We start from the raw sequence: 48,470 nt of genomic DNA, 5'->3' as shown, positions 1-48,470 counted from the left end.
GAAAGCGCAGTGTCAATAACTGTTTGTCTGGAGTGACGCATTCGCGAGCAGGCTCGCTCCCACATCGGGACAGGGGTGTTATCGAGTTTTTAGGTCTGGCCCGGGGTTTTCTGATTTGCCGATGCGCGCATCGCGACGCCTAATCATCAGCCCCTGCATTCGAAGGCCCGCTGATGAATCACACCCGCCCCGCCGCTTGGCTGATGCTCGCGATCATCCTTGTCGCACTTAATCTGCGCCCCTCAATGGCAGCCATCGGGCCGCTGCTGTCGGCGATCCGTGGCGATATACCGTTGAGCTTCACGCTTGCCTCTCTGCTGACGATGCTGCCGGTGATGGCCATGGGACTGGCGATGTTCTTCGGCCTGAGCATCAGCCAGCGCCTGGGCGACCGACGCACGGTGCTGCTGTCGCTGTTGATCATCGGGCTGGCGAGCCTGTCACGGCTGTTTATCGATTCGGCGGCCGAGCTGATCGTCAGCGCGATGCTGGCCGGCATTGGCATAGCCCTGATTCAGGCATTGATGCCGGCGCTGATCAAATCGCGCTTTGCTGACAACGTGGCGTTGTGCATGGGCGTCTACGTGACTTCGATCATGGGCGGCGCCGCGATTGCCGCATCGTTCGCGCCACTGGTGATGGTGCAGGCCGGCAACTGGCGCGTGGGGCTCGCTGTTTGGGCAGGGCTGGCGTTGCTCGCCTTATTGGTCTGGTGTTTACAGCCCGCGCCAGCCATATCGAGAACGACCAAACAAGAGTCTTTCATCACCCGCCCTCGCGCCTGGTTGCTGGCGATTTTCTTTGGCCTCGGTACGGCGTCCTACACCTGTGTCCTCGCCTGGCTCGCCCCGTACTACATGGAAAAGGGCTGGAGTGAACAAAACGCCGGGCTGCTGTTGGGTTTTCTTACAGCGATGGAGGTCATTTCGGGGCTGGTAGTGCCGGCGATCGCCAATCGCAGCCGTGATCGACGTGGGATATTGGCGGTTCTGCTGTTGCTGATCATCGGCGGTTTCTGCGGGCTGAATCTCGCCCCGCTAACTCTGGCCCTGTTATGGCCCTGTCTGTTGGGGCTGGGGATTGGCGGTCTGTTTCCGATGAGCCTGATCGTCGCTCTGGATCACTGCGACGAGCCGCAGCGCGCCGGTGGCCTGACCGCGTTTGTACAGGGGATCGGTTATCTGATCGCAGGACTGTCGCCACTGTTGGCAGGGATGATTCGCGATCGGCTGGGCAGTTTCGAAGGCGCGTGGTGGGCGTTGACGGCGGTGATGGTGATCATGCTGCTGATGGTGATGCGCTTCGACCCTCGCCATTACGCACGCCACTTCCAGAGTGCAATCTAGAGGCCTCTGGCCATCTTTCCCGCACGAAATCAGCAACGTCGTGTTGCTAAAAGTTTCTGTCCCACATGTGTCCGTGAAATGTCCTACAAGGGTTTCTCCTGGCACCATCGTTCCGTTAGGATCGTACGCACACGTTTGCGCGAATTCTGCGCAAGGGGGCACAGCGAGACGGAACTCATGCTGAACAGTAATTTGCTTCGCAAGCTCGATATGCAGGACTTGATGGTATTCGTCGCCGTGTACGAGCAGAGCAGTGTCACCGATGTCTCGGAAACCCTGTTCGTCAGCCAGTCCACCGTCAGTTATTGCCTGAAGAAACTGCGCACCAGTTTCGAAGACGAACTGTTCATCAACACCCGCACCGGCATGCGCCCGACCTACAAGGCTTGCAGCATGTACGGCCACGTGCAGAAGATCATCGAAAGCATCAACCTCTGCCACGCCGGTGCCCCGGCCTTCGACCCGAGTCGGCAGGCGGTGACTTTCAACATCTGCGCACCGGAATACTTCGAGCAATTGATTCTGCCGCGCCTGTTGAAGCGCTTCGACTTCGATGACTTGCCGGTGATGGTCAACATGCACAAGTTTGAAACCGACGTTCCGGCCGAAGAGTTGCGCGACGGCAGCCTCGATCTGGTGATCAGTTTCGGCCCGCACTTTCACCGCCAGCATGCGGATCTGAAATCACGGATGCTGCTTGAAGATGACCTGGTCTGCGTCTTCGACAAACGCGCCACGCCACTCGAACCGCGGTTGAGCCTGCAAGCATTCACCGAACGTCGGCATGTGTTCCCGACGCCGTGGACTTCAAGCACCAACATGGTCGACGGCTGGCTGGCGCGGCAGGCGCAGAAACGCCAGATCGTCGCGCGCTCGAACAGCTACAGCGCCGCGTTGAAGATGATCACCGGCACCGATTTCATCCTCACCCTGCCCCGGCGTATCCAGCGTTTGTTGACCAACGACGCGGTGTTCAACCACTGCGAGGCGCCCAATGGCTTGCCGGGTTTCACTCTCGACATGCAGTGGAGCCAGAACGCCGATCAGGACAGCGCCAACGTCTGGCTGCGCGAGCAGGTGATTCAAGTGTGCAGCGAGCTGGAAAACGCCTGAGCGTCAGACGCCGATCGCGGCTTTGCTGTAGGACTCGCGATCGATGTCGAGCAGTTCGACACACAGTTGCACTTCGAGCCCGGCCGGCCATTCGCAGAGTTCCTGCAACACCGCCAGCAGGCTTTGCGAGAGCTGCTTCTTGATCTCCGCCGAGCGCCCGCTGAGCAAGGCCAGTTTCACATGGACGAAGGCGCGCTCGCCCTGCGCCGTGCCGACCTTGAAGTTGTCGATCTTGATCGCGCGGCTCTTGATATCGAACTCTGCGCCGAACTGACCGGAACCGACCAGCGTGTTGTTGAGCCGGATCAGGGCGATGTCAGCGTTCAACTGCGTCAGGTTGGCGGTGTATTCCATGTGCAGGTGTGGCATTGCGGATCTCCAGTCGGCGGATGCGGGGGCGTACATATACCACAATCACACAGCGTCATTTGTGGGAGCGAGCCTGCTCGCGAAAGCGTCCTTTCAGTTTGCACATCCGCGCCTGCCGAACGGCTTCGCGAGCAGGCTCGCTCCCACAGGGTTGTGTGGTGCTTGTCAGGACGGAATCAGCGGCCGTTCACTCATGAACGCTTCGAGCCGCGAGCGCAGCCAGCGTTCGGCCGGGTCGCTGTCGACGTGGCTGAGCCAGACCATCGACAGGTCCAGCGTCGGCGTCTTGAACGGAAACGGTTCCTGGAACAGCGCCCCCGACGCCGCCATCGCCGCTGCGGTGTAATCCGGCAGGCTGGCGATCAGGTCGGTGCCGGCCAGCAACGCCGGCAATGCGCTGTATTGCGGTACCGACAACACCACCTGCCGCGTGCGGCCCAGTTCCGCCAGCCACTCATCGGCGTAGCCACTGACATTGGCCGTGTGCGACACCAGCACATGCGGGCGAGCGCAATATTCGTCGAGGGTCAGCGGCGTATCAGAGGCATCGGCGCGCAGGATGCTCGGCTGGATGTGCCGCAGCAGTTTGCGTTTGGCGTTGGCCGGCAGGCCACGGGTCTGGCTGATGCCGACGGTGATATCGCCCGCGGCCAACAGGTCGGGAATGCGCCAGTAATCGACATGCTGCACCACGAACACCACGCTCGGTGCTTCCTGGCGCAGCGCGCGCAACAGCGGCGGCAGCAGGCCGAATTCGACGTCGTCGGACAGGCCGATGCGAAAGGTCATGGTGCTGGTGGCGGGATCGAAATCGCGGGTCAGGCTCAGCGCCGCCGACAGTGAATCCAGTGCCGGTTTGAGATGGCGGTAAATGTCTTCGGCGCGGGCCGTCGGCTCCATGCGATGGCCCACGCGGATGAACAGCGGATCATTGAGCATCGTGCGCAAACGGTTGAGTGCCGAACTGATGGTCGGCTGGCCGAGGAACAGCTTCTCCGCCGCGCGGGTCACGTTGCGTTCGAGCATCAGGGTCTCGAACACCACCATCAGGTTGATGTCGGCCTTGCGTAGTTCATTGCGGTTCATCCATTGCCCCTGCTCCCGGAATAGCGGCAGTGTAGAAAAGCCCGGGACCCGGCGTCCATCAACGTTTGCGCGGTTTACTGCACACTCACGGATTTCACGCCCAGGCCCATGATGCGTGCGTCATCGCTCATTCCGAGACTGCGCGGGCTGACGGCGTCGGGCAAATGCAGTTCAAGTCTCAGCGCGCCATCCTCCGGCAGGGTTTGCCTGACCTGTTCATTCAACGGAATTTCCAGAGAATTGCCCTGAAAGGCTGTCAGCCGAGTCGAAAGAACTTCAACGCCGTTGAGCCTGACGATGACTCGCTGAGCAAGAGTTGGCGGCATGACGAACGCCAGCGCCTGGATCGAAATCGATTTAGCTCGCGCTGGCACGCGCAGCGCCATTTCCGCGTCATGGCCCTCACTCCAGGTGCCCCACGCTTCCGGCGCCCCCCAGCCTTTGATCAGTTGTCGACTCTTGCGATCGAATGTGTAGACAACGCCCGGACGGCTCAGCGCGATGGATGCCAGCGCCCGCCCCTCATCGATCATCGGCAGACATTGCTGACAACGCTTCCAGCCTGGTGCAAGCACAACGAAGTCATCGACCCGGGTCAGCAGATCGCTATCGCTGTGAACGCTTTTGGCCGCCAGAGCCTGCGCTTCATCGTCCAGGATATATAGAGAATCGGCCTCGTACTCTCCGGTTTGCAGCCGATGCCGAGCCACGCGCTGCGCCTTGTCGAGCGCCGAAATGCTCATGCGCCCCATGTACACCGCGTCGGTTTTCAGACCATGTGCTCCAGCGAAATCAGCGATCGCTTGCCAGCGTTCGGGCTGGTTTTGCGGCAGCAACCCGCGAACATTCCCGTAGTGGCCGGCCGCGCTGTTCCAGAAGGGGTCGCGCATCGGACTGACCCAGTCCGATGCGGGGGCTACCATCCTTGATGCGCGCAGCCCCGCCCAGCCGTTGTGCGTATCTGCCACCTGCACCACCAGCGCCAAGGCGAGTAACCCTATGGCAACTGGCGCGCGAAAGCCCCGCACAAGCAGGTACACGAGGAACAGTTCGATTGCATAAAAGACCGGCCAGAACATGCGCCCTGAAGCGCGAAAAATACTGGCCAGCCGCTGGATGAATGTCGGCAACGGATAGTTGAAAGTCTGCGTCCCGACACCGATGTGATGGGACAACGCGAACAGGGTCAGGCCGATCATTGCGAACAACAGCCACCACCGATCGCCCAGCGCAGCCCTCGGCGAAATCCCGCCGCGCAACCCTGCCACCGCCGCCAGCGGTAACAGCATCAGCACACCGAGGCCGAAATAATTGAAGCCTTCATAATCGCCGCCGCCGGTGCGGATGTCCGGCAATACCTGCGACCAGCCATCCGAATCGAATGGCGCCAGCAGATTCATCCGGTAAAAACCGAACCCCCCACTGCCGGCGCCGTCGGCAATGCTGAAGTATCCGGCCTGCCAGCAACACACGCTGACCAGTGCGAACAGACCGCCGAACTCGATCAGCCCCTGACGGCGAGTCAATCGGTCAAAAATGACTTTGCCGAGCAGATCGGCAAACCAGATCAACGCCACCATGACCAACAGATACGCATGCACCAGAGCTGTCGCCGCCAGCAGACAGCCCCAGGCCAGCCGCCGCCGTTGCAACGCGGGATGCAGCGCCAGGTAAAGTGCCGCCAGTAGCAGAAAGTGCCCGGCCAGAGACAGATGTCCTCCGGCACGAACAAACATCGGCGGGGAAAACAGCAACAGTCCCGTGGCCAGAAGCCGGATTACGACGTTATCCGTGATCAAGCCGAGCAGTTTCCAGCCGAACCACGCTTGCAGTACGAAACAGATGAGCAACCACAAGCCAAAATACTGGAACGTCTCTGGCAGCCAGGCGTTGAACGGTTTGAACAGCAGTGCCAGCAGCGGATTGGAGTCAGAAAAGATGATCGCACTGCCCAACTCCATGCCGTACGACGGGTTGAGCCCGAGGGGAAAAGTCCACGGCGACTGGCGGAAAAAAACCCAGCCCAGATAATGCGTAGCCGGATCGCCCTCGCTGAGCCAGGCAATGTTCTGCGGATCGAGTGCACGCGGACCGATCACCATGAAAAAAGCAAGCACGCCCAACAGCAACGGCAGAATCGTCAACGCTGAAGATCTGTTCCAGGGCTTCATCGATACGTCCAGAAATTATGCAAAACGAAAGTAAATGCCGGCACCGTCAGGGCCACGGCGCCGATCCCGAGCAGATAGTGCAACCCAGCCATTTGCGCCGCCCAGGCAACCAGCATCGCCAATAGAAAACCGCCCGCCGAGACCGACACAAAGCGCAGTAACGTGCGCCCGTGCAGGCGAGCTGAAAAGCTCCAGGTGGTGTTGATCACATAAGACACAATGGTCGCCACGGCAAAGGCGAAACCATTGGCCAGCGGCGGTTCGGGCGCGATGAAGCGGATGAACAGCACAGCCACCAGCGCATGCAGCGCAGTGACGAACAGCCCGGTCAGGGCAAAGCGCAGACCACGGCGGACCAACGCTGAACGCTCACTGCCGATCACGGTTTCTGCGCCAGCACGAAGACGCTCAAACCGGCCAGCCGGTTTCTGCCCATCAACGGCAACTCCAGTCGGCACAGGGTCTTGAGCACGCTGTTGACCCACGGGTGATGGCGCTTGAGTTGCGACTGTGGCTGTGCGGTCGGCGAACCTTGAGGCATCAGGCGCAACGCAGCGGCGATAGGAAACACCGCACCGAAATAGTAGGCGCCGCGCTGCACGGTCAAACCGGCATCGCCCGCCAGGGTTTCGAATTGCGCGAGGGTGTAGCGGCGCTTGTGCTCGAGAAAATCATCATGACCGTTCCAGAGAAACTGGAACGCTGGCACCGTCATCAGAAAACGACTGCCCGAAGGCACTTTATCGACGTAGCTTTTGAGCAGGCCGAGGTCGTCGTCGACATGCTCGAGCACGTCCATCAGCAACACCAGATCGGCATCGATGCTGTCGATGCTGCGTCGGTAATGCACCGGTTTGCCCGCGCTGGTGGCGCTTGAATCGGCCGGGTAACTGATGTCGACGCACCACGCCTCATGCGCGTCGGTGTGGGTCAGCAGATGATGCGAGAAAAACCCCGAGCCGGCACCGACATCGAGTATTCGTCGGATCGGCATGTTACCCAGCAATCGCCGGGTCGCCGCCGCTTTGCAGCAGTAATACCAATGCTCATCGATACTGTCGCCGAGGATGTCGGTTTCCTTGAGATCCATCTGTCAGTCCTTGGGGTCGTAGACGCGACGCACCAGAAAAACCGGTCGGCGTTTGGATTCGATATAGGTGCGGCCGAGGTATTCGCCGAGTACGCCAATGCCGATCAATTGCAAACCGCCAAGGAACGTGACTGCGACCATCAGCGACGCATAACCGGGCAAGTCGACGCCGTGGATCAGTGTGCGCAGGACAATGAACATGGCGAACGCAAACGACACCAGCGAAACCGTCGCCCCCAGGTAGGTCCAGACCCGCAGCGGCTCGGTGCTGAAACTGGTGATGCCTTCGAGGGCGAAATTCCACAGCCGCCAGCCATTGAACTTGCTTTGCCCGGCCACGCGCTCGGGGCGCTCGTAGTCGACGTGGGTGGTGCGAAAACCGACCCAGGCGAACAGACCTTTCATGAAGCGCCGCGACTCAGGCAGGGTCAGCAACGCATCGACCACGCAGCGGTCCATCAGGCGGAAGTCGCCAACGTTCTCCGGCAACGGCTGTTCGGCGATGCGGTTGTGCAGGCGATAGAACCAGTGGGCCGAGGTCGACTTGGCCCACGTGTCGCTGCGGCGGCTGACGCGATGCCCCAGCACCACTTCGTAACCTTCACGCCAGCGCTCGATCATTTGCAAGATGACTTCCGGCGGGTCCTGCAGATCGGCGTCGATCGGTACCACGATCTGCCCGCCGGCCATTTGCAGACCGGCCGACAACGCCGCTTCCTTACCAAAGTTTCGACTCAGGTCGACGATGCGCAGACGCGAGTCTTGCCGCTGCCGTTCAAGCAAGCGCTCAAGGGTCGTGTCGGTGCTGCCATCGTTGATGAAGACCAGTTCAAGATCGATCAGCGCCTGCGTCTGAAAGACCTCGTCGATGCGCGAAAGAAAGCTGTCGAGGCTGTCGGCCTCGTTGAAAACGGGGATCACCAGCGACAACGTCACCTGCCCGGCCTGTTGCGTTCCGTGCTCAGTCAAAGGAGTGCTCTTTTTATAGTTTGTCGGTCATCGAAAGTTTTTCGAGGCCATGAGCCGTCCCGTATTAAGCAGTAGCAGGCACGCACGTGCAAGCATGACACGGCGTCATATCGGCCAATTCGCCGGGCAGTCGCGGCGCTCTGGGCAGGGTCTTTCAGAAACATTCGCGAACGATTGGAAACAAATCCCCGATAGCCAAAAAAACCCGCTGCGCTAGGCTTGCGTCGATGCGCCACACCGGTTGGCGCGCACATCCATCGCAGGGAGCGAACCCCATGTATTTCGAAATCTACCGACAAACCCGAGGCACCCCGAGCACTGGCAAAGGCCAATGGCGCTGGCGTCTGCGCGCGCGCAACCATGAGACCGTGGCCAGTGGCGAATCGTATGTGAACAAGGCTGATTGCCTGCACGTGATCAATCTGATCAAAGCCGTACAGGGCGAGACGCCGATCAAGGAAATTTGAGCGATGTCCTGTTCATCTGCAAAGCGGCACCGTCTGTCGCCCTTCAAAGGGTTTATTTGAATGCTTGTCAGCGGTGTTCATCAAAGGTGCATGTACTGCAATTTTTGCTGCCATGCACCCAAGGATTTCAGCCATGTCCCATGAGCACCGCTACCTCGTCAGTTTCATCGTCGACAACCAGCCGCAAAGCCGCACGCTGATCCACGATGGCGAGACCCTTGATCCGGGTCTCGCTGAAACCCTGGTCAAGACCGCTTTCGCCGAATTGAAGACCGCTTCACTGAGCGACGTCCAGGTGCAGAAACGCACCAGGCCCGACGAAGGCGACAACGTCCCCGGCCACTATCAGCAGCCATGAGCTGATCCCGGGCCGCCACGATCCATCGATGCTGCGGAGGTTACGCGCCATGAAATCACTCGCCGCGATCTGCCTTGCGGTCTTGGCTATGAGCGTCCAGCCAGGCCATGCAGACACCATCGACGCCTTCATCGAAGAGGCGGCACAGCAAAGCCTGTTCCAGCACAACAGTTCGCGCATCGCTTTGGAAAAGGCAACCTTGCCCGAAGTCAAAACGTTCGCCAGACAAATGATCGCCGACCATGAGCGCTTCGATAAACAAATCAGGCAGCTGGGGCAAAGCCAGCAGATGGCGGTTCCCACCGAACCCTCGGTGGCATCCAAAGCCAAGCAGCTACGCCTTGAATCAAGGGATGACGCCTTCGACCGCATTTACATCGACAGCCAGGCCGAAACCCTTGAGCAAAAGCTGATGCTGTTCAAGAAAGAAGCGATGTCATCACAAAATCCGCAGCTCAAGGCTTTCGCCCAATCCGCGTTGCCGGACATCGAGAAACAGGCAAAAATTGCCCGCGACCTGCAGGAAAAACTCAAGCCCTCCGCTGGCGCACTGAAATCCGTCAACCCCTGACCAACCGGGGGAACAATCAAAGCTGTAATAGAACCACGCCCACCAGTACGGCAATCACTGCCGATACCGCCAGCACTTGCGTCGAAGTCAATGCCAGCGCCGCGTCCTTTGAGCGGCCGATAAAGCGGCCACGGGTCTGATGCCGATCCGGCTGCGCTTCGAACAGGTTGTCCGGGTGCTCGTTGTCTTCAGGCTCATTGGTCTGCTGACCGGACCATGCACTTCGCGCCATCAAACGGTCGAGCAGACCGGGCATGACCGACTGGCCGACAATCGCTTTGATCGTCGACCACCCCAGCCACAACTCTCGCGGCGGATGCTTTGCCACACTGAAAATCGCCCGTGCTGCCACGTCGGGGTCGTGAATCGGTGGCACCGGTTGTGGACGCTTGGGCAATTTGTTGCGCGCCCAGTCGAACTGCGGGGTATTGATCGCCGGCAATTGCACCATGCACACGCGAATATGGCTGCGCTCATGCAGCAACTCACAGCGCAATGAATCAGTAAAACCGCGTACAGCGAACTTCGCCCCGCAATAGGCGGCCTGCAACGGAATGGCGCGATAGGCCAGTGCCGAGCCGACCTGGATGATCAGACCCTTGTTGCGCGGACGCATCAACGACAGCGCCGCCAAGGTGCCATGAACCGTGCCGAGATAGGTCACCTGAGTGACGCGCTCGATCTCGGCGGCGGACAATTGTTCTATTGGCGAGAGCACCGTGACCATCGCTGCATTGACCCACACCGCCAGCGGCCCAAGCGTGGCTTCCAGTTGCTGGGCGGCCTCTTGCACGGCGAGCGCATCGGCGACATCGACGCTAACGGTTTCAACCTGAACGCCATACGCTTGCAGCTCCTCCTGCGTGGCGGCCAGTCCCGCCGGATCACGCGCCAACAGGCCGATGCGGTAGCCGCCAGCGGCAAACCGGTGGGCCACCGCGCGACCCACGCCAGCACTGGCGCCGCTTATCACCACCAAAGGTTGCTCCTGCATGAACCGTTCTCCCTGATGCTCAGTCGATCGGCCCGATATTGATCATCAGGTCATCGCCCAGCCCTTGCACCTTGGCCAGTACGTCCACCGGCGTCTCGCTGGAAAAATGCACCACGTAGCCCATGCCGCTGCCGTCCTCTTCGATTGCACTGACCCACGACTCCACCTCGTCAGCATCCAGCCCCAGCGCCTGACCGAACTGGCGGTTGCGGTGATCGGAATCGGTTTCGTCCATCGGATAATCACTCATAGCAAACATCTCCTCGGGGATCGTCCCCTCACTGGTTGCTCAATGTGGTCTTAAGGATGGACGCCGAACGTTCACTGACAGTTCGTTTTTCAGCCGAGCATCGAGCGCAGCTTGCGCAGCAGATCCACCGGCGCGTAGGGCTTGGCGATCAATTCGAACTCATTGTCAGCCAGCTCATTGGGCGTCGACTCGTCCGCGCAGTAGCCGGTCGTCAGCAGGATCTGCATGGCCGGATAGCGCTGGCTGATTTCCCGCGCCAGTGCCAGCCCGTTCATCTCACCGGGCATGACCAGATCGGTGAAGACCAGCTCAAAGTCGCTACTCTGCAACATCGCCACTGCCTCGCTCGCGTCTGCAGCGATGGTGGTGCGGTAACCCTGTTCGGACAGTACGAAGCGCGCCAGTTCAGCAACTTCGGCGCGATCCTCGACGATCAGGATGCGCTCCGTGCCCTTGAGGTTTTCTGCGGTTTCAGCGGAGCCAGGTGTCGATAGCTGACTGTCATCCGCCGGGAAGAACAGGCGCACCGTGGTGCCCAGCCCCGGCGTCGATTCGATTTTGACCACACCGCCGGATTGCTTGACGAAGCCATAGACCATCGATAGCCCGAGGCCAGCACCGCTACCTTCCTCTTTCGTGGTGTAGAACGGCTCCATGACCTTGTCGAGATCGTCGGCGGCAATGCCCACGCCGTTATCGGCGATCGCGATGCAGACGTAACGCCCCGCCGCCAGTCCGCCCTGATGCGGATCCGTCGCATCCGGGACAACGACGTTACGCGTCTGCACGGTGATCACCGGCTGTTGCTGCTGCCCCAACGCATCGCGTGCATTGGACAGCAAATGATTCAGCGCCATCTCGGCCTGCGCCGGGTCGAGCCGGCAGTTCCACAAGTCCTCGGCCAGTTCGAATCGCGGTTCCAGATCGGCGGATTCATGCGTCGGCAGCGTAGAGCGCTCAAGCAAGGCATTGAGATTGATCACCCGGCCTTCGAGCCGTTGTCGGCGCGAGAATGCCAGCAGATGCTGAGTCAGCAAACGTGCTTTTTCCGCCGCCGCGCGAGCGTGGCCGGCGCCGACCACGATGCGTTGCGGATCAATGCTCGGCCGCTTGGCGGTGTGCTGGATCAGCTCGATATAGCCGATCATCACTTGCAACAGATTGTTGAAATCGTGGGCGATGCCACCGGTCAACTGGCCCAGCGCTTCCATGTTCTCGCTGTAACGCAAACCATCCTCGGCGTCACGGCGGCGGCTGACGTCCATTTGCGAGGCGAAGAAATACACCAGTTGCCCGCGCTCGTTGAATAGTGGCGCGATAAACAGCTCGTTCCAGAACGATGAACCGTCCTTGCGATAGTTGAGTACCTCCACGCAGGTTTCGTGTTGATGTTTGAGCGCTTGCTTGACCTGTTGCAAGACGGAACGATCAGTCTGCTCGCCTTGCAGAAACCTGCAGTTGCGCCCGAGCACCTCTTCCAGCTCGTAGCCGCTGAGTTCAAGAAACGCATTGTTGGCAAAAATGATGGGATCGTCGGGCTGCGCTGGATCGGTGACAATCATGGCCATGCGGCTGACCTGCACCGCCGCGAAAAACACATCTTTGCGTTCTTGCGAAAGGGTCGCCGCATCGGCGCGGTCGACGATCGGCCTGGATTTTCTGGGCAAGTTGACCTCCGCTAAGTGACTCCGTTTCGCTGTGACCATCATCAGCGAGCGAAGTGCCAAGGCCGGACACCGCAACGGCGGGTGTCCGATGAATCGCCCCGGTACTTCGATGGATCCGAATCGCCTCGCTGATTGTCGAAAGCTCACCGAGAACTGCACGCAAGATCTGAAATCCGATCCGCCAGGGAGAACCACCGTGGATTTGTTGTTTCTGGGCACGTCTGCCGGCGTGCCGACCCGCCAGCGCAACGTCAGCGCAACAGCATTGATCGCCTCTGCCGGCAAGGGCTGGTACCTGATCGATTGCGGTGAAGGCACCCAGCATCAGGTGCTGCGCACGCCGCTGTCACTGAGTGAATTGCGGGCGATTTTCATCACTCATGTGCACGCCGATCACTGCCTGGGCTTGCCGGGTCTGCTGGCGAGCACCGGCATGTCCGGACGCACGCGGCCGCTGGACATTATTCTGCCGGCGGCGCTGCAGCCGTGGCTGAGAATGAGCCTTGAGGTGACGCAATCGCATCTGCCCTTCGAGATCAACCTGCACGCTGTGGAAACGCTTACCGAATGGCGCAACCTCAACGTTCAGGTGCAGACCGTCGAGCTTTCCCACCGCGTGCCGTGTCACGGTTATGTATTTACCGAGTCCGATCCGGAACCGCGTCTGGACGTGGGGCGCCTGGATGCCGAGGGCATCGAACGCGGCCCGCTCTGGGGTCAGTTGGCCCATGGTCAGGACGTGGAGGTTGACGGGCGGATGCTGCACGCTCGCGACTATCTGCTGAGCGCGCGACCTGATCGGCGCATCATCGTCTGCGGCGACAACGATCGGCCGGCGCTGCTGGCAGAAGTGGCGCAATCGGCGGATGTGCTGGTGCATGAAGCGACATTCGTGCAGGCAGCAATCGACCGCGCTCGTGCCAGTTACGGCCACAGTAGCGCCGCCGCTGTCGCCGGTTTCGCCGAATCCGCCGGGGTGCGCAATCTGGTGCTGACGCACTTCAGCGCACGCTATCAGACCAACCCGGCGCTGAGTCCGTCGATTGAGGATGTGCGCAGTGAAGCGGCGGCGCTGTATAACGGCCAACTGATTCTGGCGCGGGATCTGCAGCGCTATCACTTGGATCGGCTGGGTCATTTGCAACCAGTGGAGATCGAGCGCAAGCCGCTGCAGGTCGCACCGTAATTTGATAGCGCGTCCGCCCGTCTGGCAGGCGGACGCCGGTGGCAAGGGTTACTTCTTGGCTTCTTTGTCCGGATCCGCCGAGCGTTCGAGAAACGCGTCGGTCAGTTGCGGCAAATGCTTGAGCAGCCATTCAGCCATGGCCACTTCCTGCGGCAGAATCTGTTCGCAGGCCTTCTGCGTCTGCGTGTCCCCCGCCGCTTTCGCCGCTGCGATCAGCACGGTATAGCTGGCGACCTCCATGTTCTCGAAAACGTAGCCGGCCATGGCGCCCTTGATCACTTCATCGCTCATCAAGGAGCCGCCAACAGCCTGACCGAACGCCATCAACTTGCCGCCCAGGTCTTTCATCGTCGAGGATTCACCGCCCAGACGTTGCAGGCATTCGTCGATGAGTTTCTGCTGGCCGAGGGTTTCTTCGATGTGCTGATCGATGCGCGCCTTGAGCTGCGGGTAATGTTCCAGACGCTTGGATTGTGCCTTGAGCATTTGCTCGGCCTGTTGCTCCATGGCATGGGCATCACGCAGCCAGTCGAGCAGGTTTTCCTGTGGAGTAGCCATTGTCGAGTCCTCTTCTTGATGATTTCCCAGTGATCAACCGGGGCGCGCCGCCTGATGTCTGGCGCGCCCCACGTGCCTTACAAACCAGGCTTGGCCTGCGCGCCGGCGCCCAGATCCGCACCGGTGACCGGCTCGCTGTTGGGGTCGGACATGGTGCGCATTTTCATGTTTTCCAGCAGCGCTTCGTCGGCGCTGTCCAGTTGCACGGTGGCCAGGCCATCGCCGCCGTCGACCCCTGGCGTCGGGGTTTCGACGAACTCCCAATCGTCGCCCTGATTCCACGGGCCGCGCATGCTTTCGGTGCCTTGCGACATGTTGAAGTAGACGTTGGTGAACTCAGGCATGCCGGGCAACTTGCCTTGCGGGAAGTTTGGCTGAATCGAATGCAGGGCTTTTTCGAACGACAACTGGTGGGCGATCTCACGGGTCATCAGAAAGCCCAGAGCTTCTTTCACGCCGGGGTCATCGGTCACGTTCATCAAGCGCTCATAAACAATCTTCGCCCGTGCCTCAGCAGCAATGTTGGAACGCATGTCGGCGGTCGGCTCACCGATGGTATCGACGTACGCCGCCGTCCATGGCACACCGGCAGAGTTGGTCAGCGGCGAACCGGCACCGTAGAGCAGGCTGGTGATGTGCGAGTCATTGCCGTTGCCATTGAGCGAGCGATACAGCTCGCCCTCCTGCTCGACGCCTTCGGCCATCCGGCCTTTCGCGCCCTTGTTGAGCATGACGATGATCGAGCCAATGATTTCCAGGTGGCTGAGTTCTTCAGTTGCAATGTCCATCAGCAGGTCCTTGCGTCCCGGATCGTCCTCGGCCAGGGCTTGAGTGAAATAGCGCGAAGCCGCCGCCAGTTCACCTTGCGCGCCGCCAAACTGCTCGAGCAACAGATTGGCCAACCCCGGATTGGGCTGGGCGACACGAACGGTGTATTGAAGTCGCTTGTTATGTAGAAACATGACAAATCTCCTCAGTCGGGTAAGCGTGGCAAGTTCTGGGTAAAAGTTTGCCTACCCTTTTGTGAAGCATTGTCTTTGCGGAAATTTCAAAAAATTTGCGGCGACAGGACAAATGGTTTGAACCGCGCCAACACGCGAAACGGGGCTATACCGCTGAGGATATTCGCACTGGAATGACCGGAACTTATTGCCGGAATCGAGTCTCCAGCGCGCGATTCGATTTCCGGCGCCGCGACCACTAACGCAGCAAATGCACCACCAGCCCAACCAACGCACAGCCCAGCAACACCTGAATCACTCCGCGTTTGAAGCGAAACAGCGCAACGGCTGCCGCAATGGCGATCAATGCCGAGGGCCAATCCAGGCTGCCGCTGAAGCCTTGCGGCCAGAGCACGTGGTAGCCGAAGAAACACGCCAGATTGAGAATCACGCCGACTACCGCTGCGGTGATCGCGGTCAGTGGGGCGGTGAATTTGAGTTCGTCGTGCGTCGACTCCACCAGCGGGCCGCCGGCGAGGATGAACAGGAATGAGGGCAGAAAGGTAAACCACGTCACCAGCGCGGCGGCGACCGCTCCGGCGAGGAACACCTGATCGGCGCCGAACACCTGCGTCACATAAGCCCCGACAAAACCGACAAACGCCACCACCATGATCAGCGGCCCGGGCGTGGTTTCGCCCAGCGCCAAGCCGTCGATCATCTGGGTCGGGGTCAGCCAGCCGTAGTGACCGACCGCACCTTGATAGACATAGGGCAGCACCGCATAAGCTCCACCGAAGGTGAGCAGCGCTGCCTTGGTGAAGAACCAGCTCATCTGCGTCAGTGTGCCCTGCCAGCCGAATAGCGCGGTCAATACTCCCATCGGCAACGCCCAAAGCGCGGCGCCAATCACGGCGAGCGTGGCCAGTTTCGTCCAGCTGAAACGGGCATGGGCCGGGGTTGGCGTATCGTCGTCGATCAACGCCGCGCCGAAAGACTTCTTCGCTGCGCTATGCCCGCCGGCCCTGAATTTCTCCGGCGCCAGGCGACCGCCGAAATAGCCAATCACCGCCGCGCCCAGCACGATCAACGGGAACGGCACATTGAACGCAAAAATCGCGGTAAACGACGCCGCCGCAATCGCCCACAGCCAATTGTTCTTCAGCGCCCGCGAACCGATGCGATGCGCCGCCTGCACGACGATGGCCGTCACCGCAGGCTTGATCCCGTAAAACAGCCCCGCCACCACCGGCACTTCACCGAAGGCGATATAGAGCCACGACAGGAAAATCAGGATGAACAGCGACGGCAACACGAACAACGCCCCGGCCACAATCCCGCCCCAGCTCCGATGCATCAGCCAGCCAATGTAAGTCGCCAACTGCTGCGCCTCAGGCCCGGGCAGCAACATGCAATAGTTCAAGGCATGCAGAAAACGCCGCTCGGAAATCCAGCGCCGCCGCTCGACCAACTCCTGGTGCATGATCGAAATCTGCCCGGCCGGCCCGCCGAAACTGATAAAGCCCAGCTTCAACCAGAACCAGAACGCCTCGCGCAGACTCACGGCCTGCGGCCTAACGTCGTCATCACCCGCCAACGGCTGAACTTCACTCGTCGAGCTGTTCCTTTTATGCAGTCGGCAGGTTGTACCCGAAAAGCGCAACGAACAAAACGCCAGAAACGAAAAAGCCCCCGCAATCATCAATGATTGCGGGGGCTTCGTCTTGTTCAATAATGGCGGAGAGATAGGGATTCGAACCCTAGGTACCGGTGAAGGTACAACGGATTTCGAATCCGTCCCATTCGGCCACTCTGGCATCTCTCCAACGGCGCGCATCATAACAACACTTTCGTTGGTTGCGAACCCCCCAAACGAAATTTTTTCCGTGCTATCAGATGCTTGCGTCGATTAAAGCGGTACGCCCAGACGAGCGGCGACTTCTTCGTAGGCTTCGATGACGTCGCCGAGGCCCTGGCGGAAGCGGTCCTTGTCCATCTTCTTCTTGGTGTCCTTGTCCCACAGACGGCAGCCGTCCGGGCTGAACTCGTCGCCGAGGACGATGGAACCGTCGCTGAACACGCCGAACTCAAGCTTGAAGTCGACCAGCAGCAGGCCGGCGTCGTCGAACAGTTTGCTCAGGACTTCATTGACCTTGAGCGACAGTTCCTTCATGCGCGCCAGTTGCTCGGCGGTGCCCCAACCGAACGCTACGACGTGGGATTCGTTGATGAACGGGTCGCCCTTGGCGTCGTCCTTCAAGAACAGTTCGAAGGTGTACGGGTTGAGCTTCATGCCCTCCTCGACGCCCAGACGCTTGACCAGGCTGCCGGCGGCGTAGTTACGCACGACGCATTCCACCGGGATCATGTCGAGCTTCTTCACCAGGCATTCGTTGTCGCCCAGCAGTTTGTCGAACTGGGTCGGCACGCCGGCCGCTTCGAGTTTCTGCATGATGAAGGCGTTGAACTTGTTGTTCACCATACCTTTGCGATCAAGCTGTTCGATGCGCTTGCCGTCGAACGCCGAAGTGTCGTTGCGAAACAGCAGGATCAAGCGGTCAGCGTCGTCGGTCTTGTAAACCGATTTGGCTTTGCCGCGGTAGAGTTCTTCACGTTTTTCCATGATGGGCTCCGCTTGCTAAGTAGGTGGGCTAGGCGATGTGGCGCCAGTCGAGCCCTGAATCTTGATCGGCCAGTTGCAGCCAGTCCGGGTCGCACCCGAGGGTGTCGACAAAACATTGCCGGGCCAGCTGCGGCAGGTTGTTCTTGCTGCTCAGATGGGCCAGGACCAGGTGTTGCAAACCCTGCCAGCCCAACTCGGCCACCAGGAATGCCGCCTGATGGTTGTTCAGATGTCCGCGTTCGCCGCCCACCCGTTGCTTGAGGAAGTACGGGTAATGACCACGGGCCAGCATGTCGCGGCAATGGTTGGACTCGATCATCAATGCATCGAGGTCCCGATAGCCATCCAGCACCCGCTCGCAGAACGACCCCAGGTCGGTCAGCAGGCCGAAGCGCCGCTGTTCCTGATCGCTGAAGACGTACTGGGTCGGCTCCTGCGCGTCATGGGCCACGGCAATGACCCCGACGTTCAGTGCGCCGATCTGCAGTTGCTCGCCGCCGGCCAGAAAACCTGCCGGTTCAAGCGGTTTGCGCATCCCGCGCAACGTGCCGCGACTGAGGTAGACCGGCAGATTGTAGCGCCGAGACAGCAAACCCACGCCATGCACGTGGTCGGCATGTTCGTGGGTCACGAGTATCGCGCTCAGTTGCGCCGGGTGCACGCCCAGGCGCAACAGACGTCTTTCGGTTTCCCGCAGGGAAAAACCACAATCCACCAGCACGTACGTATCAGCACTGGCGATCAGCGTGCCGTTCCCTTGGCTACCGCTGCCGAGAACGGCAAAACGCATATCGGATCAGCCCAGGTTGTCCTGAATCACGCTCAACACTTTACGCGCGACATCGGCCGGCGCGACGGTGTTGATGTTCTTTTCGACGGTGACCTGGATGTTCTCGCCCACCTTGCTCAGGCGAACCTGATAACGCTCGGCGCGGGCTTCGACTTCTTCCTTGCTCGGCGCACTGCCGAACAGGCTGCTGAAGAAGCCAGGCTTGTCGTCTTTCTTCTCGGCTTTTTCGGCCAGGTTGATGTAGTACAGGCCCAGGCTGCGGTTGATGTCTTCAACGCGCCATTCGCCCTGTTCCAGCGCACGGCCGACGCTCGACCAGGCGCGGTCCAGATCGGTACCGACGTTCAACACCGGGTTGCCGCTGCCGTCTTCGTTCAGGCTGACACGGCTCGGCGCATCGAAATCACGCGAGGCCAGCATCGACACCGAACCGCCCTTCTCGGAGGTGCGGCTCATGCTCGCGAGCATGTCGTCGACCAGCGCAGCGTCCAGGCCAGTGTTGACCGAACGGTTGGTGAAAGCCACGTCGGCCGTGCTGCCGGCAGGACGCTCGGCGCTGACCACGTAGATCTCACTGGTGTTGCGCTGCACACCCGGCTCGATGCGCACACGCACGCGGGTTTCGCTGTCGCTGGCGATACCGGCCGCACTCAGGCGCTTGGCCATCGACGCGGACAACTCGTCGGAGTGCTGCCAGGTGGTGGTGAACTCACCGGTCTGCGGACGCTGTTCATCCAGACGGAAACCGTTGTCCTGGAAGAACTGCAGCGCCACTGGCCAGACTTCGGCCGGCGGGTGCTGAGCCACGACCCAACGCGAATCACCGCTCTTCTGCAGCGAGTAATCAGTTGCGTCGGCAACCGCCGAAAGCGGCTGAGGACGCGGCACGACGTATTCGCCCGTCGCGGTGTCATCGGCCACGTTGCGCGGGATCGGCAACAGCGGATCGAGGCGCTTGGCAGTGCTCACATCCGGTGGCAATTGCATCGGTGCAGTCTGTTGCGCTTGCAGGTAATCGCTTCCACGGTCGCGGAAATAACCTTCCGGCCCCCAGACCCATCCGCAGCCACTGGTGCTGGAGATAATCAAGGCAAGTGCGGAAAGTCCGGCCATTCGCTTCATGCGTTGTACTTCCTCAATTAAACCAGGACGTTGCACTGGCGCAGGGCCGAGCGCAGCGTTTCATGACAAGGGGTGCTCAGCCAGGTCAGTGGCAGGCGGATGCCTTCGTGCATCAGGCCCATTTCGACCAAAGCCCACTTCACCGGAATCGGGTTGGCTTCGATGAACAGGTCCTTGTGCAGCGGCATCAGTTTTTCGTTGATTGCGCGTGCGGTATCGGCGTCGCCCTTGAGCGCGGCCTCGCACAGGTCAGCCATTTCGCGCGGGGCGACGTTGGCGGTGACCGAAATGTTGCCTTTGCCGCCCAGCAGGATCAGCTCGACAGCGGTCGGATCATCGCCGGACAGCACGATGAAATCCTTGCTCACGCCATCGATGATCGCTTTGGCGCGCTTGAGGTCGCCGGTGGCTTCCTTGATGCCGATGATGTTCGGCACGGTGGACAGGCGAATCACCGTCTCGGCCTGCATGTCGCAGGAGGTGCGGCCGGGAACGTTGTAGAGAATCTGCGGAATGTCGACCGCTTCAGCGATGTGCTTGAAGTGCTGGTACAGGCCTTCCTGGGTCGGCTTGTTGTAATAAGGAACCACCAGCAGGCAGGCATCGGCGCCGGCGGCCTTGGCGTTGCGGGTCAGCTCGACGGCTTCGCGGGTCGAGTTGGCGCCGGTGCCGGCGATGACCGGAATGCGCCCGGCAACCTGTTTGACCACGGCTTTGATGACGGCGATGTGCTCTTCTACATCAAGGGTGGCCGACTCGCCGGTAGTACCGACGGCGACGATGGCATGGGTGCCGTTCTTGAGGTGGAAGTCCACGAGTTTGCTGAGGCTGTCCCAGTCAAGACGCCCTTGTGCATCCATGGGAGTGACCAGTGCCACCATACTGCCCGCAATCATGAAACCGCTCCTGCCGGAAAAAGAGAGCGGTAATGGTACTGGCGCCAAGATGCTTGCACAAGCGAAGTACTGCGCCGCCGCCATTCCCCTTGGCGCCGCTTTTCGCTACCCTTCAGACTTTGATCGGTACAGATCAGCTTGTACGCCGGGTTTCAGCCTCCCCTTTCGGCCTCCCAGGCCCCGTTCCTGCGTCGCATCGACGCGCTCCTGCACAGTGGAGCGAGCCGCGAACGCTGTACGGAGCTCTTTATACGGACAGCCAGAACAGGCACTCCCGGCCGCCAACGCCCGTCAACCTACCGACCGCTCATCGCTTTAGGAATGCTGCATGTCCACCCCCACAGTTCGCGAACAATTCCTTGTCATCAGTGCCCTCGGCGCCAACCCCATGGAGCTGACCAACGTCCTGTGCCGCGCCAGCCATGAAAACCGCTGCGCCGTCGTCACCTCTCGCCTGACCCGCCACGGCGAGTGCAGCGCCCTGGTGCTGGAAATTTCCGGCAGCTGGGACGCCCTCGCGCGCCTCGAAGGCAGCCTGCCATTGCTGGCCAAGCGTCACGCTTTCACCGTCAACGTGGTGCGCAGCGCCGCTCTGGAAAATCGTCCGCAAGCGCTGCCTTACGTGGCTTACGTCAGCTCGGCGTATCGCCCGGACATTATCAATGAGCTGTGCCAGTTCTTCATGGACCACAACGTCGAGCTGGAAAACCTCACCTGCGACACCTATCAGGCGCCACAGACCGGCGGCACCATGCTCAACGCCACGTTCACCGTGACCCTGCCGGCCAACACCCAGATCAGCTGGCTGCGCGATCAGTTCCTCGATTTCGCCGACGCGATGAATCTGGATGCCCTGATCGAGCCTTGGCGCCCACAAAACCCAATGTAAGGAAGCTTTCATGGCCGTAGTCATCGACCAACCGGTTGCGGATTTCACCGCGCCTGCGACCAGCGGGCAGACCGTCAGCCTGTCCGAACTCAAGGGCAAGCAAGTGGTGATCTACTTCTACCCGAAGGACAGCACCCCGGGCTGCACCACTCAGGGCCAGGGCTTTCGCGATCAATATGCGGCTTTCAAGGCTGCCAACACCGAAGTCTTCGGCATTTCCCGCGACAGTTTGAGGTCGCACGAAAACTTCAAAGGCAAACAGGAATTCCCCTTCGAACTGATCAGTGACAAGGACGAAGCGGTTTGCCAGTTGTTCGACGTGATCAAGCTGAAAAAGCTGTATGGCAAGGAATACCTGGGCGTTGATCGCAGCACTTTCCTGATTGATAAGGACGGTGTGCTGCGTCAGGAATGGCGTGGCGTGAAAGTGCCGGGGCATGTTGATGCCGTGCTGGCGGCGGCTGAGGCTCTGAATAAAGCCTGATGTTTTTGCTGCGTCGTCACCGACGCTATCGCTGGCAAGCCAGCTCCCACAGGGTTCAGCACATACAAAACCTGTGGGAGCTGGCTTGCCAGCGATGAGGCCAAAAGCCTCACCCCGATCTAAAGCAACGGCGCCACCACCGGCTCCTTGCGCGGCCACGCATCCAGCACAGCCTTGAACAGCGTCGCCAGCGGGATCGCAAAGAACACACCCCAGAATCCCCACAACCCGCCAAACAACAGCACCGCGCAGATGATTGCCACCGGATGCAGATTCACTGCTTCCGAAAACAGCAACGGCACCAGCACGTTGCCGTCCAGCGTCTGAATGATGCCGTAAACCGCCATCAGGTAGATGAACTGATCGCTCCAGCCCCACTGGAACAGCGCAATCAGCAGCACCGGCACGGTCACCACTACCGCACCGACATACGGCACCACCACCGACAAACCGACCAGCAAAGCCAGCAGCGCCGCGTAGTTCAGGCCCAGCGCGATGAAGGCGATGTAGGTCACGCCGCCGCAAATCACGATCTCGATGCCTTTGCCACGTATGTAATTGGCGATCTGCCGGTTCATTTCCTGGGCGACGCGGGTGATCAGCGCGCGCTCGCGAGGCAGATAGCCGCGCACCCACTCGCCGATCATCGCCCGATCCTTGAGGAAGAAGAACACCAGAATCGGTACCAACACCAGATAGATCATGATGTTCACCAGCAGTGGCAAACTCGACAACGAGAAAGTCAGTGCCCACTGACCGAACTTGCCAATCTCGCCCCGCGCCGCTTCGATCGCTTGCAGGACTTGCTCGTCAGACACCAGATGCGGATAGCGCTCGGGCAATAGAAGCAGCAGCGATTGCCACTTGGCGAGCATGCCCGGCAACTCGTTGAACAGCGTGATCAACTGATGCCACAGCAATGGCAGCACCACGACGATAAACAGCATCAGCGCGCCCATGAACAGCGCAAACACCAGCCCCACGGCCACCCCGCCGGGCACACGCAGCCGCTCGAGCGTCACCACCAGGCCCTGCATCAGATACGCCAGCACCATCCCGGCCAAAACCGGCGCAAGCATGCCGCCGAGGGTAAGCACGGCGGTGAAGGCGAGAAACAGCAGCACTGCCAGCACCACCGCTTCCTCATCGGAGAAGTAGCGCTGAATCCAGTCGCGTAACACTTTGAACATCAATAATCCCTTCGATTTTAGGCGCGGCGCTTCAGGCTTTTTTCAACCAGTAACGGTAGACGCCAGCCTCGTCTTCTTCGCGCAACAGCGCATGACCGGCGAGTTTGGCAAAGGTACGGAAATCGCGTTGCGAGCCGGCATCGGTAGCGATCACCTTGAGCACAGCGCCACTTTGCAGTTTGTTGAGTTCCATTTTTGCCTTGAGCAACGGCAACGGACAGTTCAGGCCACTGGCGTCCAGTTCCACGTCATGGGCTACAGCGTCAGTCATTGCGTCACTCCGGTTCGGGTTGTCGAGCTGCCTAGAATATCTGGTCGCAGCTTCGGTGTCCGGCTACAGTAAGGTCTTTGTCCTCCAAGGCTTTGTGCATGACTTTTCTGCGCCCTACCCTGCTGACGCTCGCTTGCCTGCTCGCCTCACCAGGCTTTGCCGACGATCTGCCGTCACTCGGCGACGCCAGCTCTGCCATTGTCTCGCCGCAACAGGAATATCAGCTCGGCCGCGCCTGGCTGGCCATGCTGCGCAGTCAGGTTTCCCAGCTCAACGATCCGCAGCTCAAGGATTACGTCGAATCCAGCGTCTACAAGCTGGTCGAGACCAGCCAGGTCTCCGACCGACGCCTGGAATTCATCCTGATCAACAGCCCACAACTCAACGCCTTCGCAGCGCCGGGCGGCGTGGTCGGGGTCAACGGCGGCCTGTTCCTCAACGCCCAGACCGAAGGTGAATACGCCTCGGTGCTCGCTCACGAACTGGCGCACTTGTCGCAACGTCACTTCGCTCGAGGCGTCGAAGCCTCACAAAGAATGCAGGTGCCGATGATGGCCGCGTTGCTGGCGGGTATCGTCATCGCGGCGGCAGGCGGCGGTGATGCTGGCATCGCCACCATCGCTGGCACCCAGGCTGCGGCGTTGCAGGAACAACGGCGCTTCTCGCGGCAGAATGAACAGGAAGCGGACCGCATCGGCATCCTCAACCTGGAAAAGGCCGGTTACGATCCGCGCTCGATGCCGACCATGTTCGAGCGCCTAATGCGCCAGTACCGCTTTGACGCCAAGCCGCCGGAATTCCTCCTGACTCACCCGGTTACCGAATCGCGTATCGCCGACACCCGCAACCGCGCCGAGCAGGCGAAACCGGGCGGCATCGAAGACAGCATGCGCTACCAGTTGATTCGCGCGCGGGTGCAGTTGATCTACGAAGAAACCCCGGGGCTGGGCGCCAAGCGTTTCCGCGCCCTGCTCGATGAGAACCCGAAAAACGATGTGGCGCGTTACGGCCTCGCCATCGCGCAGATCAAGGGCGGCCAGCTCAACGAAGCGCGAGAGAACCTCAAGCAATTGTTGGCCAAGTCGCCGAACGAGATCATCTACAACCTCGCGCAGGTCGATCTGGACATCACCAACAATCGTCTGCCTGATGCGCAGTCACGGGTCGACCGCATGCTTACGCAGTTCCCGGGTAACTACCCGCTGAATCAGGTGCGCGTCGATCTGCTGTTGAAACAGAATCGCGCCGCCGATGCCGAGAAGGCTCTCGACAGCCTGCTCAAGTCACGCCCGGATGATCCGGACGTCTGGTATCAGGTTGCTGAAACCCGCGGCTTGTCGGGCAACATCATCGGCCTGCATCAGGCGCGCGCCGAGTATTTTGCACTGGTCGGCGATTACCGCCAGGCCATCCAGCAGTTGGACTTCGCCAAGCGCAAGGCGGGCAACAACTTCCCGCTGTCCTCGCGCATCGATGCCCGCCAGCGCGAGCTGATGGAGCAGGAGCGCATGGTCAAGGACATGATGGGCTGAGTCTTTCCCGACAAAGACAAAAGCTGCAGACACAAAAAAACCGCCTCTTTCGAGGCGGTTTCTTTTTACCTGCCTGCTGGCTTATTCAGCCAGTTTGAAGGTGATGAAGCTGGCACGGCCCTGACGCAGCACGCGCATCGACACCGAACGGTTCTTCGGCAACGCCTTGGCGATGTCGGTGAACTCCTTGGCCGAGCCGATGGCTTGATTGTTCAGGTGGGTGATCACGTCACCCGGTTGCAGACCGATCAGGGCCGCAGGACCGTCCTGCACTTCCTTGATCACCACGCCACCTTTGAGGTCGTAGGTTTTCTTCTGCTCGGCGGTCAATTCACCGACCGCAACACCGAGGCGGTTGCTGCTGCTTTCAGCGCCGGATTTCGGCAGACCTGCCAGCTCCTTGTCCTCGTCCGGGATTGCGCCGACGGTCAACTCGACGTTCTTGCGCTTGCCTTCACGAATCACTTCCAGATTGGCTTTGGCGCCAGCCTTCAGCGCGCCGACCAGATGCGGCAGATCGGCGGACATGACGATCGGCTGACCGTTCATGCTCAGGATCACGTCGCCAACCTGCAGGCCGCCCTTGGCCGCAGGGCCGTCATCCTGGATCTGTGCAACGAGAGCGCCGGCCGGCTTGTCCAGACCGAATGACTCGGCCAGATCCTTGTTCACTTCCTGAATGACCACGCCCAGCCAGCCGCGGCTGACTTTGCCACCGCTTTTGAGCTGATTGGAAACGTCCATCGCCACGTCGATCGGAATGGCGAACGACACGCCCATGAAGCCACCGGAGCGGGTGTAGATCTGCGAGTTGATGCCGACCACTTCACCGTTCAGGTTGAACAGCGGGCCACCGGAGTTGCCCGGGTTGATCGGCACGTCGGTCTGAATGAACGGCACATAGTTTTCGTTTGGCAGGCTCCGACCGACGGCGCTGACGATGCCTTGGGTCACGGTGTGGTCAAAGCCGAATGGCGAACCGATCGCCACGACCCACTGGCCGGCCTTCAGGTCCTGGGATTTGCCGAGCTTGAGCACCGGCAGATCCTTGCCTTCGATTTTCAGCAACGCCACGTCAGAGCGGGGGTCGGTGCCGACCAGCTTGGCTTTCATCTCACTGCGGTCAGCCAGACGGACGAGGATTTCGTCAGCATCGGCGATCACGTGATTGTTGGTGAGGATGTAGCCATCCGGCGAAATGATGAAACCCGAGCCCAGCGATTGCGCTTCACGCTGGCGGCCATCGCCACGTGGCGAGCGCTGCTGAGGCGGCATGCCGCGCTCGAAGAATTCGCGCAGCATCGGTGGCAGGCCTTCCAGATCCGGCATCTGCTGGTTGACCCGACGGTCCGGCAGTTTCTGCGTGGTACTGATGTTCACCACCGCTGGCGACGCTTGTTCGACCAACTGGGTGAAATCAGGCAGATCGGCCGCTTGCGCAGCAGGCACCGCCTGACCGAGCAACAGCACGGTGGCGAAGATGGAAAGGTAAGACTTCAAACTTGGTATCGACATACAGCTCCCGTTACGACGAGCAGGGTTAAGCGATATGGAGCAAAGGAACACCGGAAACCACAGACCGGCATTTTTGTTCCGGGAACAACAAACAAGGCCAGAGCCGTGAGGCTCTGACCTATAAAAAATTTTCAGGGGTTTTGCAAATGAAAATGCTCAGCAAACATTTCGACGTCTCGACGACGAAGTAGAAATGACTGAAATCAGCTCACTGCTTGCTGGTCGCAGCGCCATCGTTGTTACGCATCGATAGAGCAATTCGTTCGGCGGTGCCAATCGGGATTTCGCCAACCACCGTGACCATCATTTCACCCTGCGGCGTGGTCAGGCGACGGGATACCGCGACGGTCGGGCCCAACTGGGTACGGGTATCGGTAACGGTTGCACCGTTCAACGGTTCAAGGAACACCGAGAAACGCGCCAGACCATCGTCATACATCAGACTGCTGACCTGAGTCTTGGTCTGCGCATCCTTGTGCGAACTGCTGCTGGTCAGCTCAAAGCCTGGCGGGAGCCAGTCCGAACGCCAGTTTTGCACGGTTTTCGCTGCAGAAGCCTTGTCGCTTGCAATGTTGATCGGCTTGCAATCCGGGTCCGCCAACAAGTCCTTGTCCGACGGGATTTCATCCGTATCGAGGCTTGTGAACTGGAAACGCTCGAGCAACTGCCCTTTGTCGTTCAACAGCAACGACTTGAGCGGCAGCCCGGTTTTCTTGTCCAGATGCAACTCGAAACCATAACGGTGCTGATCACGAGGCGTCAGCGACACGATCACTGCATCACGGCCGGCCACGCGCGACTTGCCAATGACGGCAAGGTCATACCAATTCTTCAGCTTTTTGGGATCCAGCGCACGGGCGGCAGCATTGGGTGAATCACCCAATCCCGCAATCAGGGTGCCGCTGACGCATTGAGTACGTCCATCAATGCGCACGACTTCCTGAGCCGAGCCGTCGAGCTGTAATAACCTCTCGCGGACCTGGCCATTCTGGACGCGATGCCAGATATTGTGCGTGGAAAAACTGCCGTTGCGCTCGTAAACGAAAGTGCCGTGGAAGCTCTGCTGCTGCTCGGCCTGGCCCAGACGGGTCAACCAGTCCTGGGCCTCGTCAGCGTGGGCTGGAACTATGAACCAGCCACTGAGCAGAAGCGAAAGTAGAGGGATGGCGCGCATGATCCTCCTTAACGGTTTTCCAGGCTTGCGGCACGTGCGTATGGCAGCGCGCTTTCAGTTCCTTTGAGTGCAGCCTGCTGAGCGTGCTGACGCAGATAGCCTGGCAGACGCTGGTCATGCCAGCCTGGCTGACCTTGCAGAACGCCGTTAGCCATAGGACCAGTCGCTTCCGAGCTTTCGCTGTAACCAGCCAGAACTGCCGGACCTTTGACCTGTGGAGTGGCCAGAGTAGGCTGGTTCGACTGCTGGGCCAGTTCAACACCGGCGATTTCGTCCTGGTTGTACAGGCGAACACCGGCCAGAACGGCCACGGTTACCGAAGCGGCAACAGCGAGGCGACCCAGGTTACGCCATGGGCTGCGGGATACTTTGGCCGGAGCCGTTTCGTCTTCCAGCGCAGCGGACACTGCCGCAGCGATATCCAGACGCGGAAGCAGCAGATCCTTGTGCATGGCTGCCCGAGCGATCTGGTAACGAGCCCAGGTCTCACGGGTATCAACATCATCCAGTGCGCTGAGCACTCGACGCAATTCCAGTTCGTCCGCTTCGTTATCCATCACTGCGGACAGCGATTCCTGCAGGGCTTCACGACTCATGGCGTTCCTCTCTTGGCTGTCGCCGCTGTCTCAGTTTTCCTGCAACAACGGTTGCAGGGCTTTGTCGATGGCCTCCCGAGCGCGGAAAATCCGGGAGCGCACGGTACCCACCGGACACTGCATGACGCTCGCAATGTCCTCGTAACTCAGACCATCGAATTCACGTAAAGTTAAAGCCGTACGCAAATCCTCTGGCAGTTGCTGGATGGTTCGATGGACAGTGCCTTCGATCTCATCCCGCAGCAATGCACGTTCCGGTGATTCGAGATCCTTGAGGCCGTGATCGCCATCATAGAACTCCGCATCCTCTGAACTTACATCGCTATCCGGCGGCCGACGGCCGCGGGAAACCAGGTAGTTCTTTGCCGTGTTAATGGCAATACGGTACAGCCACGTATAAAACGCACTGTCACCGCGGAAATTTCCAAGTGCCCGATACGCCTTGATAAAGGCTTCCTGAGCAACGTCCTGGGCTTCATGGGTGTCGTGCACAAAACGCACGATCAACCCGAGAATTTTGTGCTGATATTTCAGCACCAGCAGATCGAAAGCTCGCTTGTCGCCACGCTGAACGCGTTCGACCAGCTGCTGATCCTCTTCCTGGGTTAGCATGAACACTCCTCGATAAGCCCGGAGGAGACTTGCATTACTAAACGACCAGACTTGCAAACATAGACTCGGGCTTTTCGCAAAAGTTCTCCCCCTCCAAGCAAGTTTCCTGCGGGCTCTGATTTGGCACGCACGAAAAACGCAGCGCGGGATAAACCGGCTGCGCGAATAATCTTGTTATCGGTTTCGCCGGCAGGAATCCAAACGCAGATTCCGCACTGAAGCCGACACTGTCCCTGGTTTCTGGCACCGTCTATTGATCTTGGGCCTTTGGCAAAAGTTCCAATTATTTATAGCCGTACCCACCTGACATTGCGCAACCCTGCTCGGAAAAGACTGTTTCAGCGCCGATACAGGTGTCATTTTTCAAAACCGATGAAAAAAACTTCCGACGAAGCACAGCGCTGTTTACTGCGCGGTAGTCTCACAATGCCATCTGGGCCCGGCTATTGTGCCGCCCAACCCCTCTATATACTAGTGGGCTGTGTGGCTGTCTTGACTCGCCGATCCAGCTGTCTTGCGCCAACCCCGACCCGGGTCGCTTTGAGCGGAATCCTGAAATGAGCCAACAGTTCCAACACGATGTTCTGGTGATTGGCAGCGGTGCTGCCGGTTTGACTCTCGCTTTGACCTTGCCCGGTCATCTGCGCATTGCCGTATTGAGCAAAGGCGATCTCGCCAACGGTTCGACCTTCTGGGCCCAGGGCGGCGTCGCTGCGGTGCTCGACGATACCGACACTGTCGAATCCCATGTCGACGACACCCTAAATGCGGGCGGTGGCTTGTGCCATGAAGACGCCGTACGCTTCACCGTCGAGCACAGCCGCGAAGCCATCCAATGGCTGATCGACCAAGGCGTGCCGTTCACCCGCGACGAACAGTCCGGCACTGAAGACGGTGGTTTCGAATTTCACCTGACCCGCGAGGGTGGCCACAGCCATCGACGGATCATCCATGCTGCCGACGCCACTGGCGCTGCGATCTTCAAGACCTTGCTGGCCCAGGCCAAAGAGCGCGATAACATCGAATTGCTGGAACAGCGCGTCGCCGTCGATTTGATCACCGAACGCCGCTTGGGCATGGAAGGCGATCGTTGCCTGGGCGCTTACGTGCTGAACCGCGCCACGGGCGAAGTCGACACCTACGGCGCACGTTTCGTGATTCTGGCCTCGGGCGGCGCAGCCAAGGTCTACCTTTATACCAGCAACCCCGACGGCGCCTGCGGTGACGGCATCGCCATGGCTTGGCGTTCCGGTTGCCGGGTGGCGAACCTGGAATTCAACCAGTTCCACCCGACCTGCCTGTATCACCCGCAAGCCAAGAGTTTCCTGATTACTGAAGCGTTGCGTGGCGAGGGCGCGCATTTGAAGCTGCCCAACGGCGAGCGCTTCATGTATCGCTTCGATAAACGCGCCGAGCTGGCGCCTCGTGACATTGTCGCGCGGGCCATCGACCATGAAATGAAGCGCCTGGGTGTCGACTGCGTATATCTCGACATCAGCCACAAGCCTGAATCGTTCGTAAAAACTCACTTCCCGACTGTTTATGAACGCTGCCTGGGCTTCGGCATCGACATCACCAAACAACCGATCCCCGTGGTCCCCGCCGCGCACTATACCTGTGGCGGCGTGATGGTCGATCAGCACGGTCGCACCGACGTGCCTGGCCTCTACGCCATCGGCGAAACCAGCTTCACCGGCCTGCACGGCGCCAATCGCATGGCCAGCAACTCACTTCTGGAATGCTTCGTTTATGCCCGTTCGGCAGCAGCGGACATTCTTGCGCAACTCGATGACGTCGCGGCACCAAGTGCCCTGCCCGTCTGGGATGCCAGCCAGGTCACCGACTCGGATGAAGACGTGATCATTGCGCACAACTGGGACGAATTGCGCCGATTCATGTGGGACTACGTCGGCATCGTGCGCACCAACAAGCGCCTGCAACGAGCGCAGCACCGGGTGCGTCTGCTGCTGGATGAGATCGATGAGTTTTACAGCAACTACAAAGTCAGCCGAGACCTGATCGAGTTGCGCAACCTGGCACAGGTTGCCGAATTGATGATCAGCTCAGCCATGGAACGCAAGGAAAGTCGCGGGCTGCATTACACCCTCGACTATCCGGATATGCTGCCCGAAGCGCTCGACACTATTCTGGTGCCGCCCACCTACGCCGGCTGAACTTGAGCCGCACTCGCAGGCGTCGGTGCAGATCCGCCGCCTGCGAGTCACGTGGCACGCAGATCGACCTGACCCGCCACTCTCCGCGAAGGCGAAAGCGCAGCACCACGATCAATGGCAGCGCCAGACTGTCCGGGCGCAATTGCACTGCTTGCCAGCCATCAGCCTGATTCCACACCTGCCAGCCATCGCCATCGCGCCGCAACCCGCAAAATGCTTGCGGATGGTTCAGCAGAATCTGCCGTGGCAGCACCCAAAAACCGTGCAGCGCACAGGCGCAAGCGCCGAGCAGACTGGCCCAGAGCGGAATCGACAGCAGACACAGCGAACCCATGGCGAACGCCTGGGCCAACAGATACGCCGCCAGCAACTGCCGTGAGGCATGCCAGCGGCATTCGAACGTATTACTTGGGCTGGACACGATCCAGAATCATCCGGACCATGCGTTGCAGCTCCGGATCTTCCGACTCGCTGCGCTCCATGAACCAGCCGAACATATCCTGATCCTCACAGGTCAGCAAACGCACGTACAGATCGCGATCCACTTGATTCAACGTCGCGTAAACCTCCTGCACGAACGGCACCAGCAGCACGTCAAGCTCAAGCATGCCGCGACGGCTGTGCCAAAAGAGGCGATTCAGTTCAACTTGTTCGACCATGGAGCCCTCCTCGAATTTGCCGGGCAGTATACAGCCCCGGCGCGGGCCGCACAGTCGGCTTTGGTCGGGGCCCCCTGATCCTTTATCAACTACCCATTTCAACCCTGCCCCCTTATGATGTGCCCCAGTCTATTTACCCTGCGATGACCCATGGCCGATTCTGCTTTTTTCTGCACCCTGTCTCATGAAGGCGTACTCGCGGTTCGCGGTGCGGACGCCGGAAAATTCCTGCAAGGCCAGTTGACCTGCAATATCAATTACCTGAGCGACACCCGCGCCAGCCTCGGCGCCCGCTGCACGCAGAAAGGCCGGATGCAGTCGAGCTTCCGCATCCTGCTTGAGGGCGACGGCGTGGTGATGGCGATGGCCAGCGAGCTGCTCGAGCCGCAACTGGCCGACCTGAAAAAGTACGCAGTGTTCTCCAAATCGAAACTGACCGATGAAAGCGCCGCCTGGGTGCGCTTCGGTCTGGCACATGGCGATGCAGCCCTGACCAGCCTCGGTCTGGCACTGCCCACCGAAACCGACAGCGTTGTGCGCCATGAAGGCTTGATCGCAATTCGCGTTTCGCCCGAGCGCGCCGAACTCTGGGTGCCTGCCGCTCAGGCGCCAAACATTCATAGCCAACTGTCCGCCACGCTGGCTGAGGGCGAACTGAATCAATGGCTGCTGGGCCAGATCCGCGCCGGTATCGGCCAGGTCATGCCTTCCACTCGCGAACTGTTCATCCCGCAGATGCTCAATCTGCAGGCGGTCGGCGGGGTGAGCTTCAAGAAAGGTTGCTACACCGGCCAGGAAATCGTTGCGCGCATGCAGTACCTGGGCAAGCTCAAGCGGCGCCTGTACCGCCTGCGCCTCGACGCAGCCGAGTTGCCGGAGCCCGGCACTCAACTGTTCGCCCCCAGCCACAACAGCTCGATCGGCGAAGTGGTGCTGGCGGCCAATGCCGAGGGAAACATTGAACTCCTGGCCGTGTTGCAGGCCGAAGCTGCCGAAGCCGGTGATTTGCGTCTGGGCGCCCTCGAAGGCCCCGCGTTGCACGTGCTCGACCTGCCTTACGAACTGGATCGCGACCGCGAAATCCAGCGTTGATCGCAGCATTGTTGCAACACCCTAGAGAGTCCAAATGAGCGAACTGGCGGAAAAGGTCCAACAGGATTTGGTTGCGGCCATCGATAACGATGACCTGGTTCTGCCAACGTTGCCGGAAGTGGCCCTGCAGATTCGCAAGGCCGCCGAGGATCCGGAAATCAGCGTCAGCGATCTGAGCAAAGTCATCGGCCGCGACACCGCGCTGTCGGCGCGCCTGATCAAAGTGGTCAACAGTCCGCTGCTGCGCGCCGCGCAGGAAGTCACCGACCTGCACACCGCCATCACCCGTTTGGGCATCAACTACAGCAGCAACCTGGCGATCGGTCTGGTGATGGAGCAGATCTTCAATGCCCGCTCCGAGGTGGTCGAACAGAAGATGCGCGAAGTCTGGCGCAGCAGTCTGGAAATCGCAGGCGTCAGCTATGCGCTGTGTCGTCGCCACACCCAGCTCAAACCCGATCAGGCGGCACTCGGCGGGTTGGTGCATCAGATTGGCGTGCTGCCGATTCTGACTTACGCCGAAGACCACAATGAACTGCTCTCGGATGCGGTCAGCCTGACCCATGTGATCGAGCAGATTCACCCATTGCTCGGCGAGAAATTGCTGCGGGTGTGGGAGTTTCCCGAGCGCCTGGTGCATTTGCCGTTGCTGTATCAAGACTTCAGCCGCGACTCGACGCGCATCGATTACGTCGATGTCGTGCAGGTAGCCAATCTGTATTGCCGCAAGGACACCGACCATCCGTTTGCGCGGATTGACCCGTTTAGCGTGCCGGCGTTCAGAAAGCTCGGGATTGACCCGGAGAACAAACAGTTTTGCGCGGATCTGGAAGAATCGCGGTCGATGTTCTACTGACCTGTGGTGAGGGGATTTATCCCCGTTGGGTTGCGAAGCGACCCTGAACTCTGCGACCCGGTTTTTTCCAGACAGATTGTGATCGCTGAACCGCGACTGCTGCGCAGCCGAGCGGGGATAAATCCCCTCGCCACAAAAAACCTTGCCACAAAAGTACTACCCGGCAATAAAGCTGACCCGCACCTTCAACCCTGCCTGCTCGCCATCATGCAAGGTGATCTGCGCCAGATGCGCGCGACAGATCTCGCCGACAATCGCCAAGCCCAGACCTGAACCGGCAACCTGCTGATTGCGCCGATAAAACCGTTCGAACACTCGATCACGCTCGTGCAGCGGGATGCCCGGCCCGTCGTCCTCAACCTCAAGCACCGCCGGGGCCGTGACCCGCAGAATCACATTGCCGCCCGATGGCGTATGCGCCAGCGCGTTGTCGACCAGATTGCTCAGCAGCTCATTGAGCAGCGTCGGCTCACCGCGCAGCCACACCGGTTCATCCGCCTCCAGCGCCAACGCCACGCCGCGCTTGTGCGCCAAAGGCGCCATGGCCATGCCCAGCTCCCGCGCCAATTGGCTCAGATCGAGCAACTGCGCGCCGCCCTCGGCAATTGCCCGCGCACCGTTTTCGACCCGGGCCAGCGATAGCAGCTGATTGGCCAGATGGGTCAGGCGATCGGTGCTTTGCGCGGACGATTCAAGGGTGGTGCGCCAGGTCTCCGGCTCGTTCGAGCGCAGGCCCAGTTCCAGGCGTGCCTTGAGTGCGGCCAGCGGCGTACGCAACTCGTGAGCGGCATCGGCGATGAACTGCGCCTGCCGCTCGAACTGGCCGCGCAGACGCTCGGTGAAATGATTGAGCGCGCGGACCAAGGGTCCCAATTCATGCTGCACTTCCACCAGCGGCAGCGGCCGCAAGTCGTCGGGCTGGCGTTCCTCAACAGCGGTTCTTAACCGCTCCAGCGGCCGCAGCGCCGCACTCACCGCGAACCACACCAGCAGCAATGCACCGACGGCCAGCATGCCCAAGCGCAACAAGGTGTCAGCCGCCAGACTGCGCGCCATGCTGACCCGCGCTTCGTCGGTTTCAGCCACGCGGATTTCCGCCATGCCGTTCATGTTCGGCTCGCTTACCGCTTTGAGCAGGCTGACCACACGCACGTTCTGGCCGTTGTACTTCGCGTTGTAGAAGCGCGCGAGCGCCGGATAGCTGTCGGTACGCGGCGTGCCGGGCGGTGGCCCGGGGAGATTTTCGTAGCCGGAAATCAGCTTCTGGTGAATGTCGTTGACCTGGTAATAGATGCGCCCGGCGCTGTCGTAGGCGAAGGTATCAAGCGCCACGTAAGGCACGTCGGCGCTGAGGCTGCCATCACGCTGCGACAACCCGGCAGCGATGGTGCGTGCCGAGGCCAGCAGCGTGCGGTCATACGCGGTGTCGGCGGCTTCGCGTCCGTTCCAGTAAGCGCTCAAGCCGCTGGCGAGCATCAGCACCACCAGCAACCATCCAAGGTTCCACAGCAACCGCCAGCGCAGGCTGCTGGGCTTATGCATCGCGGCTTTCCAGCAGATAGCCGAGGCCACGGAAGGTGACGATGGCCACGGGCTGGCCATCGAGCTTCTTGCGCAAGCGGTGCACGTAAATTTCGATGGCGTCGGGGCTGGCTTCTTCGTCGAGGCCGAACACCTGCGCGGCCAGTTGCTCCTTGCTCATCACTCGCCCCGGCCGCGCGATCAACGCTTCGAGAACGGCCTGCTCGCGCGAGGTCAGGGTCAGCAGTTCGTCGCCGAGGGTGAAGCGCCGTGTATCGAGGTCGTAAGCCAGCACGCCACAGCGCTGCTGACGCTCGCCGCCCAGGACACTGCGGCGCAGCAGGGCTTTGACCCGCGCTTCCAGTTCCGTCAGTTCGAACGGCTTGGCCAGGTAGTCGTCAGCACCAAGATTGAGGCCATGCACGCGATCCTTGACGTCACTGCGCGCAGTCAACATCAACACCGGCAGGTTCTTGCCGCGAGCACGCAGCCGCGCCAGCACCTCGAAACCGTCCATGCGCGGCAGGCCGACATCGAGGATCGCCACGGCGTATTCCTCACTGCCCAGCGCCAGGTCGGCGGCCACGCCATCGTGCAACACATCCACGGTCAGACCGGTGCTCTTGAGCGCCTGAGCCACGCTTTCGGCCAGTTGCAAATGGTCTTCGACGAGCAGGACACGCATGGATTTGTACCTCGTTCAGGGTTGGCCGACGCCGCGCTTTGCCGCGGAGTTTACAGCCGCAACCGCCGCTGTGAAGCCCGAAAAACCGTGAAAGACAATTGAAAGGTTGTTGAAAGGTTAGCCGGTTAGAGTCGGCCCACGGACAGTTTCGACTGTCGCCGCTGCCGCCACACAGCGTAACGAAAAACGCCATGAAGCGTTTTCGACTCATAAGAACAATAACGGAGTACCCCAGCATGCCCTCCATGCGCACCGAGGCTGTAATGCCTGCTCGCCTTGCTCGATTCCACCGTTGCACCGTCGGCTTCTCGCCGCAGTCCTGTTTCCCCTCCGTTGTTTCAGTCGTTGCGCTCGCGCCGCGAGAAAACTGCGCCTGCCGCTAGGTTTTCGCGTTGCCCTTTGGTCATTCGGTCCATCCATAACAACAACTCCTCTGGAGACTCAAATGAACGTATCACTGCGTAAAGTTGCTCTCGCCGCTGGCGCGATGCTGTTTGCCGGCCAACTCATGGCCGAGCCCAAACGTCCGGAATGCATCGCCCCCGCCTCCCCCGGCGGTGGTTTCGACCTGACCTGCAAACTGGTGCAGAGCGCACTGGTCAACCAGAAGTTGCTGAGCAAGCCGATGCGCGTCACCTACATGCCCGGCGGTGTCGGCGCGGTGGCGTACAACGCGGTGGTCGCGCAACGTCCGGCGGATGCCGGCACGCTGGTCGCGTGGTCGAGCGGTTCGCTGTTGAACCTGGCCCAGGGCAAGTTCGGCCGCTTCGATGAAACCAACGTGCGCTGGCTCGCGGCCGTCGGCACCAGCTACGGTGCCATCGCAGTGAAAAGCGATTCGCCCTACAAGACCCTCGACGATCTCGTTCAGGCGTTGAAGAAAGATCCAGGCTCGGTGGTTATCGGCTCCGGCGGCACCGTCGGCAGCCAGGACTGGATGCAGACCGCATTGATTGCCAAGGCCGCCGGGATCAACCCGCGCGAGCTGCGTTATGTGGCACTCGAAGGCGGCGGTGAAATCGCCACGGCTCTGCTCGGCGGCCACATCCAGGTCGGCAGTACCGACATCTCCGACTCCATGCCGCACATCCAGAGCGGTGACATGCGCCTGCTCGCGGTGTTCTCGGACAAGCGTCTCGACGAACCGGAAATGAAGGACATCCCGACCGCTCGCGAGCAAGGCTACGACATCGTCTGGCCGGTGGTGCGCGGCTTCTACCTCGGGCCAAAAGTCAGCGACGAAGACTACGCCTGGTGGAAAGACTCCTTCGACAAACTGCTGGCTTCCGACGAGTTCGCCAAGCTGCGCGATCAGCGTGAGCTGTTCCCGTTCGCCATGACCGGCCCGGAACTGGACACCTACGTGAAGAAGCAGGTCGCCGACTACAAAGTGCTGGCCAAAGAGTTCGGCCTGATCCAGTGATCGTCTCTGTCTAGTGGCTGCGTCTCCTACGCGGGGACGCAGCACAGGAGCTCCCATGCTTATTCAACGCATTTTCGCCTCGGTGTTGCTGCTGGTGTGTGCCGGCCTGGCACTGATGGCGTGGCCGTACCAAGCGGCTTTTTCCTATGAACCGGTCGGCCCGCGCGCCTTTCCGCTGCTGATGCTCGGCCTGATGGGGCTGGCGCTGCTGTACATGGTGTTTCGCCCGGCGCCGATCAAACACAACCCGGATGAGCCGCCGCTGGATCGCGAAACCCTGACCAAGATCGGTCTGTGCGTGGTGTTGTTGCTGGTGTTTGCCGGCACCTTCGAACCCCTTGGCTTCATCGTGGCCAGCATCATTACCGGCGTACCGATGGCCCGTCTCTATGGCGGCCGCTGGCTGCCGAGCGTGGTGATCATCAGCCTGATGGCGGTTGGTCTCTATCTGCTGTTCGATCGCTTGATGGATGTTCCGCTGCCCCTCGGCCTGCTCAGCGTCCTGGAGAACTGATATGGATACCCTTGGCTATTTGGGTCAGGGCTTCGGCGTCGCGCTGAGCCCGTACAACCTGGTGACCGCACTGTGCGGCACCCTGATCGGCACCGTCGTCGGTCTGCTGCCGGGCCTTGGTCCGATCAACGGCGTGGCGTTGCTGATTCCGATCGCGTTCGCACTCGGCCTGCCGCCGGAGTCGGCGCTGATCCTGCTCGCGGCGGTCTATCTGGGCTGCGAATACGGCGGCCGGATCAGCTCGATCCTGCTGAACATTCCGGGTGAAGCTTCCACCGTCATGACCACCCTCGACGGCTACCCGATGGCTCGTAAAGGTATGGCCGGTGTCGCGCTGTCACTGTCGGCGTGGAGTTCGTTCATCGGCGCGTTCATCGCCACCTGCGGCATGGTCCTGTTTGCGCCGCTGCTGGCGAAATGGGCGATTGCCTTCGGACCGGCGGAATACTTCGTGCTGATGGTGTTCGCGATTGTCTGTCTCGGCGGCATGGCCGGTGATCGACCGCTGAAGACATTTATTGCGGCGCTGATCGGTCTGTTCCTTTCCACCGTCGGCATCGACGCCAACAGTGGTGTGTACCGTTTCACCGGCGACAACATTCACCTGACCGACGGCATTCAGTTCGTTGTGCTGGTGCTGGGTCTGTTCTCGATCAGCGAAATCCTTCTGCTGCTGGAAAAAACCCACCACGGCCAGGAAGCGGTGAAAGCCACCGGCCGGATGATGTTCAACTTCAAGGAAGCGGCGTCGGTTTTCGTCGTCAACGTGCGCTGCGGCGTGCTCGGTTTCATCATGGGCGTGCTGCCCGGTGCCGGCGCAACGCTCGCCAGTGCCGTGGCCTACATGACCGAGAAGCGCATCGCCGGCACCAGCGGCAAATTCGGTGAAGGCGATCCCCGTGGTCTGGCCGCGCCGGAAACCGCTATCGGCGGCGCGGCGTGCGGCGCTCTCGTTCCGATGCTGACCCTCGGCGTTCCGGGTTCGGGCACCACTGCGGTGATGATCGGCGCGCTGTCGCTGTACAACATCACCCCGGGCCCACTGCTGTTCCAACAGCAACCGGACATCGTCTGGGGCCTGATCGCGTCGTTGTTCATCGCCAACGTGATGCTGGTGATCCTCAACATCCCGATGATCCGCGTATTCACCCGCATCCTCGCCGTGCCGAACTGGGCGCTGGTGCCGATCATCGCGATCATCACCGGGATCGGCGTTTACGCGGTGCACGCGACCACCTTCGATCTGTTCCTGATGATCGGTATCGGCATCTTCGGTTACATCCTGCGCAAGCTGGATTTCCCGCTGTCGCCACTGCTGCTGGGCTTCATCCTCGGTGGCCTGATGGAGCAGAACCTGCGTCGCGCCCTGTCGATCTCCAATGGCGCGCTGGAGATTCTCTGGTCGAGTCCGATCACCTTCGGTTGCTGGATCCTCACCGCGATCATGCTGCTGATGCCGCTGATCCGCATCTGGCGTAAACGTTCGGCGGCACGGCGCGTCATTGCCGATGTTTGATCGCTTGTCCCTGAAAGCCTGGTGGGGCACCCCGCTGGTCGGTCTGCTTGGCGGTTTCATCGCCAGTCAGATCGGCTGGCCGCTACCGTGGATGGTCGGCTCGTTGCTGGCGATCATCCTGGTGCGTTGCCTGACGCCGTGGCAACTGGCGGAAATCCCTGGCGGGCGCAAGTGCGGCCAGTGGATCGTCGGCATCGGTATCGGCCTGCACTTCACCCCGCTGGTGATGGAACAGGTGCTCAGTCATTTCGGTTTGATTTTCTTCGGTGCGCTGGTCACCAGCCTGTCGGCGGTGGTCGGCGTATGGCTGATGCGCCGCACCGGCGAGGATCGCGCCACGGCGTTTTTCTCAAGCATGCCCGGTGGTTCCGGGGAGATGGTCAACCTCGGCGCGCGTAACGGTGCACTGCTCAGCCATGTCGCGGCCGGGCAGAGTCTGCGGGTGTTGGTGGTGGTGTTGTGCGTGCCGGCGGCGTTCAAGTATCTGCTCGGTGACGGCACGCCGATTTCTCACGCCGGCAGCGTCGATTGGCGCTGGCTGGCGATTCTGTTTCCGGCGGGCGCCCTGCTCGCCTGGCTCTGGCAGCGTCTGCGCCAACCCAATCCATGGTTGTTCGGGCCGTTACTGGTCAGTGCGGCGGTGAGCATTACGTGGGATTTGCACATCGGTTTGCCCAACGGTGGCAGTCAGATCGGTCAATGGCTGATCGGCAGCGGCCTGGGCTGTCACTTCAATCGGCAGTTCTTCCGCCGCGCGCCGTCGTTCATGGGCCGGACGTTGATCGGCACGGCGCTGACCATGTTGATCGCGTCGCTGGCGGCGTTGGGCTTGAGTGCGTTGACCCATCTGGATCTGCGTTCGCTGACCCTGGGCATGATGCCGGGGGGTATCGCCGAGATGAGCCTGACGGCGGAGACCCTGCAACTGTCGGTGCCGCTGGTGACGGCGATGCAGGTGATGCGGCTGTTGTTTGTGCTGTTTCTGGCGGAGCCGTTGTTCAGGTATTGGAATCGTCATCCAGAGTCCTGACTGATCGTTCCCACGCTCTGCGTGGGAATGCCTCAATGGACGCTCCGCGTCCGCTTTGGGACGCAGAGCGTCCCGGGCTGCATTCCTTTGCTGCGCGTGGGAACGATCTCAGGCGAGAGGTGGCAAGCGCCAGTCGATCGGCGTTTCGCCATTCTGTTCGAGAAACTTGTTGGTCCGGCTGAAATGCCCGCAGCCCAAAAACCCGCGATAGGCCGACAACGGCGACGGATGCACCGAGGTCAGCACCAGGTGCTTGGTCGCGTCGATCAGCTTCTGCTTGCTCTGCGCATGGGCGCCCCAGAGCATGAACACCAGATGCGGCTGTCGTTCGCTGACCACTTCAATGATGCGGTCGGTGAAGTGTTGCCAGCCCTTGTCCTTGTGCGCGTTGGCGTTGGCGCGCTCAACCGTCATGGTGGTGTTGAGCAGCAGCACGCCCTGTTCGGCCCAGCTCTGCAGGTAGCCGTGGTTGGGAATGTCGATATTGAGGTCGCGCTTCAGCTCTTTATAGATGTTGACCAGCGACGGCGGTGCCGGCACGCCCGGTTGCACCGAGAAGCACAGACCGTGGGCCTGGCCCGGGCCGTGGTAAGGGTCCTGGCCGAGGATCACCACTTTCACCTTGTCCAGGGGCGTTGAGTTCAGGGCATTGAAAATCATCGGTCCCGGCGGATAGATCTCCTTGCCGGATGCCCGCTCCTGCTGCAGAAAGCTGCGCAACTCTGTCATGTAAGGCTGGTCGAACTCAGCACGCAGTGCCTCCTTCCAGCTCGGTTCGAGTTTGATACGGTCGTCAGCAGTCATGGTCATTTCCGGCAAAAACAATGGGGCGAACCCTAGGAAAGCCGACCACGCTTGTCAATTGATCTGACGCAGATCCGGCACTTTCCCCCATAGCGATCATACTGATCGCTCAAATTCCCGATCGAGGTCACGATGAATCTGCACTTCGAAGAACTAACCGGCACCGACGGCGCCCGCATCGGCATCGCCAGCCTGGATGCCGAAAAATCGCTGAACGCGCTGTCCCTGCCGATGATCAACGCGCTCAGCGACAAATTGAACGCCTGGGCCAATGACCCGCAAGTCGTCTGCGTGCTGCTGCGCGGCAACGGCGCCAAAGCCTTCTGCGCCGGCGGTGAGGTGCGCAGCCTGGTCGAAGCCTGCCGCGCTCACCCCGGCGAAGTCCCTCCGTTGGCCGCGCAGTTTTTCAGCGCGGAATATCGCCTCGATTACAGCCTGCATACCTATCCGAAGCCGCTGATCTGCTGGGGTCACGGTTATGTGCTCGGTGGCGGCATGGGCCTGTTGCAGGGCGCCAGCACGCGGATCGTCACGCCGAGCAGCCGTCTGGCGATGCCGGAAATCACCATTGGTCTGTATCCGGACGTTGGCGCCAGTTGGTTTCTCGCCCGATTGCCGGGCAAGCTCGGCTTGTTTCTCGGCCTGACCGGCGCGCACATCAACGGCCGTGATGCGCTGGATCTGGATCTGGCCGAGCGCTTCCTGTTCGACGAACAGCAACCGCAATTGATCGAAGGCTTGCTGCAATTGAACTGGCAGGAACAGACCGCCATGCAGCTCAACAGCCTGTTCAAGGCTCTGCAGCAGGAGGCACTTGAGCAAATGCCCGAAGCGCAGTGGCTGCCGCGTCGTCAGCAGATCGACGAACTGCTCGATGTCAGCGACGTTGCCTGTGCGTGGAAAGCCATCAGCCTGCACCGCGACAGCAGCGATCCGTTGATTGCCCGCGCGGCGAAAACCATGACCGAGGGCTCGCCGCTGACCGCGCATCTGGTCTGGGAACAGATCAGCCGCGCGCGGCACATGTCGCTGGCCGAAGTATTTCAGATGGAATACACCCTGAGCCTCAATTGCTGCCGTCATCCGGAATTCAGCGAAGGCGTGCGCGCGCGTTTGATCGACAAGGATCAGAAGCCGCACTGGCACTGGCCGGACATCAATAACGTGCCGGATGCGGTGGTCGAGGCGCACTTTCATAAAGTCTGGGAGGGGCGGCATCCGTTGGCGGATCTGACCCAGTATTGAGGTGACGCGAGGCCCGCGCTGGCGACTGGATTGCCATCGCGGGCCGGCTCAATCGGTCATCTTGTTACTCAGACATTCAGTTCGTAGAACTCTATTATTTCCATCATCGCCCGCTGCGCTTCATCGTCGCCCTTTATCAAAATATCCTCGACATCCCTCAGTGGCGGAAGCGGGTGCAGACGTTCAGCAATTTGCCTTGCGCTGTAGTCTTGAGTCGCTGTTCCTTCGCTGACCCTTATGAAGCCAATAGCGCTTTCACCAGCGGCAAAATGACTGGAAACCCGGATTTTCGGCGCCATGCCGTAATCCACCACGATCACCAGATCATCGCGCTCGCGATGAAACTTCAGGTTGTCGATCGTCAGCCTGCGTTCGGAAAAATCGATTCCGTCCAAACCGCCTCCGTTGTTGATGATCACGTCTCTGCCGAGGCCATCGTATCGGTAGAGATCATTTCCAGCACCGCCCGCCAGCGTGTCATTGCCCGGCCCACCCACCAGCAGGTCGTCACCGAGGCTGCCCGTGAGCACGTCATCCCCGTGCATGCCTCGGATCTCCCCCGCGCCGCTTATCGTGTCGTTGCCACGACCGCCTACGAGTGGCAGCGCTCGTCCGTCTCGCAGGGAGGCTGAACGGGTGGGATGGTTGACGATGACACCCGTACGAAAAGTCTCGGGCGCAGGGCCCAACTGACTTGATTCCAGGAGCTGCTTCAAACTTGCGACCGACCCATCGGCGAACTTGACGAGCTCAATACCGGCGCCCTCAAGTTCACCGTTGTGGGGCAAGACGATGCGGACTTTTTGCGTCCCGCCCCATTGGATATCGAGCGTCGGATGGAGCATTTTCGCTCGCGGCGGGTTGCGGTAAGCCCCGCGACCCGGGTTGGGCTCCAGCTCGACATGGGTGGTCTCTATCAGCGCAGCACCCCAGCTCAATTGCAGTGCATCGCGCTGCGCATCTGCTGGAAGAACGACCGTGTCCTGATCGATCAATCCGTACTCGTCTTTCCACCCCGCTACGCCGACTTCTGCACGATGGAAAACAGGGTTGAGCACGTCCGCAATCGTGGTGGTCGCTGCGGCGTGCGCTTGCACGATGTAGGTGTCGGCACCGCCTTCGCCGTAAAGCCAGTCATCCCCTGCCCCGCTGAGCAGATAGTCGGCGCCCTCGGAGCCGAGCAAGGTATCGTCACCTGCACCTGCGGATAAAAACGCGCCCGGTGTTCTGTCGCCGACAGTGCCGTAGTCAAGTGGGGATCCTGCATAAGCGACGATCAGATCGTCTCCCGCGCCGCCGTGGAAAACGTTTTCCACTTCGACGTTGACCCGCCCGCCGGCATCGTTGCCATGGACGATTTTGCGTTTGATCGTTTCAGTTGTGACATCCCAGCGAAACGCCTTGGGCACTGTTGCGCCCGAACTGAAGCTTGCCGCCGGATAGACGTACCAGCCTTCAAGCGCGCCGGATTCCTTTCGGTCTTCAACCAATACGTCGCCCGTATTGAAGGAAAACCCGTTGGCCGAGCCGGATCGATAATAGCGAGGCGCCTGAGCTGAGGAAGGCATTGCTCCCTCGGCTTTCACCTGCTTATTTTCGATACGGTTTGTGGTTGTCGACTGCCTTTCGCTGACCACGGCGTGCCCTGCATCAACCTTCATCCATGGCGGCGTTTCAGACAGTGTTCCCGCTTCGACGCTGCCATCGATCAGCTCGGTGTGAGTGGTGTAACCGGTGTCGCTGGTGGTGACATGACTGCGCACCCAGACGCCTTGCTCATTCAAGGTAAAACCTGTGGCGTGTCTGCGGGCGGAGCGTTTTGACTTGATTTGCGCGAGGAACTCATCGGTCCAGTTGACCGCTTGAACAGATGCCACCAGGCCTTGCGCCGCAGCGGTGACATCGTCTGGCTTAACCGGATCCGCAACTTTGCTTTCAGGGGTTGCCGGGGCGGTGACAGGTTCTGGTACGGGTGATTCGGCCGTCTCTATCGGTGGCAATGTTTTGCGCAGGACATCTGCGTAATCAAGTACCACGCCGTCGCTGAAATTGAATGTGGAATCCTTCCACCGCTCGTGATTCTTGATGAGTATCGCGTCGCCCGTGCCATTGGCCAGTCGCAACACCGTGCCGACGGTAGCGTCGATAACGTCGGCCTTCAGACTTTGCGCGCAAAACCCTGCACCGAACCTGATGATGTTGCGGCCGCCGGCATCGGTGACGATATCCAGGCCGTCGCCAGCGCCGAAATAGTAGATGTCGGCGCCATCCATGCCATCCAGCACGTCAGCACCGGGACCGCCATCAAACACGTTGTCACCGGAATCACCGCGAAGGTAGTCCGTCCCTTCCCCGCCCAGCAGGGTGTCGTTGCCACCACCTCCGAGCAGCGTGTCGTTACCTGAGCCACCGTGCAGATAATCGGCATTGTGCTCGGCCTCAGCGCTGTTTTCGTAATCGCCGGCAAGGATGTCGTCACCCGCGCCGCCGTACAGCGTGTCGGCACCGAAACCACCCTGTAACGTATCGTTTCCTTCTCCACCCTGAAGCACGTCGTTGTTGCTTCCGCCCGGTTGCAGGTCAGATACGTCGCCATCGAGGAAATCAGCCCCAGCGCCACCCGCCAGCGTATCCGCGCCGCCCATGCCGCGCAGGGTGTCATCCCCCGCGCCGCCATCGAGAAAGTCGTTGCCGTGATAGCGAACCGGATGCTCAGGGCTATCGCCGATCAGATCGTCATGGCCTTCGCCGCCGAAGAGCAAATCATCGCCAGCGCCGCCCCAGAGCGTGTCATCGCCGGAGCCACCGTCCAGCAGATCATCGCCAAAAAAATGCGCGGCATCGCCTTCGACGCCGTCCAGTACGCCGTCATCACCCTGCAAAATGTCGTTGCCAGGGCCGCCATACAAAGCGTCGCTGCCACCGTTACCGCCGAGTGAATCATCACCACTGCCGCCGTCCAGCACATCGTTGCCATGGTGTCTGCTGGGCAGGCCACCGCCCCAATCGAGGTTGTCACCAAGCATCACGTCGTTGCCGCTGCCACCGGCCAGGGTGTCGTTACCTTGATCGCCTTTGAGAAAATCGTCGTCAGCGCCGCCGTCAAGCAGGTCCTCACCCCAGCCGCCGTTGATAATGTCCTTGCCGCCCTGCCCATACAGCACGTCACTACCGCCCTCGGGCGCACTGTTTATCGAGGCCTTTGAATAGACCGCTCGGTGACTGGTCACACCGCGAGCAATCGTGACGGCAGCGCGCTTGACCGACCAACCTTGTTCCAGCGCACCGGTGGTTTCGTCTCCTGACAAGACATCGTCACCAGCACCGCCGATCAAGGTATCCCGGTCATTGCCACCGAGCAGAACGTCTCGCGATGCCGTACCGATAAGCAAATCGTCACCTTGTCCGCCGTCGAGCCAGTCTCCGCGATTTGCCTTGCCTTTGGCGTCACCGTCGGCCATGGCCTTTTCGATTGTCGTCTGCTTGTCGCCGAATAACCGATCGTCTCCAGCCTTGCCGAACAATCGATCAGAACCACCCAGGCCGAGAATGACGTCGTCTGCCGCGGAACCGTAAAGTACGTCGGCCTTGTTGCGCTGTTTGACCTTGGGCAGCAGCACCACGTTGCCCAGCTCATCAAAGGAAGGCTGATCGCCGGGGACAGTGGGATCAGCGTCTTTGGCTTTCCAGTCGCCCTGAAGCGTCAAATCCGCAGCAGTGAGCGGCTGCCCCTCATATTCAGGGAGGCGAATGCCAAGCATCCCGGGCTGAAAGTTCTTGATGACCACCAGATCGCCCTCGCCATATTTGATGTTGAGGGTGTGTTCAACAAGCGTCAGGGTGATGGACCGATCCTCGGTAGACCAGATATTGCTCAGAGGCGCGCGGCGTTTGAGTGCGGGAATCGGTGCGCCGTTGATCCACAGCTGCCCATCGGCGTTGGCATCAAGAATCTCGTCGAGGCCATCGCCGCTGGCGAATTCATAACGGTCGTTGCCTTCGCCCCCAATCAAAGAATCGTTCCCCTTTCCTCCGAGCAGAACATCGTCACCGGCCATCCCGTACAACTCATCATTGCCGTCACCTCCGGTTAGCGAGTCGTTACCGCGACCACCTTCAATGACATCGTGACCGGCCATCCCATGGATCGAGTCATTGCCCACGCCGCCATACAGATGATCGGCATTTGCGCCGCCGGCGAAAGATCGCCCGCCGTCATCACCGAACATGGCCAACGGGTTCAGCACTCCGGTGGTCATCGGCACCTGTTTGCCTGAGGCGAGATCGGAGTAGGAAAACTTCTGCAGCGAGTGTTCGCCAAACGAGCCTTGGGTTCGGGCAATCAACCGCGCCAGCATTTGCGCTCGATCCGCCAGCCACTGCGCGGTGATAAAGCCTTCGCCAGTGTGCGGATCGTAAAGCTCGAGGTTGCGGTCGAGATAACCGTCGGCTCGCTCTATGACGACTTCACTGAGTTGCTGCAAAGAGTTGCGCAACGCCAGCCCGAGCGGCGTCGCCTCGCCTGCCAGTTTCGCCCATGCATTGGCATTGCCGAACTCGCTTATTGTCCGGGTGACGATGCTTTGCGACTGCTCCGGGGAAAATGCCGAGAAGAAGGCATAAGCATTGCTGGCGAAGGTTTCGTCGGTGGTGGGTGTGGCAGCAGAATCGCCGTCGTAAGTGCGCTTGAACATGTCGAGAAATTCGTTCTGGCCGTAGCGCAACATCAGCTCGACAACGGCGGCAACAGGCGTGCCTTCGACTACATGCTGAATCAGCGGACTCACACTGCCACTGGCCAGCGCGATGTTGATTTGCTCGGGTACGACCGAGAGCAGACTTTGCAGTGGATTGACGCCGAAATTACTGATCGCCGCTCGCAGGCCGACGCTGTAGGCGTCGATGGCGAAGAGAATGTTTTTATAGTCGTCGAGCCGGTTGGCTTTTGCCTGAGTGGGTGGGCCGCCATCTTCCGCATCCGGGTCGCCCGCAGAGATCAGTCTCCACGTTTCATAGGGAGGTTTACCGCCCAACAGGCTGAATCCGACCGTTCCAGACCAACCGGAGTTACGTTTCACGGCGGTGTCGTCCTCCCCGCAAACCTCCTCGAACAGCGCCTCGCCAATCGCGCTGGCGTCGATTTCTGCGATCTGGCTGATTGACGGAACAGTCCAGGGTGCCAGTTGACCGGCAAGGGATCCGTTGATCAGGGTATTGATGAAGTTGACGGCAACCTGGTTGGATGAAAGCTGCATCAGGTCTTCACTGAAAATTGTATTCAGTCTGAGTTCACCCTGGCGGGAGGTGTAACCACGAATCAGGGCAGAGTAGGCACCGTTTCCACCGTTGGCATCAATGGCCACGGCAAGCCAGAGTCTGGCGCTTTTCAGCACCTCTCCAGCCTCTTTATCGGCAGCTGCAACGTCAGAAACTTTCTCACCAATAATATCGAACAGCTTTTGGTACAGGGGGGCGCAGCTTGCCCCTGCTAATTTCAGTGCATCGTACTGAAGTTGTTTTGAGCGCAGCCTCATTCCTTTGCAAATATTTGCTGCGTTGAAAATCTCTGATTTTTCCATATCGCTGAATACATAACTCATTGTTACTTCCTTGTAATAACAGAGCGTGAAAGATAGTCACTGAGATATTTGAGCATCTCAGGTGCTTCGCGTAATGACGCTAATCCGAGACCTACGCTACCGTGCCCCCCGGAAAAGTCGAAGTTATCCAGATTGATATTGCAGAAGAAATTCAGTTTGCCGAAATCAAGATTTTCCAATTCAGCTCTGCTGAACCTTGCCAGTTTCTCGTCAGTCAGCTTTTCCTCCGAAGCCGGGCGAATCAAGCCGTCACAGTTGATCAACCTAGGGGTTCCATCTCGCCGCGGCCAGCCAGTAATGACAAACGTTCTAACCGAATCTTCATTCTTGAAATGCGGCGGAGGTGCATCCAGCCAAATCTCCAGCCCCGGATAATTCTTTAGTTTCACAATCAACTCATCCGGCCAGTTGACGTGCCGATAACCGCGCTCATGGGGTTCGGTGGTTTCTTTTCTGGTAAAAAGCCCGGCATTCAATTTATAGAGCCGCCAGCTTTCGGGGATCGGTTCCAGGCGCTGATT

Annotated in this window: 45 protein-coding genes, 1 tRNA gene and 1 pseudogene; 17 read left to right on the top strand and 30 right to left on the bottom strand. The window is 60.1% G+C overall.

The annotated features are described in order from the left end of the window. The first annotated feature begins 173 nt into the window (after positions 1-173). Entirely contained in the window at positions 174-1,346 is a 1,173-nt protein-coding gene (locus tag F8N49_RS03955; protein WP_151550843.1) for a cyanate transporter, read from the top strand. Between the two features lie 177 nt (positions 1,347-1,523). After that, positions 1,524-2,459, top strand: coding sequence for a LysR family transcriptional regulator (locus tag F8N49_RS03950; protein ID WP_073472928.1), 936 nt, complete (start codon positions 1,524-1,526; stop codon positions 2,457-2,459). A gap of 3 nt (positions 2,460-2,462) precedes the next feature. On the opposite strand, the gene F8N49_RS03945 is transcribed toward F8N49_RS03950, so the two are convergent. The 6 genes from F8N49_RS03945 to F8N49_RS03920 form a co-directional block, all read right to left on the bottom strand. Further along, on the bottom strand, positions 2,463-2,828 hold the full coding sequence (locus F8N49_RS03945; protein WP_016771238.1) for a 5-carboxymethyl-2-hydroxymuconate Delta-isomerase: 366 nt from the start codon (positions 2,826-2,828) through the stop codon (positions 2,463-2,465). 165 nt (positions 2,829-2,993) lie between these two features. Next, entirely contained in the window at positions 2,994-3,914 is a 921-nt protein-coding gene (locus tag F8N49_RS03940) for a LysR substrate-binding domain-containing protein (RefSeq protein WP_024012013.1), read from the bottom strand. A 74-nt stretch (positions 3,915-3,988) separates the two neighbouring features. Beyond that, complete coding sequence (locus tag F8N49_RS03935) at positions 3,989-6,085, bottom strand: DUF6311 domain-containing protein (RefSeq protein ID WP_151550842.1); 2,097 nt, start codon at positions 6,083-6,085, stop codon at positions 3,989-3,991. Continuing rightward, complete coding sequence (locus F8N49_RS03930) at positions 6,082-6,468, bottom strand: GtrA family protein (RefSeq protein WP_151550841.1); 387 nt, start codon at positions 6,466-6,468, stop codon at positions 6,082-6,084. Before F8N49_RS03930 ends, F8N49_RS03935 begins: the two co-directional genes overlap by 4 nt. Continuing rightward, positions 6,465-7,175 carry a bifunctional 2-polyprenyl-6-hydroxyphenol methylase/3-demethylubiquinol 3-O-methyltransferase UbiG gene (locus F8N49_RS03925; RefSeq protein WP_151550840.1) on the bottom strand — a complete coding sequence of 237 codons (711 nt, stop codon included), beginning with the start codon at positions 7,173-7,175 and terminating at the stop codon, positions 6,465-6,467. The genes F8N49_RS03930 and F8N49_RS03925 overlap by 4 nt, the downstream gene beginning before the upstream one ends. Positions 7,176-7,178: 3 nt before the next feature. Further along, positions 7,179-8,144, bottom strand: coding sequence for a glycosyltransferase family 2 protein (locus F8N49_RS03920; RefSeq protein WP_073472935.1), 966 nt, complete (start codon positions 8,142-8,144; stop codon positions 7,179-7,181). A gap of 275 nt (positions 8,145-8,419) precedes the next feature. On the opposite strand from F8N49_RS03920, the gene F8N49_RS03915 reads away from it, so the two are divergent. From F8N49_RS03915 to F8N49_RS03905, 3 genes are all read left to right on the top strand, one after another. Continuing rightward, complete coding sequence (locus F8N49_RS03915) at positions 8,420-8,611, top strand: DUF1508 domain-containing protein (RefSeq protein WP_016771242.1); 192 nt, start codon at positions 8,420-8,422, stop codon at positions 8,609-8,611. 133 nt (positions 8,612-8,744) lie between these two features. Next, complete coding sequence (locus tag F8N49_RS03910) at positions 8,745-8,969, top strand: hypothetical protein (protein WP_071174681.1); 225 nt, start codon at positions 8,745-8,747, stop codon at positions 8,967-8,969. Between the two features lie 49 nt (positions 8,970-9,018). Further along, positions 9,019-9,540, top strand: coding sequence for a DUF4142 domain-containing protein (locus F8N49_RS03905; RefSeq protein ID WP_178116896.1), 522 nt, complete (start codon positions 9,019-9,021; stop codon positions 9,538-9,540). A gap of 16 nt (positions 9,541-9,556) precedes the next feature. Here F8N49_RS03905 and F8N49_RS03900 read toward each other — a convergent pair whose 3' ends face one another. From F8N49_RS03900 to F8N49_RS03890, 3 genes are all read right to left on the bottom strand, one after another. Next, a complete protein-coding gene (locus tag F8N49_RS03900) occupies positions 9,557-10,534 on the bottom strand; it encodes an SDR family oxidoreductase (protein ID WP_151550838.1) in 978 nt (325 codons plus the stop codon). 19 nt (positions 10,535-10,553) lie between these two features. Beyond that, a complete protein-coding gene (locus F8N49_RS03895; protein WP_071174678.1) occupies positions 10,554-10,784 on the bottom strand; it encodes a hypothetical protein in 231 nt (76 codons plus the stop codon). Between the two features lie 89 nt (positions 10,785-10,873). Continuing rightward, complete coding sequence (locus F8N49_RS03890; protein WP_256205885.1) at positions 10,874-12,451, bottom strand: histidine kinase famiy protein; 1,578 nt, start codon at positions 12,449-12,451, stop codon at positions 10,874-10,876. A gap of 196 nt (positions 12,452-12,647) precedes the next feature. On the opposite strand from F8N49_RS03890, the gene F8N49_RS03885 reads away from it, so the two are divergent. Continuing rightward, positions 12,648-13,637, top strand: a complete 990-nt coding sequence (locus F8N49_RS03885; protein WP_151550837.1) for a ribonuclease Z — start codon at positions 12,648-12,650, stop codon at positions 13,635-13,637. Positions 13,638-13,685: 48 nt separating this feature from the next. Here the strand turns inward: F8N49_RS03885 and F8N49_RS03880 are convergent, their stop codons facing one another. The 8 genes from F8N49_RS03880 to dapA all read right to left on the bottom strand — a co-directional run bounded on the left by F8N49_RS03880 (position 13,686) and on the right by dapA (position 20,567). Then, positions 13,686-14,195, bottom strand: coding sequence for a ferritin-like domain-containing protein (locus F8N49_RS03880; RefSeq protein WP_024012005.1), 510 nt, complete (start codon positions 14,193-14,195; stop codon positions 13,686-13,688). 77 nt (positions 14,196-14,272) lie between these two features. Continuing rightward, entirely contained in the window at positions 14,273-15,157 is an 885-nt protein-coding gene (locus F8N49_RS03875) for a manganese catalase family protein (protein WP_071174675.1), read from the bottom strand. A 238-nt stretch (positions 15,158-15,395) separates the two neighbouring features. After that, the gene (gene chrA, locus F8N49_RS03870) at positions 15,396-16,700 is read right to left on the bottom strand and encodes a chromate efflux transporter (RefSeq protein WP_178116894.1); all 1,305 of its coding nucleotides are present in this window, start codon (positions 16,698-16,700) and stop codon (positions 15,396-15,398) included. Between the two features lie 171 nt (positions 16,701-16,871). Then, positions 16,872-16,961 (bottom strand) — tRNA-Ser (locus tag F8N49_RS03865). A gap of 84 nt (positions 16,962-17,045) precedes the next feature. Continuing rightward, positions 17,046-17,759: a phosphoribosylaminoimidazolesuccinocarboxamide synthase gene (gene purC / locus F8N49_RS03860; protein ID WP_016771262.1), complete on the bottom strand. Its 714-nt coding sequence runs from the start codon at positions 17,757-17,759 to the stop codon at positions 17,046-17,048. Between the two features lie 28 nt (positions 17,760-17,787). Beyond that, complete coding sequence (locus F8N49_RS03855; RefSeq protein WP_024012002.1) at positions 17,788-18,549, bottom strand: MBL fold metallo-hydrolase; 762 nt, start codon at positions 18,547-18,549, stop codon at positions 17,788-17,790. 6 nt (positions 18,550-18,555) lie between these two features. Then, positions 18,556-19,671 (bottom strand): outer membrane protein assembly factor BamC, encoded by a 1,116-nt coding sequence (gene bamC / locus F8N49_RS03850; protein ID WP_016771264.1) that lies wholly within the window; start codon positions 19,669-19,671, stop codon positions 18,556-18,558. 17 nt (positions 19,672-19,688) lie between these two features. After that, complete coding sequence (dapA, locus tag F8N49_RS03845) at positions 19,689-20,567, bottom strand: 4-hydroxy-tetrahydrodipicolinate synthase (protein ID WP_016771265.1); 879 nt, start codon at positions 20,565-20,567, stop codon at positions 19,689-19,691. A gap of 328 nt (positions 20,568-20,895) precedes the next feature. On the opposite strand from dapA, the gene F8N49_RS03835 reads away from it, so the two are divergent. Both F8N49_RS03835 and F8N49_RS03830 read left to right on the top strand, forming a co-directional pair. Continuing rightward, a complete protein-coding gene (locus tag F8N49_RS03835; RefSeq protein ID WP_071174673.1) occupies positions 20,896-21,456 on the top strand; it encodes a glycine cleavage system protein R in 561 nt (186 codons plus the stop codon). 10 nt (positions 21,457-21,466) lie between these two features. After that, a complete protein-coding gene (locus tag F8N49_RS03830; RefSeq protein WP_071174672.1) occupies positions 21,467-21,940 on the top strand; it encodes a peroxiredoxin in 474 nt (157 codons plus the stop codon). A gap of 119 nt (positions 21,941-22,059) precedes the next feature. On the opposite strand, the gene F8N49_RS03825 is transcribed toward F8N49_RS03830, so the two are convergent. Together F8N49_RS03825 and F8N49_RS03820 are read right to left on the bottom strand one after the other, a co-directional pair. Further along, on the bottom strand, positions 22,060-23,130 hold the full coding sequence (locus F8N49_RS03825) for an AI-2E family transporter (RefSeq protein WP_016771268.1): 1,071 nt from the start codon (positions 23,128-23,130) through the stop codon (positions 22,060-22,062). Positions 23,131-23,161: 31 nt separating this feature from the next. Next, positions 23,162-23,401: a sulfurtransferase TusA family protein gene (locus F8N49_RS03820; protein WP_016771269.1), complete on the bottom strand. Its 240-nt coding sequence runs from the start codon at positions 23,399-23,401 to the stop codon at positions 23,162-23,164. A gap of 98 nt (positions 23,402-23,499) precedes the next feature. On the opposite strand from F8N49_RS03820, the gene F8N49_RS03815 reads away from it, so the two are divergent. Further along, positions 23,500-24,933, top strand: a complete 1,434-nt coding sequence (locus tag F8N49_RS03815) for a M48 family metalloprotease (RefSeq protein ID WP_024011999.1) — start codon at positions 23,500-23,502, stop codon at positions 24,931-24,933. An 81-nt stretch (positions 24,934-25,014) separates the two neighbouring features. Here F8N49_RS03815 and F8N49_RS03810 read toward each other — a convergent pair whose 3' ends face one another. The 4 genes from F8N49_RS03810 to rpoE all read right to left on the bottom strand — a co-directional run bounded on the left by F8N49_RS03810 (position 25,015) and on the right by rpoE (position 28,830). Beyond that, entirely contained in the window at positions 25,015-26,448 is a 1,434-nt protein-coding gene (locus F8N49_RS03810; protein ID WP_016771271.1) for a DegQ family serine endoprotease, read from the bottom strand. A gap of 208 nt (positions 26,449-26,656) precedes the next feature. After that, positions 26,657-27,622 (bottom strand): MucB/RseB C-terminal domain-containing protein, encoded by a 966-nt coding sequence (locus F8N49_RS03805; RefSeq protein ID WP_016771272.1) that lies wholly within the window; start codon positions 27,620-27,622, stop codon positions 26,657-26,659. An 8-nt stretch (positions 27,623-27,630) separates the two neighbouring features. Further along, positions 27,631-28,218, bottom strand: a complete 588-nt coding sequence (locus F8N49_RS03800) for a sigma-E factor negative regulatory protein (RefSeq protein ID WP_008077804.1) — start codon at positions 28,216-28,218, stop codon at positions 27,631-27,633. 30 nt (positions 28,219-28,248) lie between these two features. Further along, on the bottom strand, positions 28,249-28,830 hold the full coding sequence (gene rpoE / locus F8N49_RS03795) for an RNA polymerase sigma factor RpoE (protein ID WP_003172477.1): 582 nt from the start codon (positions 28,828-28,830) through the stop codon (positions 28,249-28,251). Positions 28,831-29,387: 557 nt separating this feature from the next. Here rpoE and nadB point away from each other — a divergent pair. Next, on the top strand, positions 29,388-31,004 hold the full coding sequence (gene nadB / locus F8N49_RS03790; protein ID WP_151550835.1) for an L-aspartate oxidase: 1,617 nt from the start codon (positions 29,388-29,390) through the stop codon (positions 31,002-31,004). Here the strand turns inward: nadB and F8N49_RS03785 are convergent. Continuing rightward, a complete protein-coding gene (locus F8N49_RS03785) occupies positions 30,973-31,425 on the bottom strand; it encodes a protein YgfX (RefSeq protein ID WP_151550834.1) in 453 nt (150 codons plus the stop codon). The two genes, nadB and F8N49_RS03785, sit on opposite strands and share 32 nt — an antisense overlap. Beyond that, the gene (locus F8N49_RS03780) at positions 31,409-31,663 is read right to left on the bottom strand and encodes a succinate dehydrogenase assembly factor 2 (RefSeq protein WP_007911418.1); all 255 of its coding nucleotides are present in this window, start codon (positions 31,661-31,663) and stop codon (positions 31,409-31,411) included. The genes F8N49_RS03785 and F8N49_RS03780 overlap by 17 nt, the downstream gene beginning before the upstream one ends. A 150-nt stretch (positions 31,664-31,813) precedes the next feature. Between F8N49_RS03780 and F8N49_RS03775 the strand changes: the two genes are divergently transcribed. Together F8N49_RS03775 and F8N49_RS03770 are read left to right on the top strand one after the other, a co-directional pair. Further along, positions 31,814-32,755: a folate-binding protein YgfZ gene (locus F8N49_RS03775; RefSeq protein WP_122746565.1), complete on the top strand. Its 942-nt coding sequence runs from the start codon at positions 31,814-31,816 to the stop codon at positions 32,753-32,755. A gap of 34 nt (positions 32,756-32,789) precedes the next feature. Then, entirely contained in the window at positions 32,790-33,611 is an 822-nt protein-coding gene (locus F8N49_RS03770; RefSeq protein WP_016770675.1) for an HDOD domain-containing protein, read from the top strand. A gap of 156 nt (positions 33,612-33,767) precedes the next feature. Here the strand turns inward: F8N49_RS03770 and F8N49_RS03765 are convergent, their stop codons facing one another. Both F8N49_RS03765 and F8N49_RS03760 read right to left on the bottom strand, forming a co-directional pair. After that, entirely contained in the window at positions 33,768-35,153 is a 1,386-nt protein-coding gene (locus tag F8N49_RS03765) for a sensor histidine kinase (protein ID WP_024011993.1), read from the bottom strand. Beyond that, a complete protein-coding gene (locus F8N49_RS03760; RefSeq protein ID WP_024011992.1) occupies positions 35,146-35,817 on the bottom strand; it encodes a response regulator in 672 nt (223 codons plus the stop codon). The genes F8N49_RS03765 and F8N49_RS03760 overlap by 8 nt, the downstream gene beginning before the upstream one ends. Positions 35,818-36,262: 445 nt before the next feature. Between F8N49_RS03760 and F8N49_RS03755 the strand changes: the two genes are divergently transcribed. From F8N49_RS03755 to F8N49_RS03740, 4 genes are read left to right on the top strand one after another with little or no spacing between them, the layout of a single operon-like run. Continuing rightward, the gene (locus tag F8N49_RS03755) at positions 36,263-37,240 is read left to right on the top strand and encodes a tripartite tricarboxylate transporter substrate binding protein (protein WP_024011991.1); all 978 of its coding nucleotides are present in this window, start codon (positions 36,263-36,265) and stop codon (positions 37,238-37,240) included. A 55-nt stretch (positions 37,241-37,295) separates the two neighbouring features. Then, positions 37,296-37,754: a tripartite tricarboxylate transporter TctB family protein gene (locus F8N49_RS03750; RefSeq protein ID WP_016771276.1), complete on the top strand. Its 459-nt coding sequence runs from the start codon at positions 37,296-37,298 to the stop codon at positions 37,752-37,754. A 1-nt stretch (position 37,755) separates the two neighbouring features. After that, on the top strand, positions 37,756-39,270 hold the full coding sequence (locus tag F8N49_RS03745) for a tripartite tricarboxylate transporter permease (protein WP_016771277.1): 1,515 nt from the start codon (positions 37,756-37,758) through the stop codon (positions 39,268-39,270). Then, on the top strand, positions 39,263-40,300 hold the full coding sequence (locus F8N49_RS03740; protein WP_071174667.1) for an AbrB family transcriptional regulator: 1,038 nt from the start codon (positions 39,263-39,265) through the stop codon (positions 40,298-40,300). The genes F8N49_RS03745 and F8N49_RS03740 overlap by 8 nt, the downstream gene beginning before the upstream one ends. A gap of 108 nt (positions 40,301-40,408) precedes the next feature. On the opposite strand, the gene ung is transcribed toward F8N49_RS03740, so the two are convergent. Then, positions 40,409-41,104 carry a uracil-DNA glycosylase gene (ung, locus tag F8N49_RS03735; RefSeq protein ID WP_122611726.1) on the bottom strand — a complete coding sequence of 232 codons (696 nt, stop codon included), beginning with the start codon at positions 41,102-41,104 and terminating at the stop codon, positions 40,409-40,411. A 132-nt stretch (positions 41,105-41,236) separates the two neighbouring features. Between ung and F8N49_RS03730 the strand changes: the two genes are divergently transcribed. Further along, complete coding sequence (locus F8N49_RS03730) at positions 41,237-42,349, top strand: enoyl-CoA hydratase/isomerase family protein (protein WP_151550833.1); 1,113 nt, start codon at positions 41,237-41,239, stop codon at positions 42,347-42,349. Positions 42,350-42,417: 68 nt separating this feature from the next. Here the strand turns inward: F8N49_RS03730 and F8N49_RS03725 are convergent, their stop codons facing one another. Both F8N49_RS03725 and F8N49_RS03720 read right to left on the bottom strand, forming a co-directional pair. Then, positions 42,418-47,949 carry a calcium-binding protein gene (locus tag F8N49_RS03725; RefSeq protein ID WP_151550832.1) on the bottom strand — a complete coding sequence of 1,844 codons (5,532 nt, stop codon included), beginning with the start codon at positions 47,947-47,949 and terminating at the stop codon, positions 42,418-42,420. Between the two features lie 2 nt (positions 47,950-47,951). Then, a pseudogene (locus F8N49_RS03720) lies at positions 47,952-48,470 on the bottom strand (hypothetical protein); the annotation flags it as partial.

The organism is Pseudomonas sp. GXM4 (assembly GCF_008923895.1).
GTDB lineage: Bacteria > Pseudomonadota > Gammaproteobacteria > Pseudomonadales > Pseudomonadaceae > Aquipseudomonas > Aquipseudomonas atacamensis.
Note: the sequence above shows the minus strand (reverse complement) of the source record. Positions and strands in the feature narration are given on the sequence as shown.

Excerpts from the sequence above, each read along its gene's own strand:
- F8N49_RS03820 (WP_016771269.1), bottom strand. The coding sequence starts at position 23,401 with ATGACTGACGCTGTAGCCCATGACGTGGAACTGGACGCCAGTGGCCTG.
- F8N49_RS03815 (WP_024011999.1), top strand. The coding sequence starts at position 23,500 with ATGACTTTTCTGCGCCCTACCCTGCTGACGCTCGCTTGCCTGCTCGCC.
- purC (WP_016771262.1), bottom strand. The coding sequence starts at position 17,759 with ATGGAAAAACGTGAAGAACTCTACCGCGGCAAAGCCAAATCGGTTTAC.
- bamC (WP_016771264.1), bottom strand. The coding sequence starts at position 19,671 with ATGAAGCGAATGGCCGGACTTTCCGCACTTGCCTTGATTATCTCCAGC.
- F8N49_RS03940 (WP_024012013.1), bottom strand. The coding sequence starts at position 3,914 with ATGAACCGCAATGAACTACGCAAGGCCGACATCAACCTGATGGTGGTG.
- F8N49_RS03770 (WP_016770675.1), top strand. The coding sequence starts at position 32,790 with ATGAGCGAACTGGCGGAAAAGGTCCAACAGGATTTGGTTGCGGCCATC.
- F8N49_RS03740 (WP_071174667.1), top strand. The coding sequence starts at position 39,263 with ATGTTTGATCGCTTGTCCCTGAAAGCCTGGTGGGGCACCCCGCTGGTC.
- F8N49_RS03810 (WP_016771271.1), bottom strand. The coding sequence starts at position 26,448 with ATGTCGATACCAAGTTTGAAGTCTTACCTTTCCATCTTCGCCACCGTG.
- F8N49_RS03830 (WP_071174672.1), top strand. The coding sequence starts at position 21,467 with ATGGCCGTAGTCATCGACCAACCGGTTGCGGATTTCACCGCGCCTGCG.
- F8N49_RS03855 (WP_024012002.1), bottom strand. The coding sequence starts at position 18,549 with ATGCGTTTTGCCGTTCTCGGCAGCGGTAGCCAAGGGAACGGCACGCTG.
- F8N49_RS03745 (WP_016771277.1), top strand. The coding sequence starts at position 37,756 with ATGGATACCCTTGGCTATTTGGGTCAGGGCTTCGGCGTCGCGCTGAGC.
- F8N49_RS03905 (WP_178116896.1), top strand. The coding sequence starts at position 9,019 with ATGAAATCACTCGCCGCGATCTGCCTTGCGGTCTTGGCTATGAGCGTC.
- F8N49_RS03755 (WP_024011991.1), top strand. The coding sequence starts at position 36,263 with ATGAACGTATCACTGCGTAAAGTTGCTCTCGCCGCTGGCGCGATGCTG.
- F8N49_RS03955 (WP_151550843.1), top strand. The coding sequence starts at position 174 with ATGAATCACACCCGCCCCGCCGCTTGGCTGATGCTCGCGATCATCCTT.
- F8N49_RS03915 (WP_016771242.1), top strand. The coding sequence starts at position 8,420 with ATGTATTTCGAAATCTACCGACAAACCCGAGGCACCCCGAGCACTGGC.
- rpoE (WP_003172477.1), bottom strand. The coding sequence starts at position 28,830 with ATGCTAACCCAGGAAGAGGATCAGCAGCTGGTCGAACGCGTTCAGCGT.
- F8N49_RS03895 (WP_071174678.1), bottom strand. The coding sequence starts at position 10,784 with ATGAGTGATTATCCGATGGACGAAACCGATTCCGATCACCGCAACCGC.
- nadB (WP_151550835.1), top strand. The coding sequence starts at position 29,388 with ATGAGCCAACAGTTCCAACACGATGTTCTGGTGATTGGCAGCGGTGCT.
- F8N49_RS03880 (WP_024012005.1), bottom strand. The coding sequence starts at position 14,195 with ATGGCTACTCCACAGGAAAACCTGCTCGACTGGCTGCGTGATGCCCAT.
- F8N49_RS03800 (WP_008077804.1), bottom strand. The coding sequence starts at position 28,218 with ATGAGTCGTGAAGCCCTGCAGGAATCGCTGTCCGCAGTGATGGATAAC.
- F8N49_RS03780 (WP_007911418.1), bottom strand. The coding sequence starts at position 31,663 with ATGGTCGAACAAGTTGAACTGAATCGCCTCTTTTGGCACAGCCGTCGC.
- dapA (WP_016771265.1), bottom strand. The coding sequence starts at position 20,567 with ATGATTGCGGGCAGTATGGTGGCACTGGTCACTCCCATGGATGCACAA.
- F8N49_RS03775 (WP_122746565.1), top strand. The coding sequence starts at position 31,814 with ATGGCCGATTCTGCTTTTTTCTGCACCCTGTCTCATGAAGGCGTACTC.
- F8N49_RS03765 (WP_024011993.1), bottom strand. The coding sequence starts at position 35,153 with ATGCATAAGCCCAGCAGCCTGCGCTGGCGGTTGCTGTGGAACCTTGGA.
- F8N49_RS03730 (WP_151550833.1), top strand. The coding sequence starts at position 41,237 with ATGAATCTGCACTTCGAAGAACTAACCGGCACCGACGGCGCCCGCATC.
- F8N49_RS03725 (WP_151550832.1), bottom strand. The coding sequence starts at position 47,949 with ATGAGTTATGTATTCAGCGATATGGAAAAATCAGAGATTTTCAACGCA.
- F8N49_RS03760 (WP_024011992.1), bottom strand. The coding sequence starts at position 35,817 with ATGCGTGTCCTGCTCGTCGAAGACCATTTGCAACTGGCCGAAAGCGTG.
- F8N49_RS03900 (WP_151550838.1), bottom strand. The coding sequence starts at position 10,534 with ATGCAGGAGCAACCTTTGGTGGTGATAAGCGGCGCCAGTGCTGGCGTG.
- F8N49_RS03945 (WP_016771238.1), bottom strand. The coding sequence starts at position 2,828 with ATGCCACACCTGCACATGGAATACACCGCCAACCTGACGCAGTTGAAC.
- F8N49_RS03805 (WP_016771272.1), bottom strand. The coding sequence starts at position 27,622 with ATGCGCGCCATCCCTCTACTTTCGCTTCTGCTCAGTGGCTGGTTCATA.
- F8N49_RS03750 (WP_016771276.1), top strand. The coding sequence starts at position 37,296 with ATGCTTATTCAACGCATTTTCGCCTCGGTGTTGCTGCTGGTGTGTGCC.
- F8N49_RS03910 (WP_071174681.1), top strand. The coding sequence starts at position 8,745 with ATGTCCCATGAGCACCGCTACCTCGTCAGTTTCATCGTCGACAACCAG.
- F8N49_RS03875 (WP_071174675.1), bottom strand. The coding sequence starts at position 15,157 with ATGTTTCTACATAACAAGCGACTTCAATACACCGTTCGTGTCGCCCAG.
- F8N49_RS03950 (WP_073472928.1), top strand. The coding sequence starts at position 1,524 with ATGCTGAACAGTAATTTGCTTCGCAAGCTCGATATGCAGGACTTGATG.
- ung (WP_122611726.1), bottom strand. The coding sequence starts at position 41,104 with ATGACTGCTGACGACCGTATCAAACTCGAACCGAGCTGGAAGGAGGCA.
- F8N49_RS03835 (WP_071174673.1), top strand. The coding sequence starts at position 20,896 with ATGTCCACCCCCACAGTTCGCGAACAATTCCTTGTCATCAGTGCCCTC.
- F8N49_RS03935 (WP_151550842.1), bottom strand. The coding sequence starts at position 6,085 with ATGAAGCCCTGGAACAGATCTTCAGCGTTGACGATTCTGCCGTTGCTG.
- F8N49_RS03825 (WP_016771268.1), bottom strand. The coding sequence starts at position 23,130 with ATGTTCAAAGTGTTACGCGACTGGATTCAGCGCTACTTCTCCGATGAG.
- F8N49_RS03925 (WP_151550840.1), bottom strand. The coding sequence starts at position 7,175 with ATGGATCTCAAGGAAACCGACATCCTCGGCGACAGTATCGATGAGCAT.